A 54,010-nucleotide genomic window follows, 5' to 3' on the forward strand; every position below is an offset into this window, starting at 1 on the left:
GCCGACCGGATTTACCGCGTCAAGCAGGATCGGTACGACAAAGGCAAGCTGAGTACGCAGTGGGCCGGGGGTGCGCAGGCTGCCGGTAATTCGTTCAAAGCCGCGTTTCCTGAAGTCGAGGATTACGTGAAGGTGCTGAAACGCCGGGCGCTGATTGCCGATTACGGTGAGAAAAGCCTGAAAGTGGAGCGGGTGTTTGTCGCGAGTGAATCGTTCTTCAAGATTTTTTCCTACCCGCTTTTAGCCGGTGATCCGGCTACGGTGCTGGCCGAACCCAATACCGTGGCCCTGTCGGAATCGGTGGCCCGGCGGTTGTTTGGCAACCAGGACCCGCTCGGCAAAACCATCCGGCTCAATCAGGAAAAAGCGGTGAAAGTAACCGGGGTGTACCAGGACATGCCCGCTAACACGCATTTACACGCCGACTTGCTGATTCCGCATCGGACCTTTATCCAGGAAATGGGGCCAGACAACAACCCGGATAATGGCTGGTTATGGGACGGCGCGCTGTCGTACCTGCTCCTGCGCCCCGATGCCGACCCCAAAGCGCTCGAAGCCAAGTTTGTGCCCTACATCGAGAAAACCATCGGGGCCGAACTTAAAAAATACGATGCCGGCGCGGTCTACACACTCCAGCCGCTGCAAGACATTCACCTCTATTCGCACCTGATGGAAGAAGCCGAACCCAACGGCGACGGCAATACAGTTTATCTGCTGTTGGGCATTGCCTTTTTCATCGTGGTCATTGCGTGGGTCAACTACATCAATCTGGCGACGGCCCGGGCCATCAACCGGGCGAAGGAAGTCGGCATTCGGAAAACCGTCGGGTCGCAACGGGGCCAACTTGTCCGTCAATTTCTGATCGAATCCGTGTTGCTCAACGGGCTGTCCGTCGTGCTGGCCCTGGTGCTGGTGGCCGTCGCGATGCCGTTTTTCAACCAATTGTCGGGGCAACACCTGAGCCTGTCACTGCTCGGCAGCGGCACCTTCTGGCTGGCGTTGGGAACGCTGTTTGTGGTCGGAAGCTTCTTCTCAGGCTTGTATCCGGCTTTCGTGCTGTCGGGTTTCCAGCCGGTGACGGTCTTGAAAGGCAAGCTAATCACCTCGCGTCAAGGGACGGTTTTACGGAAATCGCTGGTCGTGTTTCAGTTTGCGGCTTCGCTATTTTTGCTGGTCGGGACGCTGGCGGTTTTTCGGCAGATTCAGTTCATGCGCGAACAAAGCCTGGGTCTGAGCATCGACCAGACGCTGGTGATCAACCCGCCGATTATCAAGAAGGATTCGACGTTTATGCGGCAAATGGTAGCTTTCAAGGACGAACTGCTGCGGCAGCCGGCCATTCGCCACATTGCTGCGTCGTCGGTGGTGCCCGGTCAGGCGTCGGACTGGAATGCGGGGGGCATTCGACTCAAAGGCACCGACGTGAGCAAGGGAAGCCAATACCGGGTGATTGCCGTCGATTACGACTTTCTGAAAACCTTCGACCTGAAACTCATTGCCGGGCGTGATTTCTCGAAAGAATACGGCCTGGAGAAGAAAGCGGTTATTTTCAATAAAATGGCCATTCGGCAACTGGGATTCACCAATCCGGCCGACGCCATCGGAAAAGAAATTGATTTCTGGGGCGACATCTTCACCATCGTGGGCGTGACCGATAATTTCCACCAGCAGTCGCTGCGGGATGCCTATGAACCCCTGATTTTGCGCCTGATTCCGGATGTGCGGGGCTACTTTTCGGTAAAACTGGCGACGAGTCAGCTTCAAAGCACCCTGGCCACGCTCCGCACCGAGTGGAACCGGTTTTTTCCCGGCAACCCGTTCGAGTACTTTTTTCTGGATGAGCATTTCAACGCGCAATACCAGGCCGACCAGCGGTTTGGGCAGGTTTTTGGCCTGTTCACGGGTTTAGCGATTCTGGTGGCCTGTCTGGGGCTGTTCGGGCTGGCGTCGTTTACCACGGCCCAGCGGACGAAGGAAATCGGCATCCGGAAGGTGCTGGGTGCGTCGGTGTTCGAAATTGTGCAGATGTTGTACAAAGAGTTTGCGTTGCTGGTGTTGATTGCCTGCGTCGTGGCGACGCCACTGGCCTGGTATGCTGTGAGTCAGTGGTTGCAGGGGTACGCGTTCAAATCGGAAGTGCAATGGTGGCTGTTCGTGCTGCCATTTGTTGTGGTGCTGCTGATCGCCCTGCTGACGGTTTCGTTTCAATCCGTCAAAGCGGCTCTGATGAATCCGGTGACCTCGCTGCGCTCGGAATGAAGAATGATGAGTTAAGAGTTAAGCTGCCTCAATTGAATTGAACGCGTCAGCTAATTCATAACTCATATTTCATAACTCATAATTAAATGAATTATGATCCGGAATTACGTCAAAACCGCCTGGCGCGGGCTGTGGAACAACAAAGGGTATTCGGCCATCAACATCGGCGGGCTGGCGATGGCGCTCGGCATCGGCATTCTGCTGCTGTGGTGGGTGAAAGACGAACTGATCTACGACCGGTTTCACTCGCAGGCCGATCGGATTTACCGCGTCAACGGCGGGTTTGGCTCGGGCACCTCGCAGGAATTTTCGGGCCAGATCGTCGCGCCGGTGGCTTCGTACGCCCGGCAGCAGATGCCCAACGTGGAAGACGCCGTGCGGATTGTCGGGAATTACGATCTATCGCCCTTTAAGGTGCAGGAAAAAACGCTGGTCGAGGAAAAAGCGGTCTACGTCGATCCACAGTTTTTTACCTTTTTCGATTTCGAATGGACGCGGGGAGATCGAGCCAAGCCATTTCCGGATTTGCAATCGGTAGTCTTGACGGAATCGGCCGCTTTGAAGTACTTCGGGCAGACCGATGCGGTGGGCAAAGTGCTGTATTCGGTGCCGAAAAAACAGAATTATGTCGTTAGCGGGATTATTCGCGACTTCCCGGACAACTCCAGCATCCGGTGCAACCTGCTGTTTCCGCTGGAACTAGTTGCCAAAAGTTACCAACCCAACGACTACTGGCAATCCATGGATTCGGACTGGGGTAACTGGGGCACCCAGACTTTTTTCCGGGTCGATCCGCGCGCTGATCTGAGCCGGATTGAGAAAACGCTGAATGACGTTCACCACGCCCGCAACAAGTACGACCAGGTGACGGTTTACCGGCTGCAACCGCTGAAAGACATTCACCTGTACCGGCCCGACGGCACGCCAGCGGCCATGCAGCAAGTGAAAATGATGGGCATTGTCGCGCTGATTCTGCTGGCGATAGGCTGTATCAACTACGTCAACCTGGCGACGGCCCGGGCCACGCAACGGGCCAAAGAAGTGAGCGTTCGAAAAGTGGTGGGCGCGGGGCGCGAGCACCTCATCGGGCAGTTTCTGGCCGAATCGCTGCTGATTTTTGTGGTAGCGCTAACGCTGGCGATCGGTCTGATCAAAAGCCTGGAATCGATCTACCACGAACTGACCGGCAAAACGCAGCCCTTCTCGCTGGCCGATCCCGAGGTGTGGCTGGTGCTGGTCGGGGCGCTGGCGTTTACGCTGGCCGTGGCCGGTCTTTACCCGGCGCTGGTGCTGTCGTCGTTCGAACCTCTGAGAGTTTTGCGCGGCAAGTTATCGACCGGCAGCCAGGGCGGGCGGTTTCGGCAGACGCTGGTGGTGACCCAATTCGCTTTTTCAACAGCCCTGATTGTCGGCACGATCATCATCGGGAGCCAGTTGAAATTCATGCGCGACCGAAACCTGGGCTACGACCGGGAGAACACCTTTGCGTTCTGGATGACCGAGGAGATGTCGAAGCACTACGAGGCCATAAAGGCCGAACTCGCGCGCGACCCCAGCATTCGCAGCGTCACGGGCTCGAACAACAGCATGATCAACATGGGCAACACGACCGGCGATACCGACTGGGACGGCAAACCCAAAAACAGCATGTTTATCGTCACCCGGATGCGGGTTGAAAAAGACTTTATCCGCACGTTTGGCCTGAAAATGGCGTCCGGCGAGATGTTTACCGGTTCGCCAGCCGATTCGATGCACTATATCCTGAACGAAACCGCCGTGAAAAAAGCCGGTATCCGAAACCCGATCGGCAAGAGTTTTACGCTCGGACAGACAAAGGGAACGATCATCGGTGTCATGAAAGACTTCCATTTTGCCTCACTCCACCGCAAAGTCGAACCACTGGTTCTTTATTACCGCACCAGCACCAACTTCAGCCGAATTTACATCAAAACGACGGGCCGCGACGCCCCGAAAGCTTTGGCCGCTGCCGAAAAACTCTGGAAGCAATACAGCCCGGATTATCCGTTCGATTACCAGTTTCTGGATCAGCAGTACAATGAAATGTACAAATCGGAGCAACGAATGGGGCAGTTGTTCAACTTCTTCGCCGGGATTGCCATTCTGGTTTCCTGTCTGGGTCTGTTCGGGCTGGCAACGTTCACCGCGCAACAGCGGACAAAGGAAATCGGTATCCGGAAGGTGCTGGGTGCGTCGGTCGCGGGGATTGTGGCGCTGTTGTCGAAAGACTTTTTGAAGCTGGTGCTGATCGGGATTCTGATTGCCACGCCGGTCGCCTGGTGGACCATGAACCAGTGGCTGTCCGACTTTGCCTATAAAATCGACATCGAATGGTGGATATTTGCCCTGGCCGGTTTGCTGGCCGTGGCTATTGCGGTTTTAACGGTTAGTTTCCAGAGCATCCGGGCGGCTCTGATGAACCCGGTGACCTCGCTGCGGTCGGAGTGAGTGAGCAGAGGGCATAGGGGTAAGGGCAGAGGGATAAGGCAATGGGCAACTGCCGTACTTGATACATGCGAAGCACCCTATGCCCCATGCCCTTACCCCTCTGCCCCAAGCTATCACGCAAAAACCTCACTCAGTGAGAGTTCGATGCCGGTGAGTGGGTCGGTGAGGGTGGTTTCGTCGGTGAAAAACTGGTATTTCCCAATGGCGGAGTAAACGGAGATGGCTTTGAAACTGGGCAACACCAGCCAGCACGATTGCACCCCGGCCTTGAAATACCGCTCGAACTTCGCCAGAATGTCGTCATTCGACTGTGAGGGCGAGACGATTTCGATCACCGTCAACGGCATTTGGGTCATGGAAGTGATGTCATGTAGGAAGTCGGCGGTCAGTTTGGGGTAGATAGCAAGATCAGGAACCGTATCCGGTTTCTCGGGCATGGCTAAATTGATTTCGGGAAGAATGCTGTAGCGGGTTCGATAGTGCAATTGTAAGGCAAAATTTAGGTTGCCTTGGGCGATGGAGTGGTTCAGCGTGGGCATTGGTTTTCCACGTTCGCGTTCGTAGTCGGACAGTTGTTCAACGGCAGCTTCCATAACCGGCAGAGTCTTTTGAGTGGATTGAAAATTAAAGATAACAAAATGCTAACGAACTACCTGAAAATTGCAATTCGGAATCTGCTGAGAAGCAAATCGTTCTCGGGGATCAACATCCTGGGGCTGTCGGTCGGGATGACGTGCTGTATGCTGCTACTGCTCTATGTCCGCAGCGAATTGTCGTACGACAAACACCAGCAACACGCCGACCACCTGTATATGCTGGGCCAGAAACTGACCGTCGGGCGCGGGTCCACCGGCTCGGGCAACGACGAGTACGGAACACTGTCGGCGCCGTATGCTTTTGCCCTGAAAGGCGAGTTCCCGGAAATCGACCAGGTCGCGCGGTTGTGGGTGAACCTGATCGACGAAAAAGCCCTGATGCAGGTTCGGCAGGGCGGCAAGGCTATCAAATCCTTTTACGAAACGAAAGGCTATCAGGTGGATTCGACGTTCTTCGATTTGTTTTCGTACCAATTTACGGAAGGCAATCCGCGCACGGCCCTGACCGACCGGAATGCCGTGGTGTTGTCGGAAGACGTGGCCCGCAAACTGTTCGGCTCCGAACCGGCCCTCAACAAACTGGTCCGGATCAGCGGCACAACCGGGAGCGGGGAGGAGTTCAAAGTGACGGGCGTCTACCGCGACGAAACCGCCCGTTCGCACATCGACGCCCGGTTTTTTGTACCGATCACGGCCGGTTGGGTGGGGCGGTTTTTGCGCGAATCCAAACTCGACTTCTGTTGCAACAACATGTTCATTACGTACCTGAAACTGCGGCCCGATGCCGACGCCCGGCAGTTGCAGCAGAAGTTCCCGGCATTTATGAACAAATACGCTCGCAACGACCTGAAAGCGGCCGGTTTCGACAAGGATATTTTTCTGATTCCGGTGCCCGATCTGCACCTGTACGAGGGCTTGAAAACCGTCATTACGCCGACCAATTCCAACATGTACCTCTATATTCTGGGCTCGATTGCGGTTTTTACGTTGCTCATTGCCTGCATCAACTTCATGAACCTCGCGACGGCGCGTTCGGCCAAACGGGCGGCCGAGGTCGGCATCCGTAAAGTGATGGGGGCCGAACGGGCGTCGCTCATCGGGCAGTTTCTGGGCGAGTCGATGGTGCTGTCGTTGCTGGCGCTGGTCATCGCCATCGCGCTGGTGGTGCTGCTCCTACCAGTTTTCAATCAGTTGTCGGGCAAACTGCTGGCAACTTCCGAGCTTTTTGAGCCATCCATCGCTCTGACGTTTCTCGGACTGGCCCTGTTAACGGGCCTGGTTGCGGGCAGTTACCCGGCTTTCTTCCTGGCTATGTTCAATCCGGCGCAGGTGCTGAAAGGAAAATTTGTCAACAGCCTGTCGGCGGTGGCCTTGCGCCGTGCACTGGTGGTGTTTCAGTTTGTGGTGTCGATTGGGCTGGTGCTGGCGACGTTTATTATTCAGGAACAAATGCGGTTTATGCGGAATAAATCGCTGGGATTTCAGCAGGATCAGCAAATTGCCATTCCGTTCCGCAGCAGTGAATCCCGGGGGATGTACAACGCCTTTCGGACCGAGGTGCTGGCGAACAACCAGGTGGTCGGTGCGGCCGGGACGCAGTATTATCCGGGCATCATCAACCCCAGCGATTTTACGCTGTACGTGCCCGAACAGGGCGTCGGTAACGGTCATATGGTCAAAACCAACTGGGTAGATTTTGACTATTTGCAAACGATGGGCTTTCGGCTCAAAACCGGGCGGTTGTTTTCCCGGCAGTTTCCCGGCGATACCAACAACCGCATGGTGGTGAACGAAGCCACATTGCGGAAGTTCCAGATTCCGGTTGAGAAAGCCGTTGGGCAAAAACTGAATTTCGACTGGCAGGGACAGACACACCAGTACGAAATTGTGGGTGTCCTGAACGATTTTCATTATGAAGATTTGCACCAGAACATTGAGCCATACGGTTTTATGCTCAACAGCCGTCCGGATTATAACTACATCATCGTCCACGTCAACACGAGCAACCTGGCCGGTGTCCTGGGCTTTCTGGAACAAACCTGGAAAAAGCTCCGGCCCGATGATCCGTTTGAGTACACCTTCCTGAACGAAGATTTCCAGAAAAATTACCAGGCTGAGGCCCGCACCTCGCGGATTGTGAGTTATTTCACGGCCATTTCCATCCTGATTTCCTGCCTGGGTCTGTTCGGTCTGGCGGCTTTTGCGGCCCAGCAGCGGACCAAGGAAATCGGCGTCCGGAAAGTGCTCGGCGCGTCGGTGACCCACATTGTGCTGTTGCTTTCGAAAGATTTCCTGAAGCTGGTGGTCATCGCCATTCTGATCGCTTCGCCAATTGCCTGGTACGCCATGAACCAGTGGTTGCAGGATTTTGCGTATAAAATTGACATTCCGTTGTGGATATTTGCCGTAGCGGGCGGCCTGGCACTACTGATTGCGTTCGTCACCGTCAGTTTCCAAAGCATCAAAGCCGCGTTAATGAACCCGGTGAACTCGCTGCGAAGTGAGTGAAGATGAATAGAATATCGAATAATAAATATTGAATAACGAATAATGAAGTGGCTCTGCAACTTTTCGATATTCGATATTACAAAAAACTGTTGAGGTCCAGTTGCAGGAGTTGGGAGAAAGAGGGGGATTCGGTTAGCCAGCCGGTGCCTTTGCGGTACTGGTGCCATTGCCGGTTTTTGTAGTTGTAGACATAGCCCTCGACGATCCCGTAGTTGTCTTCGTCGACGAGTTGCATGACTTTTTTGAGGTCTTTTTTCAGGCCTTCCTGGTTGGAGATTTCGATGATAACTGGGCTTTCGGCGGTTTCGTTGTCGTAAAGTAATAAGTCCGGAACCGGACTTGCTTTGGAATCATCGAGCATCGTTTCGGGGAAGGGCTCGAAGGGAATGGTCCCGTCAACGTAGTAGAGAACGCCCAGGTGCGTGTTCAGTTTACTAATGACGCGCTGATGATCCTTCGGGCCGTAAACGGCTAGTTCGTCCTCATGAACGAAGGAGTAATCGGTCGGGAGGTTCGGGTAGTTCATGGCACAGCGGTTTGTGGAAAAGTAAAGATAAAAAACACCTAACTAAATGTTTCGTAATTACCTGAAAATCGCCTGGCGCAACCTGGTGAAATACCCGACGACGACGGGCATTAACGTAGTCGGCCTAACGGTGGGCCTGACCACCTGTTTGCTAATCGGGCTGTTCATTCGCAACGAATGGCGGTATGACGACTACCACACGAAAGCCGACCGGATTTACCGCGTGAGCATGATCCAGACGACCGGCGATGAGGTCGAGCATTCCGGAATTACGCCGTACCCGCTGGCTCCGGCCATGCGCACCGACTTTGCCGACTGGTCGAAGATCGCCCGGATACACGCGGATCAGGACTTGTCGGTGGTGGTGTCGCCGGTGAAGATGTTTAAAGAAAAAAACGTAGTGTTTGCCGAACCCGAGTTGCTGGATATATTCGATTTTTGCATGCTCGTCGGCGATGGCCGGGCGGTTTTGAGTCAGCCCAATCAGGTGATTCTGAGCGAAAGCGCAGCCCGGAAATACTTCGGCACGGAATCGCCCATCGGCAAAACGTTTCGGTTGGGCAGTGAACTAACCGTGCAGGTCAAGGGCATTATGCAGGACGTGCCTTCGCAGTCGAACCTGCCCGCCCAGATGCTGGTGTCGTTTTCGTCCATGAAAACTTTCTTTTCGTTCGGCATCGACCAGTGGGGCCTTCGCTCAGGCGGCAGTGTGTTTGCGGTATTGCCCGAGGGTCGCTCGCCAGCCGACTACGCGACGAGGCTCAAGAAAGCTGAAAACAAATATTTTTCCGACCGCGACGGCGAGACCAGCCAATTGGTGCTGCAACCGTTGCGCGATATTCACTTTAATCCTACCTACGATGGCACCATTTTGGCCCCGGCCATGTCACCCACGTACCTGTACGTATTCGGGGCCGTCGGGCTGTTTGTGCTGCTGATTGCCTGCGTTAATTTCATCAATATGTCGACAGCCCGCGCCATGACCCGCGCCCGCGAGGTCGGTGTCCGGAAAGTAATCGGCGCTACTCGGAATCAGTTGGTGGCGCAATTCCTGAGCGAAGCCTTCTGGGTGACGGTTTTTTCGGCCGCGCTGGCCCTGACGCTGACCTACAACGTGTTGCCGCTGGTCAACGATTTTATGCAGAAACAGATCGCCTTTGTATGGGGCGAATCGATAGTTTTGCTGGCGGTTCTGGCCCTGCTGACCGGTTTGTTGGCGGGTTTGTATCCGGCGTTCTTCCTGGCGCGTTTCCAGCCCGTTCGGGTGTTGAAATCGGCCGCCGAGCCTGGCCGAAGCGGGATGGCGTGGCTGCGACAGGGGCTGGTGGTGTTTCAGTTTACGATTTCGCTGGTGCTGGCCGTGGGCGTGCTGGTGGTGTATCGGCAAATGGATTTCTTCCGGCAGAAAGACCTCGGTTTTAGTCGGGATGCCATCGTCTCAGTCAGTTTACCGGAACCCAAAAACCTGAACCCGCTGGGGCAAACCCTTCGGCAGGTTCCGGGCGTCGAGCAGGTTTCGTTTGCGCTGGGGGCACCGACCTCACCGAACAATTTCGGAACCGACGTGCGCCTTGACCCGTCCAACCCGAACAAAAAGCTCTCAATCGCCCTGAAACTGGCCGATGCTGATTACCTCAAGACCTACGGACTGAAACTGCTGGCGGGCCGGTTTTTCGAACACCGCGACACGCTGGGCATGGCCCGCAGCGTTCCGGAAGAAAACCGGCGTTACGCTTTTGTGATCAACGAAAACCTCGTGAAAGCGATGGGGCTGTCGAAACCGGAGCAAGCCATCGGGCGCAAAATCCGGGTTGGACTCAACGACATTACGGCCGAAATCATCGGCGTTGTGCGGGATTTTCACACCAGTTCGCTGCACGAACCCATTATGCCGATGGTGATGATGAACCTCCCGATGTTCTACTACACGGCGGGACTGAAACTGCGAACCACCAATCCAGCCCGGACGATGGCGGCTGTCGAACAAGCCTGGAAGAAGTTTTACCCCAACGCCTTGTTTGAAGCGACGTTTCTGGATCAGAGCCTTCAGGAATTGTACGAGGATGAGCAGCGGCAATTTACGCTTCTCCGGGTGTTTGCGGGTCTGGCGCTGCTGATCTGCTGTCTCGGGTTGTGGGGCCTGGCGACGTTCGTGATTGAGCGCCGGACGAAGGAAATCGGCGTCCGGAAAGTGCTCGGTGCCTCTATAACCGGTATTGTGGCGCTGCTGTCGAAAGACTTCCTGAAGCTGGTACTGGCGGCCCTGGTGATTGCTACGCCGATTGCCTGGTACGCGATGGAAACCTGGTTGAAAGCATTCAGCTACCGCATCGATGTGGAGTGGTGGGTGTTCGCGCTGGTGGGAGCCGCAGCGGTGCTGATTGCCTTTCTGACGGTTTCGTTTCAGTCGGTTCGGGCGGCTTTGATGAATCCGGTAAAATCATTACGTTCGGAGTGAAGAATGAAGAGTTAAGAATTATGAGTTGCGCTGCCACGTTGCCTGGGTAACGGCGGAGCCAACTCTTAACTCATAACTTTTTATTCTTAACTCAAAAAGTTGTTGAGGTCCAATTGCAGGATTTCAGAAAATGACGACTCGGTGGGTAGCCCTCCATCACCGAAGCGGTAACGGAACCAGTGATGCGTTTTGTAATCGTAGACGAAACCCTCCTGAATCCCGTACAATTCGCCGTCGATCAGTCGAATGACCTTTTGAGTATCATCTTTGACACCCCGGGTATGGCATATTTCAATAATAATTGGGGTTTGGTCCAGGGCATTGTCGTAAAAAATTAGATCCGGCGTTGGGCTGCTGTATTCGCCCAGCATCATCTCCGGCAAGGGTTCGTACGGAATAGCGCCCGAACGAAATTGGGGATACAGCCCCGTCGTCAGTTGCGCAATCACACGCTGGTGAATAACCGGCGCATTCGTGCCCATATCTTCCTGAACAAGAAACCGCTGGTTTTGAGGCTGTGGATAGTCCATTTTCAATGAGGTAAGTGTATAACAAAAATACGTATTGACGGTATGCTTCGCAATTATTTCAAAATCGCCTTCCGGAACCTCTGGCGGAACAAAGTTTTTTCCGGCATTAACGTCTTCGGCCTGGCTGTCGGGCTGGCTTCCTGCCTGCTGCTGTTCATCTACATCGCGCACGAACTAAGCTACGATGCGTTTCATCAAAAGGCCGACCGGATTGTGCGGGTGGTGATGGAATACAGCATGGAAGGCCAGGTCAACCGCGTGCAACAAACCGGAACCAAGGTTGCGCCCGAGTTTGGCCGCCGGTTTCCGGAAGTGGAGTCGGGGGTTCGGCTGGAAAACCGGCAAGCGGTGGTTAGCTATGCCGACCGGCAATTTACCGAGAAACGGGTGGTGTTTGCCGACTCGGCCCTGTTTTCGATCTTTTCGTTTTCATTGAAACAGGGTAATCCGAAAACCGCCCTGGGGGGTCCGAACCTCGTGGTGCTGTCAGAGTCGATTGCGAAGAAATATTTCGGCAGTCAGAATCCGGTCGGAAAAACCGTGCGAATCAACGCCGGTGGGGGCGACAAGGAGTACGCCGTAACGGGCGTCGTGGCCGATTGCCCGGCCAACTCCCAGATCAAATACGACCTGCTGGCGTCGTTTACCACACTGTCGGCATCGAAAGAAGAACAGTGGTTTTCGGCCAATTACGCCACCTACCTCTTGCTGCAAAATCCGAAGTCGATCACCAGCCTGCAAGCCAAGATTCCCGGTTTTATGAAAACGCAGTTTGGCCCGGACGAAATGGCGGGGGGCAATTACCTGACATACATTCTGGAACCGCTAAAAAGCGTACACCTGCATTCGGACACCGAAGGTAATTTTGAACCCAACGGCGATCTGATGTATATCTACATTTTCGGCTCAGTAGCGGTTTTGATTCTAATCATTGCCTGCGTCAACTACATCAACCTGGCAACCTCGCGGGCCGTCGAGCGGGCGCAGGAAGTGGGCGTTCGGAAGGTGATGGGCGCGTTGCGGGGGCAGTTGTTCGCGCAGTTTATCGGCGAGTCGCTGATCGTGACGTTTGCCGCGCTGGGCCTGAGTCTGCTGCTGGTGTACCTGACGATGCCAATTTTCAACGAGCTGTCTGACCGGCGGTTTTCGTTCAGCATCCTCACGCAACCGGATTATCTCCTCGGCTTGCTGGGCATCGGTCTGCTGGTCAGCCTGATCGCGGGCGGGTATCCGGCGCTGGTGCTGGCCCGGTTTGAGCCGGTTCGCGTCTTGAAAGGACACCTGAAAACCGCCGGAGCCGGGCAGTTCCGCCGAGCACTGATTGTGTTTCAGTTTGCGATCACGGCATTTCTGATTGTCTGCACCTTGCTGGTGCGCAATCAGTTGTCGTTTATTCAAAATAAAAAACTCGGCTATGATAAGGAACACGTTTTGGTGTTGCCCGCCGACCGGCAGGTGAACGAACGCATCCGGGCGCTCAAGTCGGAATTCCGGCAGAACGCCGATGTACAGCAGGTGTCGCGGGCGTATGAGTCGCCGACGTTCATTGAAGGAGGTTACAGCATGCGTCGGTCCGACAAAACCGAGAGCCCCTACAAATCCGTGGCCGCTCTGCCGGTAGACGAGGGGTTTGTCAAAACGATGAATCTGCGGATCGTTGCGGGCCGTGACCTGACACTCAACGACCTTGAACGGGCGACCGTTCCGGGGAGCGATAGCCTGCGGCATTTTCATTTTATCCTGAACGAGTCGGCCGTGAAAGAACTGGGCTGGCAGTCGCCCCGCGAAGCCATCGGCCAGAAAATGGACATGGGCAGCGGGCGGCCGGGCGTGGTGGGCGCGGTGGTGGAGGATTTCCACTTTGCGTCCATGAAGCATAAAATCATGCCGCTGGTGCTGTTCCCGGAAGACGGCGGCCACGTCCTGCTGGTCAAACTGTCGGGCAGTCAGTTACCCAACACGCTTCAGTTCTTGGAACAGAAATGGAAAATGCTGATTCCATCGCGGCCGTTCGAGTATGAATTTCTGGATGCGGAATTCAACCAGTTGTATTCAGCCGAAACCCGCACGGGCCGGATTTTCAGCGTGTTTGCCTTCTTGTCGATTCTGCTGGCTTGTCTGGGGTTGTTCGGGCTATCGGCCTATACGACGGCGCAGCGGACAAAGGAAATCGGCATCCGGAAGGTGCTGGGCGCATCGGTTCCGGCCATTGTGCTGCTGCTTTCCAAAGATTTCCTGAAACTGGTGCTGATTGCCATTGTGGTAGCGTCTCCGCTGGCGTGGTGGGCGATGAACCGCTGGTTGCAGGATTTCGCCTACCGCATCGACGTGGCCTGGTGGGTGTTTGCTGTAGCCGCCCTGCTGGCCGTCGGCATCGCTTTCCTGACGGTATCGTTCCAGAGTATCAAAGCCGCGCTGATGAATCCGGTGCGTTCACTGCGTTCGGAATAAATGGCAGAGGGCATGGGGCAGAGGGCATAGGGTGGCTCCGCAGAACTAGAACCGCACCCTTTGCCCAAACCCCTCTGCCCCATGCCCTCTGCCCAAACCCCTTTGCCCTATGCTATCAAACTATCTCAAAATCGCCCTGCGCCAACTGCGCATCAATGCCCTGTTCAGCGTCCTGAACATCCTGGGATTAACCGTCGGGCTGGCCGTCAGCACGTTCATCGCCTTGTTTGTCTGGCACGAATTCCACTACGATCGCCATCATCCCTTTGCCGACCGGACGTACCGGCTGTTGTCGGTCGCAAAATACGGCGGGGAGGAGGTGATGTTTCCGGGTTTGCACGAGGCATTCGGAACGGAAGCCAAGCGACAAATTCCCGAGGTGGAAGCGGTCGTGCGGATGTCCGACGGGTTGGGTGAGATGATGCTGCGCTCGGATGTCGACCACCAGTTTAAGGAAGAAAACATTGGCTTTGCCGACGCATCGATTTTATCGGTCATGGACCTCCGGCTACGCCACGGCGATCCGAAAACCGCCCTCAGCGAACCGGGCCGGATCGTACTGACGCCTGCGCTGGCTGAGAAGTATTTTGGAACCGACAACCCGGTAGGCCGGACGATCCACTACGACAAGCACTACCCGCTGACGGTTTCGGGCGTGCTGGAAGAACTGCCTACCAACTCGGTGCTTCAGGTGCGGGCGCTGATCTCACTCAGTTCGGTGCCGACGCTGGGGCCGAATCGGGAAAATATGTACAAAGCCGGCGGTTTTTTGACTACTTATTTGGTGCTGCGGCCGGGCACGAAGCCTGAATTAGTCGAGAAAAAGCTGCAAAAAGTAAAAGCCGGGATGCAGTTTGTGGATTTGACGGCCCGATACATTCTCGAAGCCCTGCCTTCCCTGCACCTCGACAGCCGGATGACCCCAAAAACCACCCGGCAAACGCTGTACATTTTCTTAACCATCGCTCTGGTTATTCTGGGGCTGGCCGTGATCAATTACATCAGCCTGACCACGGCCCGGGCTACCAAACGCGCCCGCGAAGTGGGCGTTCGGAAAACCGTCGGCGGTTTGCGCAGCGAACTGATCGGGCAGTTTTTCACCGAATCCTTCCTGACCACGACGCTGGCTTTTGGGCTGTCGCTGGCCGTTTTACAGACGTTGTTTCCCTGGGCCAATCAGGCCCTCGACCTGCACATGGATAACCGGGTGCTGGAGCATGGCTCGTATTGGGCGTTGATGCTGGCGCTCTGGCTGGGTTGTTCGCTGTTGGCGGGCAGTTATCCGGCCCTGCTGCTGTCGCGGTTCCGGCCGCAGGAGGTGTTGAAGGGCACGATGAGTTCGGGGCGGAGCGGGGCTACGGTTCGGCGGGTGTTTACAACGGTGCAGTTTGCCACGTCCATCGGTCTTCTGATTTGCAGCATTGTGTTGTATTCCCAGATGCGGTTTTTGCGAACCAAAAGTCTGGGCATCAACCGGGCGCAGGTGGTCGCGGTGCGGGTCGATGGCGAAATGGCCCCTCGGTTTCCGGCTTTGCGCGATGCCGTGCGTCAGTGGGCGGGTCCGGAAAATGTGGCCGTCACCAATACGGCGATCTTCACCAATGACATGTCCATGTGGTTCCTGAAGACGGAAAAGACCCAGAAGCAGTTGATGGTCCAGACGCTGACGGTTGATAAAACCTTTTTTACGATGATGGGCATCCGTTGGGTGCACGAACCGGTGGGCTGGCGTGAAAAGCCTGTCACCAACGAACTGAACGTTTATAACGCAACATTGATGAAAGAAGCGGGTATTAAGGGCAATCCGTTGGAGCAGGAACCTCCGTTCAAGGACATGAAAACCGCCGGAGTCGTGGCTGATTTTCATGTGAGTAGCCTGCGCGGAGGGGTGTCGCCGATGCGGCTGAGTGTCGTCAGCGATACGGCCAAAGCGCTGGTGGGCCGGGGTGGTATTCTGCTGGTGCGGTTGAACCCCCACACGGATGTGCCGCAAGCGCTCGACAAACTGAAAAGCCTGTATGGCCGCTATACCCCGCCGGTTCCGTTTGATTATTTCTTCCTCGACGATGCCTACAATCAGCTCTACGCCACCGAGCAGCAATTGATGCGGTTGTTCAACGGATTCACGGGTTTGACATTGCTGGTGGCCTGTCTGGGGTTGCTGGGCCTAATCACGTTCTCGGTCGAAGCCCGCACGAAGGAAATCGGCATCCGCAAAGTGCTGGGCGCGTCGGTCGCGAGTATCGTCTCGCTGTTGTCGACCGACTTCCTGAAGTTGATTGGGCTTTCGCTGCTGCTCGCGTCGCCGGTGGCCTGGTATGCGATGGATAAATGGTTGCAGGAGTTTACGTACAAAATTGACATTCAGTGGTGGATGTTTGCGCTGGCGGGCGGTTTGGCCGTCTTGCTGGCAGCCCTGACGGTTAGTTTCCAGAGTATTCGGGCGGCTTTGGCAAACCCGGTTTCCTCCCTGCGTTCGGAATAAATGGCAGAGGGGGAGAGGGCATAGGGTGGCTCCGCAGAACTAGAACCGCACCCTTTGCCCTCTGCGCCATGCCCTCTGCCCAAACCCCTTTGCCCCATGCTAAAAAACTTCTTCAAAATCGCGCTGCGGAATGGGTGGAAATACCGCTCGTTCGGCCTGATCAACGTGCTGGGTCTGTCGATCGGCATGACGTGCTGCCTGGTTATCTATGTATTCCTGCGGTATGAACTGAGTTTTGACGCGTTCCACACGAACGCCAACCGGACGTACCGGATTGTCGAACACAGCCGAAAAGCGGACGGCATTCAGTATTGGCCTACGACGGCTTACCCGCTGGCTGCGGCCATTCGCCGGGACATTCCGGGCGTGGACGTCACGCAAACTGCCGGTCCCGACAAACGGATCATTCATTCCGTCGACAAACGCGGAATGGTTCGACGATTTGAAGAAAAGCGGTTATTGTTCGCGGATAAAAACTACCTAAAAACCTTCGATTTCAGCGCGGTTTTTCCCGATGGGCTCTGGCTGGTCGGGAACGCGCAGACGGCCTTTCAACAGCCGAACGCCGTGGTACTGACGGAGAAAACCGCCAGTCGATATTTCCTGAATGCCAACAAAGGCTACGAGCAATTGCTCGGGAAAACGCTGATTATCAATAACTCCGATCCGCTGGTGGTTACGGGTGTGATTCGCAATCCGCCCCGAAATACCAATCTGATGTTCGATTTGCTGATTAATTACCGGTTTTTCAGCGCCAATAATCCGTACGCGGCTACCAACTGGTCGGGAAACTACCAGGGGACGACCTATGTTACCTTACCGATTGGTGCCGATCCGCAGGAGTTTGAGCGAAAGCTGGTGATTTTGAAGAAGAAATACATGAAGCCGGAGGACATTCGGCGAATCAGTTACTTCCTGCAACCGTTATCGGAGGTGCATACCGAGTCGCGCTACGCCGACCTCCTGACCGGGTACGTCGTCAGCCAGAGCGTGCTGGGCGGGCTGGCGAGCCTGGCGGTTTTTCTGGTGTTGCTTGGTGCCTTCAATTTCATCAACCTGAGCATCGCCCAGGCGATTCAGCGGAGCAAGGAGGTGGGCGTGCGGAAGGTTGTCGGCAGTTCGCGGGGGCAATTGGTCGCTCAGTTTATGGCCGAAAGCCTGCTGATCACGGTGGTGGCAGGTGTGGTGGCGCTGCTGGTGCTTGATGGATTGCTGGCGGTCATCAACCAGTCGCTGCCTCTGATTGAACTTGACCTGCATATGGACGCGACGGTCGGCTTGTTTGCTGCCGGTCTGGTGCTGGTGGTGGCTTTGCTGGCGGGCTTGTATCCGGCGGTGGTCATGTCCGGTTTTCAACCGTTGAAAGCACTGAAAAACACAGTTACTAATCGGCAAAGAGGCTTTACACTGCGGCACGGGCTAATCGTTTTTCAGTTTTGCATTACCTACGGATTGTTGGTCGGCACACTGGTCGTGGCGCAGCAGATGGATTTTTTCCGGCAAAAAGAACTGGGCTTCACGAAAGAGGCCGTCATCACACTGACCGGGCCCCGCAACCAGCAAGCCAGCAAAATGGCGGTTTTCCGGGCGCGGCTGTTGCAGCACCCCGCCGTGCAGGAAGTCAGCTTTTCGTCGGGCGCACCCACGACCAGCAACTACTACGGCACGGATTTTCGCCTGAAGGCGGAGCCCGTCCAGATGGGCCGGCAGGCGGAGATGAAAATCGTGGATCTGGCGTACCAGTCGTTGTTTGGCCTGCGGCTGGTCAGCGGGCGGTGGTTTACGGCGGCCAACCAACTGCCGGACGGCGCGGGCTTCAACGGCTTTGTGGTCAACGAAACGCTGGTTCGGATGCTGGGCCTGACGCCCGAAACCGCCGTGGGGAAAACCGTAGCGATCAGCGAAGGCGAAGCGCCGATTCTGGGCGTGGTCAGGGATTTTCATAATACGTCTTTGCAGAAACCGATCACGCCCTGCGTCATGCTCTGCTGGAATACCGATTTTTACGACCAGATTCACCTCCAACTTCAGACGCACGACGGCGATCAGCCCCACCTGCGGCAAACGTTGGCGGCTGTCGAAGCAACCTGGAAGCAAACGTTTCCGGATGATGTGTATCAACACACATTTCTGGATGAATCCCTGGCAAAGAACTACCTGATCGAGCAACTCGTGTTCGACGCCTTCCGGATTTTTGCAATCATTTCCATCTTCGTCTCCTGCCTGGGGCTGTTTGGTTTAATCACGTTTACGGCCAATCAGCGGACGAAAGAAATTGGTGTCAGGAAGGTGCTGGGCGCATCGGTCACTAGTCTGGTGGCGTTGTTGTCGAAAGACTTCCTGAAGTTGGTGCTGATTGCGGTCCTGCTGGCGACACCCCTTGTCTGGTACGGCATGAACCGGTGGTTGCAAGGCTTTACGTATAGAATTACCGTCGAATGGTGGCTGTTTGCTCTGGCGGGCGGTTTGTCAGTCGCTCTTGCGCTTGTGACGGTCAGTTTTCAGAGCATCCGGGCGGCTTTGGCAAACCCGGTGGAGAGCCTGAAGAACGAGTAGGCGACGTCTTACCTATAGAATTTATCGTCTTCCCATTGCAACGGGTTGTTCAAAATATAAGCCTGAATGCGTAAAAAAGCATCATTGGTCCGAACGATGTGATCGTGAAACCGGGTTTGCCAGGCAAAATCACCCCGGGCGGTAGAGACGCGATTAATCGCGTCTCTACGAATTTCGAATGTTGTCCGCCCCTTGTACCACCGGATAATCCGGGACAGGTTTTCGTGTAGCATGGGGTTTTTATGGCGCGTAATGCCGCCGGGATCGATAGAGACGCGATTAATCGCGTCTCTACTACCATCCCCATTAACCCCATCTGGACGGTCAATGTACAGCAGCCCGTGCATGTGATTGGGCATGATGACAAATTCATCCAGGATAACCCACGGGAACTGTTCAGGAATGCGCTGCCAGATTTCAGCCGCAATTGTACCGGCTGCATTGAACTGCATGTCTCCATTCCGAACTTCGCCGAAAAAGTGCTGTCGGTCGTGGGTGCAGATGGTCACAAAGTAAGCGCCGTTCGTTCCATAATCCCAGGATTGGAGCCGGGCTGATGGAATTCGATATTTATGTTTGTACAAGTCATTCATAGTCTGAAAACGTACGGAGGTAATTTATCGTACAATTGCGGTTAATGGGAATGGTAGAGATGCGATTAATCGCGTCTCTATACGCCGTGAATAATAAATTTGGATAATGGTGGTATTTGTTAGGATTATCTTGTAAATAGGCCCCGCTTCTCTTCAATAACCCTTAATCCTTCTCAATCGTATGTGTCAGAACCATGGCGTTGCGTACATCAAACCGGGTATGGTTGAAGTACAGTCTATCGAGTACCCCAAGCTGGCGCTCGGCGACCGTAAATGTGAGCATGGGGTGATCCTGCAAATCGTTTCGACGAACATCTGCGGCAGCGACCAACACATGGTCCGGGGCCGAACCACCGCGCCGGCGGGCTTGGTGCTGGGCCACGAAATTACCGGCCTGGTCATCGAAGCCGGGCGGGATGTGGAGTTCATCACAGTCGGAGACCTTGTTTCGGTACCGTTTAACATTGCCTGCGGACGCTGCCGGAATTGCAAAGCCGGACAAACCGGGATTTGCCTGAATGTCAACCCGTCGCGGCCCGGGGCGGCTTACGGCTACGTCGACATGGGCGGTTGGGTTGGCGGTCAGGCCGAATACGTGATGGTGCCCTACGCAGATTTCAACCTCTTGAAATTTCCGGACAAAGACCAGGCTTTTGCCAAAATTCGGGATCTGACGCTGCTTTCCGATATTTTCCCGACCGGTTATCACGGAGCCGTCATGGCGGGGGTAGGGCCGGGTTCAATCGTATACGTGGCCGGAGCAGGGCCGGTAGGGCTGGCGTGCGCGGCTTCCTGCCATTTGCTGGGGGCGGCTGTCGTCATCGTGGGCGACATGATTCCGGAGCGGCTGGCTCAGGCAAAAAGTTTCGGCTGCGAAACCGTTGATTTACGAAACGACACACCGTTGGCCGATCAGATTGCCGCTATTGTGGGCGTACCGGAGGTGGATTGTGCCGTCGATTGCGTCGGTTTTGAAGCCCGTGGACACGGGTCAGAAGCGGGCACCGAGCACCCCGCTACGGTGCTAAATGCCGTTATGAATGTCACCCGGGCGGGTGGAGCGATCGGTATTCCGGGCCTGTACGTAACCGGCGACCCCGGTGCGAAAGACGATGCCGCCAAAGAGGGCAGTCTGAGTATCCGGATCGGGCTGGGCTGGGCCAAATCACACTCATTCTACACGGGTCAGTGCCCGGTCATGAAATACCATCGGCAGTTGATGAACGCCATCTTATACGACAAAATTCAGATTGCCAAAGCCGTGAACGTGGAAGTAATTTCGCTGGATCAGGCGCCAAAGGGCTACCAGGACTTCGACAAAGGAGCCGCTAAAAAATTCGTCATCGATCCGCACGGGATGATGAATTAGGAGTTAAGAATTAAGAGTTGCTCCGCAGGAATAGAATGCGTCAGCCAACTCTTAATTCTTAATTCTTAACTAAACACCCCGTCCCGTCCGGTATCGATGGTGCCGCCTTCATAACCACATACGCCCATGCGGGGCGAATTGACAACCGGTAGCCCGGCATAGTCGGCAAAATCCTCGCATTCTTCAGCGTGTGTTTCCGAGCAGGCATCGCACAGGAAACCGTTGCCTTCATACACGTGAATGGTACAGATCTGCGTGGCCGGTTGTTGATGGCAGGCGTCGCACCGAATGTCAAGGGGTTCGTTGCGGGAAAGTAATTCAATTCCTTTGTTGACGGGAATGGAAAACGTTTTTCCTACTTTGACCCGCAAAACCGTGGTCGATCCGAAATCGTATTCATAGTTCAGGACAAGGCCTGTCGAAAAAAACGCACCTACTTTGCGCGTCATCGCAATCTCTTCATAAGAACCCTGGGGTCGGAAGGCGCTGAGGTGGCCGCAGCATTCCAGCCATATTTTTCGCAGATAGCCATCCACGTTGCTGAGCGTTGTCCGGGCATCAATCAACAACTCCAAAAACATCTCAGCGGCTTCCACCCGTACATGAAAGGCCTTGGCTGTGGGGGCGGTGGGCTGCTGGGTCAGATGGGTGTCCAGGTGTTTGCCGATGCCGCGTTTGTCGTAAAACTGGCCACAATACACACAGCGGCCGACGGATTTGAGCTTGTTCATGGTGCTGGTGTGCGGGTTTCAAAATCGACCTTCCGGTAGATATCATCCATCAGCAAGGTGCAGGAACCAATCCGAACCGTTTGATCCTGCGGGAGATAATCGTGCAACAGCCATTCATTGGCTTCCGTGCGTCGGTACACCTCCACTTTTTTCTTTTTGGAGGCCACCAATACGTATTCGTTCACACTGGCGATCTGTTTGTAACAATCGAATTTCTCGGTGCGGTCGACTAGCTCGGTGGAGTCCGACAGGATTTCAATGATTATTTCCGGGTTTTCGAGCACGTCCAGTCCGTAGCGTTCCGTCAAAACCGGCGCTTGACAAACAATGACCAGATCGGGAAAAACGTATTTGGAACATTCGACCAGATGAACCAGTTGGTCGCTATTTAGCACCAGACAATTGCCCTCTCGAAGGCAATTCCATAGAGATGCGATCAGGTTACTGGCAATGAGGTTGTGGGGCAACTGGGCCCCGGCCATCGCAACGACCTCACCACCGTGGTATTCCAGCTTTTCGGTCGACTCCTTCAGGAGCGCAAAATATTCTTCCTCGGAGACTTGGGTAACAATCGGTGCCGTCATCGGAGATCCTGGTTTGGATCAAATATAAGCATTTTTTGGCAGAGGGCGTTGGGCAGTGGGCATGGGGTGCTGACGCGTTCTATTGGTTCGGAGTTGCCCACTGCCCAACGCCCACTGCCCACCCCCCCTCTGCCCTTGTCCGCAAATGTACGCCCGGCGTCCGTTTGCGGACATTTTATTTGTTTTTGTTTGTGTATAAAATTGATTATGAGCGGATTGTAAGTTTGGTATGTAGTTTGGGCGAGCCAGAATCGATACCTGTCTCTTCACCTGATCCCGGTCGTTTATGCTCCGTAACTACTTCAAAATCGCTTTTCGAAACCTGGCGAAAAATAAAGTCTACTCGGCCATCAACATCTTCGGCCTGGCGGTCGGGATGGCCGTTGCCATGCTGATCGGGTTGTGGATGTACGACGAACTGTCGTACAATAAATTTCACAAAAATTATGACCGGCTGGCCCAGGTGTATATCCACCAGACGTTCAACGGCAGCACCGGAACCGGCCGGGCGGTTTCGATTCCGTCGATGACGGAAATCAAGACGAAGTATGCCGCCAATTTTAAGTACGTTGCGATGGCTTCCTGGAATTTTGGACATTTGCTGGTCAACGGCGACAAACGGTTTAACAAACAAGGCATGTATGCCGAACCCGGTTTGCCGCAGATGCTCTCGCTGACCATGCTCAAAGGGAGCACGGTAACGACCCTGAAAGAACCGGGGTCAATTCTGCTGTCGGAATCGGTGGCCAAAGCACTGTTCGGGGAGGCTGATCCGCTGAACAAAGTCGTTAAAGTTGATACGAAATACGACGTTCGGGTGACCGGCGTTTTTGCCGACCTGCCCTTCAACTCCGACTTCCGGGAAGTGACCTATTTCCTGACCTGGAATGACTATCTGGCTGCCCAATCCTGGGTAAAAGAATCGCAGCAACAGTGGAGCAATCACTCATTCCAGTGTTACGCGCAGGTGACCGAGCAGGCCGACATGGACAAGGTTTCGCGGCAAATCCGGGATGTGGAAAAAAAGCACACCTCCGCGCAGGAAAACCCCGAGTATTTTCTACACCCGATGAGTCACTGGCATTTGTACTCCGATTTCAAAGACGGCAAAAACGTCGGGGGCGGCATCCGGTTTGTCTGGCTGTTTGGCATTATCGGCGTGTTTGTCCTGCTGTTGGCCTGCATCAATTTCATGAACCTGAGCACGGCCCGTTCCGAAAAACGGGCCAAAGAAGTGGGCGTTCGAAAGGCTGTTGGATCGCTTCGGCGGCAGTTGATCACCCAATTCCTGAGCGAATCGCTGCTGGTGGTGGGCTTTGCGTTGATCCTGTCGCTGTTGATGGTCGTGTTGTCGCTGTCGGCATTCAACGAACTGGCGGGTAAACAGGTCAGCCTTCCGGTTGGGGAGCCGCTGTTCTGGGCCATGCTACTCGGGTTTTCACTGATAACTGGTTTGCTATCCGGCAGTTATCCGGCTTTTTATCTGTCGTCGTTCAATCCGCTGAAAGTCCTGAAAGGGACATTTCGGGTGGGCCGGTGGGCGGCTCTGCCCCGGAAAGTGCTGGTGGTCGTTCAGTTTACGGTTTCGATTACGCTGATCATCGGCACCATCATCGTGTTCCAGCAAATTCAGCATGCCAAAAACCGCCCCGTGGGCTACAACCGCGAGGGGTTGCTCCAGATTTCAATGGCTTCCAGCCTTTTCGGAAAATACGAGCCCCTGCGGGATGATCTGCTGAAAACCGGTGCGGTCTACGAAATGAGCGAATCGTCGAGCCCAACGACCGGCGTCTGGTCCAACCAGATCGGTTTTGAGTGGGAAGGGAAAGACCCGCAGGCGATTCCGTTGTTCGGAACGATTGCCTGTACGCATGATTTTGGCAAAACCATCGGCTGGAAGGTCATTGAAGGCCGGGATTTTTCGCGCGACTATTCGACCGATACGTCGGCTTTTATCCTCAACGAAGCGGCCGTGAAACTGACCGGTTTGCAAAACATTGTCGGCAAAACCATTCGCTTTAACAGCAAACCGTATCAGGTGGTGGGCGTCGTGAAAGACATGGTGATGGAGTCGCCGTACGAACCGATCAAGCCGACCATTTTCCTGATGGATTACGGATGGGCCAACCTGGTCAATGTCAAGCTGATGCCGAATGTGCCGGTGGAGGATGCCCTGAAGAAAGTGGAAGCGGTTTTCAAGAAATACAACCCGGAAAGCCCGTTTGATTTTCAGTTTGCCGACTCCGAATACGAGGCCAAATTCCGGGCCGAGGAGCGGGTGGGCAAGCTGGCCCGCACATTCGCCACGCTCGCCATTTTCATCAGTTGCCTGGGGTTGTTCGGGTTGGCGTCGTTCGTGGCCGAACAGCGAATCAAGGAAATCAGCGTTCGGAAGGTGCTGGGTGCCTCGGTGTTCAGTCTGTGGGGGCTGTTGTCCAGAGACTTCGTCCGGCTGGTGCTGATCTCGTTTTTGCTGGCGGCCCCGATTGCCTGGTATTTTTTGAGTGATTGGCTGAAGCAATACGAATACCGGACCGACATTGCCTGGTGGGTGTTTGGCCTCTCCGGGCTGGGCGCAACGGTCATCACCCTGCTGACCGTCAGCTTCCAGGCCATCAAAGCCGCCCTGACCAACCCGGTGAAGTCATTACGCAGTGAATAATCTGAACCGGGATTATGCGGATTAAAGGATAAACTAGGATGGCTGGCGCAGTCCTCTTTTTATATCCTAGTTAATCCCTTAATCCGCGTAATCCCAGTTCAGGACGCTTTTCCAAACCTATCCTATGCGTTATGCTTAAAAATTACTTCAAAATTGCGTACCGGAACCTGCTGCGGCAGAAGACCTTTGCCCTCATCAACATCATCGGCTTGACCGTCGGGCTGACCTGTTGTTTCCTGATCCTGCTGTTTGTGCGGCACGAACTGAGCTACGACCAGTTTCAGGCCAAATTCGACCGGATCTACCGGATTACGTACCTGCCTAAGTTCGCCGGACTGGAACAACCGCTGGCCCTGACTCCGCCCCCCGTGCAGCCGGTGTTGGCGTCGAATTTTTCGGAAATCGAAACCTCGGCCCGGATTTTCAACAGCAGCGCTACGATTGAACTGCGGGAAAGAGGAAAGTCGCAGCCGGTGAAGTACGACGAGGGGCGGTTTTTCTTCGCCGATCCGTCGCTGCTCGACATTTTCTCGTTTGAGTTTCTGCAGGGCGATCCCCGGACGGCGCTAAAAGACAAATTTACGGTTGTCATCACCGACGAAATCGCTGCGAAATACTTCGGGAAAGCCAGCCCGATGGGTAAAACACTGATTTACGAAGGCCAGCATCCGCTGCGGGTGACGGGCGTGGTGAAAGAACTCCCGGATAATTCGCACGTTCATATTGACTTGATGGCGAATTACGAGACGATGTACGCGACGGAAAGCCAGCGGGTTCGCGACAACCTGCCGAGCAACTGGATTATTTCGCACGGTTACACCTACGTGCTCCTGCGGCCCGGCCAATCGCCGACGACGGTCAACGCCCGGTTTCCGAAATTCCTGGAGACGTATGCGCCCAAGCAAATGGCCAAAGACATTGTCTACGCGCTGGAACCGATGCGGGATTTTCACCTGCGGTCGCAGGCTCAGGGCGCTCCGGAAGCGACGGGCCGGATGCTCTACATTTACGTGTTTCTCGGCATTGCGGCCATTACGCTGCTGATTGCCTGCATCAACTTCGTGAACCTGTCGACGGCCCGCTCACTGAAACGGGCGAAAGAAGTGGGAATTCGCAAAGTCTTGGGCAGTGAGAAAAAACAGCTAATCGCGCAGTTTCTGGGTGAATCGCTGTTGCTGAGTGTCATCGCGCTGGGCATTTCGTTCGTTGCCATTGCGGGCCTGATTCCGGCGCTGAACAGCCTGACTGGCAAAGAACTGACCGTCAGCTACTTTTTGTCCGACGGGGCGCTGATTCTACTGTTCGTCGGAATCGCGCTGCTGACTGGGTTGTTGTCCGGCACGTATCCGGCCTTTTTCGTATCCGGTTTTCAGCCCATTGCCACGCTGAAAGGCAGTTTTGTCAGTGGGAAAGCGAAAGGTGGGCGGCTTCGGCAGGTGTTGCTGGGCGCGCAATTCGTGGCTTCCATTGCCCTGATCATTGGTGCGCTGGTGGCGTTTCGGCAGCTCAATTACATGCAAAATCAGCCGCTCGGTTTTGAAAAGGATTTCATCATTACGGCCAATACTCGCAACGAGAAGATCACCAACGTATTTGCCGACCGCTCCGATAGTACGTATTTGCGCTTGCGGACGTTCCGGGAAATCTTGTCGAAAAACCCCAATGTCCGGCAGGTGACGCTTTCGACCCAGCAGATGGGTTCGGGTTCGGTTCGGCGGAATGTGGTGGCCGAAGGGCATTCGCCCGACGAGAACATTTTCATGGCGACGATGGGCATCGACCACAACTTTGCGAATACCTACGGACTCAAATTTGCCGCCGGGCGAGACTTCTCCGAGTCGTTCCCGACCGACCGGACGGCCGGTTTTCTCATCAACGAAACCGGCGTGAAGCAACTGGGCTGGAAGTCGGCGGCTGAGGCCGTTGGTAAGTCGATCAACCTGGAAGGAAAACAGGGCAAGATTGTCGGTGTGCTGAAAGATTTCCACAACCAATCGCTGCAACGGCCCATCGAAGGCATGTTGATGAGCATTGAAGAACCGCTGCTGCGGCTGTTTTCGATCAAGATTCAGGCGCAAAACCGGACCGAAACCATTCAATTCATCCGGCAAGAGTGGGACCGGTTTTTCCCGGAAAAAAGCTTCGATTATACCTTTCTGGACGAAAGCCTGGCGCGTCTGTACGAAAGCGAACAGCGGTTGAGCAAGCTCATCGGCTACTTCGCGGGGCTGGCGGTGTTGATCTCCTGCCTGGGGTTGTACGGACTGGTGTCGCTCGTAACGCAGCAGAAAACGAAAGAGATCGGCATCCGGAAAGTGCTGGGTGCCACCGTCACCAGCATCGTCGGGCTGATCTCGCGGGATTTTGTGCTACTGGTCGTGGTGTCGCTCGTCATTGCCTCGCCGATTGCCTGGTGGGGCATGAACAAATGGCTGTCGGAGTTCGCCTACAAAATCGACCTCGAATGGTGGATGTTTGCCCTGGCCGGCTTGCTGGCGGTTTTGGTCACGTTGTTGACCGTCAGTTTTCAAAGTATCAAAGCGGCTTTGACCAATCCGGTAAAGTCGTTGCGCTCAGAATGAACTGGCAGAGGGCATGGGGCCAAGGGCATAGGGTGGTTATGTATCCCCACTGCCCCGCGCCCACTGCCCTATGCCTAATGCCAATACTTATGCTACGTAATTACTTCAAAATGACCCTGCGCCACCTGTGGCGAAACCGTTTGTTTACGGCCTTGAACGTTGTTGGCCTGGCAATTGGCATCAGCAGTTGCTGGGTCATTTACCGGATTGTGAGCTATGAATTTAGCTTTGACCAACAACAACCACACCGCGAACGGATTTATCGGGTGGTCAGCCGGTTCAGGCACGATGGGAGTGAATCGGGGAATGCCGGGGTGCCCAAGCCGATGGCCGATGCGGTGAAGCAGGAGGTGCCGGGCGTCGAGCTGACTGTGCCGGTTTGGGATCATTGGAAACAAAGCGTGAAAATACCGGGTGCTAAAGGCGGCTCATCGCATCTGGAAGAACCGAAAAACCTGATCACAACGACGAGCCAGTACTTTGATCTGGTGCCCTACCGGTGGCTGGCCGGGAAGGCCGCTACGGCCCTCGACGCACCTAATAAAGTGGTGCTGACCCAAAGCCGGGCGGCTGTGTATTTTCCGGGTATAGACGCTGCGAATGTGCTGGGCCGAACCATTATTTACGACGATACCGTTGCTGTGCAGGTCGCCGGCGTGGTGGCAGACCTGGATTTTCCGAGCAGTTTCGATGCGAAAGAAATTTTTCCACTAGCGGCCAGCGAGAATATAAACACCCATTGGGGCGGAGTCAGCTCCAACAACCGGTTGTATCTCCGACTCGTTGCGCAGGCGGCTCCGCAGGCTATTATAAAACAAATCAATGCCATTTCGACGCGACATGGGGCGGAGAACATGAAAAAGTACCATTTTCAGCGCTGGCACGTGCTGCTACCGCTGGCAGAGGTTCATTTCTCAACGGAGTATGGCGAAAATTTGCGGAAAGCCAACCGAAACGTCCTGTACGGTTTGATGGGCATCGCGGCTTTTTTGCTGGTGCTGGCCTGCATCAATTACATCAACCTCACCACGGCGCAGGTGCCGCAGCGGGCCAAAGAAATCGGGATTCGAAAAACCCTCGGTAGTTCGCGCTGGCATCTGATCCGGCAGTTTTTAGGCGAAACGCTGCTGATAACAGTGTTCGCGATTGGCTTATCCTACTTGCTGTCGCGCTGGGCGATGGTGGCGTTTGAGGAATTGATTCCTGAAGGGCTGGATCAGCATCCGGCGTACGGAGCCATGACGGTATTCCTGGTGACGCTTCTGCTGACGGTAACGGTAATCTCCGGGCTGTATCCCGGCTGGCTGGTGTCCCGCGTGCAGGCCGTGAGCATTATGCGGGGCCACGCGACGGTTTCGGTGGGGAAAAACCGGCTGACGTTGCGCAAAAGTCTGATTGTGTTTCAGTTTGTAGTGGCCCAACTCTTCATTGTCGGGACCATGCTGGTAGGCCGACAGTTACATTACCTGCTTCATAAGGATCTGGGATTTGATCGGGAAGCCGTTTTAGTGGCCCATGTGCCCTGGAAATTAGGAGAGAATCCGGCGTATAAAAACCGGCAGTTTACTCTGCAACAGGAACTGACGAAGCAACCCGGGATTGCGCGCGTCGGGCTGGGCAGTCCGCCGATGGGCAATTCATTCAACAGCAATAGTTTCCAGTATACCAACTCGAAAGGCGAAATTACTGAACGAAATGCGTACAGGAAGTTTATCGATACCACGCTGATTGCTTTGTATAAAATCCCCTTGCTGGCGGGCCGCAATCTACTAGCTTCCGATACTGTCCGGGAGTACATGATCAATGAAACCGCCGTCCGTGAGTTTGGTTTTCCGTCGCCCCAGGCAGCCATTGGTAAATACCTCCGCAGCCTCGACGGAAGCCCAATTCCGATTGTGGGAGTGGTGAAGGATTTTCACATTGGCCATTTTAATCAAAAGATCGAGCCGGTTCTGCTGATGACGGAAAAACGCAGTTTGACCACCTTCAACATCAAGCTGCACTCGTCGAACCCCGAGCAGTGGCAGGCTGCGATTAAACGGATTGAACAGATCTGGAAATCATTTTATCCCACCGAACCGTTTGAGTACAAATTTTACGACAGCACACTCGAAGAAATTTATACCACTGAGCGCAACATGGCCCGCATCATCAATCTGGCAACAGCAGTGGCTATTTTGATCAGTTGCTTAGGCTTATTCGGGCTGTCCACCCTGATTGCTTACCAGCGGATCAAGGAAGTGGGCGTTCGGAAGGTGCTGGGAGCTACGGTGCTCAGCCTTGTTGGCTTGCTGACCAGGGACTTCCTAAAACTGGTGGCAGTTGCCATCCTGATTGCCTCGCCGATTGCGTACTATTTTACCGATAAATGGCTGGAAAATTTTGCGTACAAAATCGGCATCGAGTGGTGGGTATTTGCCGCCGGTGCCGGAATGGCCCTGGCCATTGCGTTTATTACGGTGAGTTTCCAGAGCATCAAAGCCGCTTTGACCAACCCGGTGAAGTCGCTGCGCTCGGAATGAATTAGCAGAGGGCATGGGGCCAAGGGCATAGGGTAAACAGTACGCCCCTCTGCCCAAACCCCTCTGCCCCATGCCCAAACCCCTTTGCCCTATGCTACGAAACTATTTCAAAATCGCCTGGCGAAACTTCCGCAATCAGCGGTTTTTCTCGCTCATCAACCTGCTGGGGCTGTCCGTCGGGATGGCCGCCTGCATGGTGATCGGACTCTACGTGATGTTCGAGCAGAGTTATGACAACTTTCACCCCGATGCCGACCGGACGTACCGCATTGAACTCGATGCGTACCAGGACGAAGGCAAGCTGGCCTGGCGGTCGGCGACCTCGTATCCAGCCATTGTGCCGACCATGAAGAAAGACTACGCCGAAGTGGAGGATTACACCCGGCTGTACGATGCCAACAACGGCGTCGTGAGTTTTGGCGACCGGCATTTTCGGGAAACCAATTTTTTCTACGCCGACTCAAATGCGTTGTCGTTTTTTAAGTTCGACATGCTGAAAGGTGACCCGAAAACCGCCCTGGTCGGGACCAAAAAGGTGGTGATGTCGGAATCGACGGCCCGGAAGTATTTCGGTGACGCCGATCCGGTGAATAAAACCGTGAAGCTCGATACGACTTCCTACCTCGTAACGGGGGTGTTTGAAGATTTTCCGAAAAACTCACACCTCGAAATCGACTTGCTGTTCTCATACCTGACTGATCCGGAAGCCCAGACGAGCTGGGGATGGTACGATTTCTTCTCGTACGTCAAACTCCGGCCGGGTGCCGATTTGAAAGCGCTGGAAGCCAAACTTCCGGCGATGCTGATGAAATACAACGGCGACTGGTACCGGCGGTCGGGCAAGAAGAACGTCCTGCTGCTGCAACCGTTGCGGGATATTCACCTCGAATCGCACCTGAATCAGGAAGCCGAAGTCAACGGCGATGGCCGAACGGTGCGGTTTTTGGTCTGGGTCGCCCTGGCGATTCTGGTCATTGCCTGGATCAATTACATCAACCTCGCGACCTCCCGGGCGCTCGACCGGGCGAAGGAAGTCGGCATCCGGAAAGTGGTGGGCGCGATGCGGGCGGGGCTCATCCGGCAGTTTATCTTCGAATCGCTGATATTGAACCTATTGGCCTTTGGGATAGCGGTTGGGCTGGTTGTCGCGTTGTTGCCCCTGTTCAATAACCTGACCGGAAAACCGCTCGCTGTAGAGCAACTTTTCGATACCCGTTTATGGGTAAGCGGGTTGTTGATCTTTTTGATCGGTACGCTGCTGTCGAGCCTGTACCCGGCTTTCGTCCTGTCCGATTACCAGCCGGTGTCGGTGTTGAAAGGCCGGTTTTCGCAAACGGCGAGGGGCGCTGGGTTGCGTCAGGGCCTGATTGTGGTGCAGTTTGCGGCTTCGGTGATGCTGATTATCGGAACGATGACGGTTTACAAGCAACTCCGCTACATGCAGGAGCAGGATTTGGGGTTCTCGAAAGAGCAAACGCTGGTGTTACAGGCGCCCCGCGTGACGGATGCCACTTTCCCGACGCGCTCCGAAACCTTCCGGCAGCAGGTCGTGCGGGAAAAGCTGGCCACGAGCGTGACAGGTTCGGCCTACGTGCCGGGCATCGAAATTCTGTGGACCAACAGTTTCCGGCGTAAAGACCAGAACCGGGAAGATTTCAACACGATGTTCATTACGTCCATCGACAACGATTTTCTGGATAGTTACAAAATTGGCCTCGTTGCGGGGCGGAATTTCAGCCGGAGTTTCGGGACCGATTCGATGGCGGTGATTCTGAACGAAACCGCCGTGAACACCTTCGGATTCAAATCGCCGGAAGAGGCTCTGAACAAGGAGATTGTGTCGGGCGACAACCCGCTTCGGATTGTGGGGGTCGTGAAAGATTTTCACCAGCAGGGCTTGAAACTAGCAAAAGATCCGATGGTTTTTCTGTCGGTTTATAGCCGGGCGTATCTGTTGCGAAGCCTGAGTTATTACTCCCTCAAAGTGCCCACCAACGATTTGCCCCGGACGATTGCCGCCGTGGAAAAGCAGTTTGCGCTGGCTTTCCCGGGCAATCCGTTCGAATACTTCTTTCTGGATGAGTTTTTCAACCAGCAGTACAAATCGGACCAGCAGTTCGGCACGGTTTTCGGGCTGTTTGCGGGTCTGGCCATTTTCATTGCGTCGCTGGGCTTACTCGGTCTGATTTCGTTTACGGTCGGGCGTCGGACGCGCGAAATTGGCATTCGGAAAGTGCTGGGAGCCGATACGTCGACCATCGTGGTGTTGCTGACCAAAGATTTCATGAAGCTTGTCCTGATCGCGATTGTGCTGGCGGCCCCGGTTTCCTGGTATTTGATGGACGGCTGGCTGGCCGGTTTTGCCTACCGCACGTCGATGGGGGCCGGGGTGTTCATCCTGGCGGGCGTTGTAGCGGTTTTGATTGCCTTGGTCACCATCAGCTTTCAATCGATCAAAGCCGCCTTGATGAATCCGGTAACCTCCCTGCGGTCGGAATAAAGAGTTAAGAATTATGAGTTAAGAATTATGAGTTATGAATTATGAGGTAAGAGTTAAGACGGGGCCACCCATGCGGTTGGCTTTGCCTCAGTAGGATAGAATGCGTCAGCCTAATTCATAATTCATAACTAACTAAGCATCTGGTTATGATTCGTAATTATTTCAAAGTTGCCTTTCGCACGCTGTGGCGAAACAAGACGTTTTCGGCCATCAATATTTTGGGGCTGGCGTTGGGTCTGGCGTGCAGCCTGCTGATCTTTCTGTGGGTGCGTGATGAAGTGAGTGTGAACAAGGGGCATGCCAACGGCCCCCAGTTGTACGCGCTGCGGGAACGGCAGATCTACGACGGAAAGCGGGTGGCGGGTGGCTCGACGCCGGGGCTGATTGCACTCGAAATGCCGAAGCGGTTTCCCGAAATCGTCCGGGCTGCGGGGTTTAGCTGGCAGGAGACGCTGACGTTCAGCGTGAACGATAAAATCAACAAAGAGTCGGGCTGCTGGGCGGGTGCCGACTGGTTCCGGATGTTTAGCATTCCGCTCCTGGCCGGGTCGGCTGAAACTGCCCTGAAAGCACCAAACGGGATTGCCATTTCCCGGAAAGTAGCGGAACTGTATTTCGGAACTCCGCAGACGGCACTGGGCAAGGCCATCCGGGTCGATGCCCGCGAGGACTACATGGTGACGGCCGTTTTTGAAAATTTGCCCGCAAATGAGCCTAACCAGTACGATTTTCTGCTTTCCTGGGACGATTTTCTAAAGCGCAATAGCTGGGCAAAAGACTGGGGGAACAACGGACCGTTTGCGTACCTGCAATTGCGCCCGGATGCCAACGTAGCGGTTTTTCAGGACAAGATCCGGCATTTCCTGCGGGCCTACAGCGACAACATTGATCCGAAAAACCTGCAACGCTTTGACATTGAATTGTTTTTGCAGCCGTTTGAAGAAACCTATCTGTATTCCGATACCGACAACGGCGAAGTGTCGGGCGGTCGTATTGAGTACGTGCGGTTGTTCAGTGTGGTGGCGGTTTTTCTGTTGTTGATTGCCTGCATCAACTTCATGAATCTGGCCACGGCCCGGTCGGTGAAACGGGCGAAGGAAGTCGGCATCCGGAAAGTCGTCGGGGCCGAACGGGCGCGGCTGATCGGCCAGTTTATCGGAGAGGCCCTGCTGCTGAGCACCCTGGCGGTGATCGTGGCGGTACTGCTGGTCTGGGCGCTGCTGCCGCTTTTTAATGAAATAACCGGCAAACGGATTGACGACCCGCTGGCCGAACCGTCTTTCGGACTTATGCTGGTCGGAGTGACGCTCGTCACCGGGGTGGTCGCGGGCAGTTATCCGGCCCTGTTTCTGTCGTCGCTGCAACCCGTCCGGGTTCTGAAAGGGGGCGGTCCGTCGTTACGGCTGAAATTTAAACCCGGAGCGACGCTGTTTCGGCAGGGGTTGGTCGTGGTGCAGTTTGTCTTGTCGATGGTGCTGATTATCGGTACGGTTGTCGTCTACCAGCAGGTGAATTTTATCCAGACCCAAAGCCTCGGGTTTGATCGGGAAAACCTGCTTTACGTGCCGTTGGAAGGAGAATTAATTCCAAAATATGCCACGTTAAAACAGGAGTTGCTGCGAAAACCGGGAATTCAGGCCATCAGCCGGATGGGTGATCGGCCCAGTAGCATTGGCAGTAGCACCGGCGGAGTAGGCTGGACCGGCAAAGATCCGAACGTGAATGTCGAGTTTATGCACACCCCCGTTGGATACGACTTCGGCAGTGTGCTGAAAGCAAAGATGCTGGCCGGACGGGACTTCTCGCCTGCGTTTGCCACCGATTCGGTGGGTTACATCATCAACGAACAGGCCGCCCGACGAATCGGGTACAAAAATCCGATCGATCAACCGTTGTCCTTCTGGGGAAAGCCCGGTAAAATCATCGGTGTGATCGAAGATTTTCATTTTCAGTCGCTTCGGGAGCCCATTCAACCCCTGATCCTGCGGTTGGGGGAAACCAATACCTGGGGCAATCTGCTGGTGCGCACCCAACCCGGTCAGACGAAAGAGGCTCTGGCGAGTCTGGAACAGGTTTACAAAGCGCTGAATCCTAAATTTCCCTTTACGTATCAATTTGCCGATGACGAATACCAGCGGCTTTACCAGAGCGAACAGCTTGTCAGTCAACTGGCTAACTATTTTGCCTTTCTGGCGATTTTTATTGCCTGTCTTGGGTTATTTGGCCTGGCGGCTTTCACGGCCGAACAGCGAACGAAGGAAATCGGTGTCCGGAAAGTACTGGGCGCTTCGGTAACCAGTATTGTCGGATTACTGTCGAAAGACTTCCTGCGGCTGGTCCTGATTGCCATTGTGGTCGCAACGCCGGTGGCGTGGTGGGCCATGAGTAAGTGGTTGCAGAATTACGAGTATCACATCGACATGCAGTGGTGGATGTTTGTTCTGGCCGGAAGCTTGGCCGTCCTGATTGCCTTCCTGACGGTCAGCTTTCAGAGTATCAAAGCCGCTTTGATGAATCCGGTGAAATCATTACGTTCGGAATGAAAAGGCAGAGGGGCGTTGGGCAGAGGGTAGCTCCGCAAAAATAGAACGCGTCAGCACCCTCTGCCCCATGCCCTTACCCCTCTGCCCTCAGCAAACAATAAACTCCAATCTCCTATAACTATGGCTCATATTGCAATACCGATTCCAACGATGCCCGGGAAACAGGACATCGAAATCGAAGTCACCATCAACGGCAAGCGGCAGGAGTTGCACTACCGCGTCGAGCTGTTTTACTGGGAAGACTGCAACATCCCGACCATCGACCGCGTGGACTGTATCCGGCAGATGCTGGCGGGCTATGATCAGGACTGGACGCTCTACTACATCGGTTCGCCCACCGATCAGTTTGTACCGATCACCTTCGTGAAGCGGGAAGATCTGGTGAAACAACGCCGGCTGCTGGTGGAAGAGCCCTGAAACTGGGTTGTGCCAGAAACCGGCGTTCCGGTATCGAATTCGTCCGCAGCCAGCCGAACGAATCCGGTACCGGAACGGTTTTTTGTGGCCAGGTTGTCAGCTTTTCAGTAAACCACGAACCAAACTGCCTTATGCTGAGGAGATCGGCTTCCTGCCGATAGGAACTATTCCTGAAACAATGATGAGACCTACCACCTGGCTACTTGCTGCTGGCCTGGGCTTTTCGACGCTGTTCGTGGCCGGATACCGCACCGACGACCAGCCGGAAGATCCGTTCGAAACACCCCGAACGGTTAGTCAAACACCTTCTACCATTCCGCTATCGCCGAACGAAAGCCTGAAGACCTTCCGGTTGCCCAAAGGCTACCACCTCGAACGGGTCGCCAGCGAACCGATGATTTCGGAACCGGTGGCCCTGGCCTGGGACGGCAACGCCCGGCTGTACGTGGCTCAGATGGAAACCTACATGCAGACGGTTTTGGCAACCGGCCAGGGTCAGCCCCGCAGCCGGATCATGTTGCTGGAAGACACCAACGGCGACGGGAAGATGGATAAAAGCTCGGTCTTCGTAGACCAGTTGCTGCTGCCCCGTGCGATTCTGGTGGTCGGTCGTGAACTGCTGGTCAATGAAACTGATTCGTACGACATCTACGCCTACCGCGACACGAACGGCGACGGTAAAGCGGATACAAAAAGACCGGTTTTTCAAACGCCCAAAAAAGCCTTTGGCAACGTCGAGCATCAGCGGAGCGGCCTCGACTGGAACCTCGACAACTGGATTTATGAAACCATCGACCCCATTCGATACCGCTACAAAAACGGTGTTCTGAAGGCCGACACGCTCCCGACCGCGGCCGGACAGTGGGGCCTGACGCACGACGACTACGGTCGGCTTTTCTTCAGTCGGGCGGCTTCCGGGATTGCTGCGGCCGGTTTTCAGATCAATCCGGCGTACGGGCAGCTTGACTTTCCGGATGCGTTCGACGCGGATTTCAACCAGGTCTGGTCGGCGATCAAAACTCCCGATGTCAACGGCGGACCCAAAACGCTGCGTTCGGACAGCACCATGGCGCTGTTTACATCCATTTGCGGCCAGTCAGTTTTCCGGGGAGATCGGTTGCCGAAAAGCATGGCGGGCGACTACATTGTGGCCGAACCCGTGGCCCGTGTCATTCGGCGGGCCAACATCCGAAACAACGACGGCAAGGTCAGGCTGTCGAATGTTTACCGCCACGATGAGTTCATTTCCTCGACCGATATGAATTTCCGGCCCATCAACACCTACACCGGCCCGGATGGCTGCCTGTATATTGTCGATATGTACCGGGGCATCATTCAGGAGTCGACCTGGGCGCAGCCGGGCAGCTATCTGTACAACCAGATTATGACCAAAGGGCTGGATAAAAACATCCGTCGCGGTCGCATTTACCGGCTGGTGTACGACGGCATGAAACCCGGGCCAAAACCCCGAATGCTGGATGAACCGAGCCGAAAGTTGGTCACTTATCTGGCCCATTCCAACGGTTGGTGGCGGGATAACGCACAAAAAGAACTCATCGTCCGAAATGATAAAACCGTGGTGCCATTGCTGAAGCAACTGGCGCTTGGTCAGCCAGGAGTCGTATCGGAAACCCCATCGACGCTGGCCCGGCTGCATGCCTTCTGGACACTGGAAGGACTTGACGCCATCGACAAACCGCTGCTACTCTCGGCCTTGCAAGACGCGGACCCGGAGGTCAGAAAGACGGCTGTCTGGATCGGTGAGTCGTTCGTAAAAAAGAACGACGAAGCGTTTATGGCACAGCTCGAACCTCTGAAAAACGATGGGAATTTGGATGTGCTGGCGCAACTGCTGCTGTCGCTACACGGCAGTCAATCCGGCAAAGCGACGGCTATCGTGCGGGATATTCTAAACCGTCACTCGAATCACGAGGTGCTGGCCGGGATAGAAAGTACGCTTCGGAAGAACGAGGAAGCCCGGAAGTTAGGCAGTAGCCGGTTATTGGCCCTGAACCCGACCGATCGCAAACGGGTGATGGAGGGGGCACAGATTTTCAATTCGCTTTGTGCAACCTGCCACGGTCCGCAGGGGCAGGGAACCCCGACGAAACTGGCTCCGCACCTGGCCGGGAAATTTAAGTTGCTCGAAAACCGGGAGGAGGTGATCAAGATTATGCTCCACGGCCTGACGGGGCCGGTCGATGGCGTGACGTACCACGAAATGATGCCGCCGATGGGAGCAAATAATGACGAATGGATTGCGTCGGTGCTGGATTATGTTCGTTACGATCTGTGTATGCAAAGTTTCCCGCAAATGTCGGCGGGGTACATCAACAATTTTGTGCTAATCCAGCCGGAACAGGTGAAGGCGATCCGGGAAAAAACCGCCGGACGTGTACAGCCCTGGACCTGGGACGAGTTGATCCGGGAGCGGGATCTGTCGCGTAGTCAGCAGAAGAAGTAATTTGAAAAAGTTAAAGTTGTTACACAGGGTTTATCAGAGAACATCAGAGGTTATCAAAGATTTCTCTGTGTAACCCTGATGTTCTCTGATAAACCCTGTGTAACAACTTTAACTCTTACCTCCTTAATTCTTATCCCACCACAACGGCGTTGAGGCTTTGTCGGGGCCGTTCAACAGCGTAACGGCAGCTTTCACGGCGTCGGTGTTCGATTGTTGTTCGAGCAGCAGGAACGGAATCCGGCGAGGGTAGGCCGTCGTCGGTACGTCAGTATTTACCGAATTGACCACCGGGTAGAGTTTCGGGAACTTTGTCCGGCGGAATTCAGCCCAGGCTTCGATACCATCGGGGTAGAGCGCCAGCCATTTCTGGGTGGCAATTTGCTCCCGTTGAATGGCTTCGGTTGCGCCCCATTTTACGGTGATGGTCGAAAGCGCCGGTGATTTCTGCTGATCCTGCGGAGGAATCGGTGTTTTGGTACTGTTGATGTAGGTATCAACAGCCGCACCGGTGATACCCCAACCTTCCATCGATGCCCGAATGCCTTTTTCGTAAGCCTGTTGAGCCGTCGTACTGCCGACATTCCAGCCGTTCAGAGCCGCTTCGGCCAGCAGAAAATAGGCTTCCGCTGTGTGCATGATGTCTTGTTTAACTGCCAGTTGACGATCCCAGGCCGATCCGGCACCGGTGTTCTTGATCCAGCGCTCGCCGATGTTCGAGTTGTTGTCGTTCGTGTTCAACGGGTCGGTCAACTCCGTGGGGCCCAGGCCATTTCGCAACCCTTCGTACGTTTTGGTATTGAAGGCCGGTTGGAAGAAAATACCGATGCGTGGATCTTCGAAGCCTTTCAGCACTGATTCCATGGCGGCACTCATCCGAAACTCACCCCAGCCCGAAATCGTCGCCAGCCCGTTGTTGTCACCCCCGGTCAGGTTTTTGACCATCAGGGCGTTATCGCCAACGTCGGTCAGCAAGCCACCGGCAATGGCCGCTTCGGCTTCGGTTTTGGCCCGCGCCGGATCGACCTTCGAAATCCGCAGCGCCAGTCGCAACCGCAGGGTGTTGGCAAACTTGATCCATTTATTGACATCTCCAGCGTAGATGATGTCGTAATTGCCATACGGTTTTTCCGTCGTTTTACCCTTCAATAGCGTGGTCGCTTCGGCTAGCCGCTTGAAGAAGTCGTCGTATATTTTGTCCTGTGCGTCATACTTGACACTGTTGGCCGGAACACCCGCGTCGAAGTAAGGAACCGGGCCGTAGTAGTCGGTCAGGCGGTGGAAGGCAAACACCCACCAGATACTCGCCAGGGCATACTGCGACGAACTCTTGTCGGTTTGGTCGAAGAGGGTTTTCAACTGCGGCACCACCTGGGTGTATATCGGGTTCCAGTGGGAGTTGATCCAGGTGGGGTGCATAAAGTACCGGTCCGACTGGAAGTTGGGTGTCGTCGTGGCATAATACTGCGCGAACAGATCGGCAAACAGGTTTTGCGCGGTCTGGTAGGTCCCGGCGGCATACGAAGCCTGCTGCTGCGCCCGGGCAAACAGGTACGGCAGCTCGGTTGCGGTGAGCGTCGTAATGGCAGTTTTGCTGGTATTGATTTCGTCAAAATCGCCTGTACAGCCGCTCCAGATTCCGGCCGAACCGGCAACCAGCCCGACCATTGACATGCGAATGAATTTATTAACGGGCATTTTCATGATACTTGCTAAGTGGGTTTGATTCCAAAAACGAAGGTGTCTTAAAGTAGCTTATTTTCAGAATCCTAATTTTAGATTAAGACCAACGGTCCGGGTCGAAGGTAATGCACCGTATTCCGAACCCTGGTAGTTGGCGGCACTGATGTTGACATCCGGGTCAAATGGTAGTTTGCGCGTTTTCAGGCCGGGAATATCCATGATGGCATCACCCCGATATAGGAAAAACAGGTTACGGGCTGTCAGCGACAACCGGGCGTTTTTGATGAAGAAGTTCGACGGAACCGGCAGGTTGTAGCCAAATGTCAACTCGCGCAGCCGCACGTTGGTGGTCGAGTAGGCAAAGAATTCACCCCAGGTATACCGACCCTGCGAGACGGTTTGCCAGAATTGCTCGGCCGTTACGGCCTTCGTGTTGGTTTCGCCCGTAGCCGTTACGCCCGGCAGAACCCAGCCTCCTTCGCGGTGTTCGAGCGTGTATTCAGCCGTGCCGTCGTAGGCCAGGTTGCCATCGGTTCCCGACACCATGATACCGCCCACCCGGCCATCCACCAGGAAGCTCAGCACAAAGTTTTTGTAGGAGAATGTGTTGTTGAAACCGAGCGTCAGTTTCGGATTGAAGTTGCCGATGGTCTGGAACGCGCTCACAACCGGCAGGCCGTTGGCGTTGACCAGCAGGCGGCCCTGCGCATCTTTTGCCCAGCCGTAGGCCTGAAGATCACCATACGAACCGCCCTCCGTCACCACGGCGGTAGTGGTCCGGGTGTTACCACCCAGGGTAGCGGTTTTGATGTTCGGATGCAGTTCAACGATTTTGTTGATATTGCGGGCCAGGTTGAACGATGCATCCCAGGTCAGCGGGCCACCTTTCAGGGGCGATGCACTCAGCGTCAGTTCAAAGCCTTTGTTGTTGATTTTTCCGGCGTTGACAAACTGGCTGGCAAAACCCGAGGCTGGTGCCAGCGCCAGCGATAGCAACTGGTTGACTGTGTTACTGTTATAATACGTAAAATCAATGCCCAGGCGACCGTTCAGGAAACGGAGGTCGGCACCGAATTCCGTCGACGATGAGATCTCCGGTTTCAGATTTTCAGCCGGACGCTGGGTGCTGCGCGAAATATAACCGCCCGTTCCACCTTGTGAGAACGTATACGTCTGTTGCAGGCTGTAGGGAGCAGCATCGTTTCCCACTTGGGCCCAGGAACCACGAATTTTGGCAAAACTAATCCAGGTTGGTAGTTTGATGGCTTCCGACAGGATGAGGTTGGCTCCGAAAGAAGAATAGATGTACGAATAGGGTGGGGGCAGGGTCGACGACCAGTCGTTGCGAACCGACGCATCCACCGTCAGGTAATCGCGGAACGAAACCGAAGCCGTTCCGAACACATATTGCAGTTCCTTTTGGCTGAAGCCGGTAATTTGTGTCAGCGCCGACGCGAACGACAGGTCAAACCGGTTGGCGACCGACAAACCGGTGGTGCTGGCACCAACTTGGGAGTATCGGTTGTAGGTCGAACCGGCTCCGGCGTTGTAGGTCACGGCGAAATCCTTCCCAATTTTGTTATTCCCGGAAATAATCACGTCCATGTTGCGCTCCAATTGGTCTCCGGTGTAATCGGAGTACGAACCACCGGCTCCGGCAAACAGCAGGGTATTGTTGTAATAACCGAAGTTATAACGGTCGGTATACCAGTCATAACTCAGCCGTCCCTGAATATTCAGCCAGTCGGTGAACTCGTATTTGACCGACCCCAGCGCCGTTACCCGATTTCGGCTTTCCTGTGCAAAGGTGCGGTTCAGCGTCCAGTAGGGGTTCATGTAAATCCCGGAACTGGTCCAGTAGGTCGGTTTGCCGTTGGCGTCTTCGAACGTGCTGTATTTTCCGTTCAGATCGACGCTACGCGGCACTTTGTAGAGGTTCATCGTCACCGAACTTTCCTCACCGGAGCGTGGTTTGTTGTCAATTTTCTGGTTGATGTAGGTAATTTTGGCATCGGTCGACAACCGTTTCGAAATCTGGGAAGTAAGGCGCAGGTTCAGCGTATGGCGCATCAGCTCGTTGTTCGGCAGAATCCCCTGGTTGTAATTGTTCGTGTAGGAGGTATAGGTTTGAATTTTATCCGTACCGGCGGCAATCCCGACGGAATTGTTGGTCGAGATGGCATCCCGGAAAAAGTCCTTGACATTGTCCGGATAGGTGGTGGCGGCAGCGCCCCAGCTACCGGCCGCGTTTTCGCTGGATTTACCGCCAGCGCCCTGGCCGTACGTATTCTGTAGTTTCGGCAGCATAAAAGGCCGCTCCACCGACACGCCCGAGTTGATATCGACCGAAACCCGACCGGCTTTCCCTTTTTTAGTCGTGATCATCACCACCCCGTTGGCCGCGCGGCTTCCGTACAGCGCCGAAGCGGCCGGGCCTTTCAGCACGTTCACCGACTCAATGTCGTCCGGGTTGATGTTGTTGGCCCCGTCGCTCCCGTTGATGCCCCCGAAGTCGCTGGTGACCTGCCCCCGGACGGTGTTATCGACCGGAACCCCGTCGACGACAAATAACGCATTGTTATTCCCCGTGATGGAGCGGTTTCCGCGCAGCACGACCCGCGTGGCCGAGCCCGGACCGGATGACCCTTGGGTAACGACCATCCCGGCTACTTTACCAGACAGTGTATTGACGAAGTTGGCGTCCCGCACGTCGGTCAGTTTTTTGCCGTCGATCTGCTGGGTGGCATAAGTCAGGGTCTTCGCGCTGCGCTCAATCCCCAGGGCCGTTACAACGACTTCGTTTAACTGCTTCGAATCTTCCTGAAGCGTCACGTCGATCACCGAACGGTCACCGACGGCTATTTCCTGCGTCAGAGCACCAATAAAGGAAAAGATCAATACCGTCGAATTGTTGTCGACCGTGATCGAGTACTTCCCTTCACTGTTGGTGGTGGTTCCTTTGGTGGTTCCTTTGATCACAACATTGACACCCGGCAGGGCGGCACCGTTGCCGTCTCTGACCGTGCCCGTGATGTCTTTGGCAAGCGGAGCTTTTTCACTAACGGGCACGGGTTTTCCGTAGGACAGAGCGGGCGGAAGAGCGAAGGTCAGGCATGATGCCATCAGGACAACCGCACCAAAGCGTATCCTGTAAGAACTGACCGATTTTGGGTTAAAAAAGAGTACTGGTTTTTGCATGAAAGTAATAGAATTAAAAATTTACAGGGTGTTATGGGTTATAGGTGCGGAAAAGTCAATCGTTTGGTGGAAAAGTAATATCGTCTAATATAATTTCTTATTATGGCTTCAAATTAGTAGTAAATTGGGGCATTAAGCAAATAAGTAGTTTAAAATTTCATTCTTACGGCTGTTTGTTATTTAACACCTTTGCGTACTGTTTTAAGAACTTTTGCCAGCAGGGTATAAGTCCCTCTCTTGCCTAATTTAAATGATAAACAGGAGAATAAGTAGATTTTTTGGGATAATGTCGTGTTTTTACATTTCCTTTACAAAGTTTTACGCGGCTTTAACCTCGGTATGAAGGGTAGGTAATAGGTTTGGTTAGTTATTTCACTTAACCAAGAGGCACTATGTTCAAGACCGGGATTTTTGCTGTTGTAAGTTGTTGTTGGCTACTTTCGGGATTCACACCCAATCGGATCTTCGAAAACCGCTTGGCGGGAGCAACTGGCGAGGAGAGAAAGAAAACCTTTTCTGCTAATCCTTTGCTGTTGAACGGGCTGCCGGTGGATTACGCCTGGTTTTCAATTCAAAGCCGGGGCAAGCTGTCGGTGGTCGAAGGCGACCCCAGCGAACCCGGGTGTAACCGGATACCGATCCGGGTTTATCTGAGACGGGAAGGACGAATTGTCAGTTCTTGTCAACCGGTCGCGGGAGCCAATGAGGTTGATTTGGCAGACATCATGCCTCTGGCTCATCATGGCGATGAGTTTGTGATTGAACCGACCCGAAAAGAAGATGCGATGGCGAAGCGCGTCATCCGATTGAAGCTTTTCTGGTTTTTTTCAAATACGCGCCCGGGGCCCGGCTGTTGATCGCAGGCAAGCCCGCGAAAGGCTGGCCAGGAGAAGTCGTCGAACGTTAATTCAAAAAACGCATGAGGAAAACAACCCGAATTGTTGTGATGCTGCTGGTGCTGGTCACCGGCCTGTTGTTTTTGCAGTTTGTCGTTCGCTCAGGACCGACGGAGGGCACGCATTTTGCTGAAAAAGCGAATCTGGCACTCCGTCGGACCGCGCACCAACTGCTGGTTACTGCAGGCGATTCAACCTCGGGAATACCGCCCGTGCAGCAGGCCGATGCCAACACCTTTCTCGTTCGTTTCAATCGTTCCTTTCCCTATGATGCGCTACCGGGCACTTTGCAGCAATCGCTTCGGGTACACGGCATTACGGCAGACTATGATGTGGCCGTGCGGGATTGTGCCAACGGGGTGCTGCAACTGGGGTATACGGCTCAGGATTTGACCGAAAAAAAGGGGGTGGCCTGTACTGGCCGGGAGCACGCAAAAGGGTGCTATACGCTGCAAGTCCGGTTTGCCCGGCCCGAATCCGGCCCGCGACCGGGTGTCTGGTGGGTGATGGCGGGCGCAAGTGTGCTGCTGGCCGGTCTGGTGTTTGCGCTCCGCCGGAAGGAAGCCCCCGCCGAATGCCCGGCAGAGGACGCAGTTTCGGAAAAAAACGGAACGGTCCGGTTTGGCAGTTCGAGTCTGGATAGTGCTAATCAAGTGCTGCTTTCCGGCTCGAATCGGCACAAGCTGACCTACCGGGAAGCCAAACTACTCCGCCTGTTCGCCGAACACCCCGATCAGTTGCTCGAACGGGACTTCATTCTGAAAGCAGTTTGGGAAGACGAAGGCATCATTGTGGGCCGGAGCGTTGACGTGTTCGTGTCCCGGCTCCGCAAATTGCTCCAGGATGATGTTTCGGTCCGGATTGCCGCCGTCCACGGCGTAGGGTATCGCCTGGAAACCCGTACCCACGGACTTTAGTCCGTGTGAGCTTCTTGATCCATCAGTTGATACCAATTCAACAATTAACTAACTCGCACGGACTAAAGTCCGTGGGTACTGCTATGCTCCGAAATTACCTCAAAGTGGCCGTTCGCCATTTGTGGCAAAACCGGCTTTATGCCGCCATCAACGTCGGTGGGCTGGCTGTTGGAATTGGTTGCGTGCTGCTGGCTATTTTGTACGTAAAAGACGAACTGAATTTCGACCGGTTTCATGAAAAGAATCCGCACCTGTACCGGATCACGACCACGGTTATATACACCAAAGGTGGTCAACCCGAAACTTCCGGCGGAACCGGTCAGGTGCAAGGGCCGACGTTTAAAGCCCGAATTCCCGAAATTCAGGACTACACCCGCGTTATGGGGGGCGATATCTACGCGATGTTTGTCGCCAATCAGAAATCGTTTATTCTGCAACCCTTGTTTGTCGATTCAACGTTTTTCAACGTATTCTCTTTCCGGTTGCTGAGCGGAAATCCCAAAACCGCCCTGCAAGGGGCCGGAACAGTGGTCGTCACGGAAAAAACCGCCCGCAAGCTTTACAACACCCTGGATGTGATCGGAAAACCGCTGCTGGAAGATGGTCCGTCCGGAAAGCGGCTGGGCGCGTCGATCATCACCGGGGTTGTGCAGGACCCGCCCAAAAATTCCTCGCTGCAATTCGATCTGCTCTTTCCGTTTCGGTTCATGCAGGCATCGTTCGACGACACCAACTGGCTGAACGCCTACCTGAGCACGTTCGTCGTGCTGCACCCACAGGCCGACCCAACCGCCGTCGTGCGGAAGTTTGAGCGGGTCTACGCCGTTCACGCCCGCGACCAGGTGGCCGAAAACCGGAAAAACTACGGATTCGATCCGGCCATTCGCTACGGTCTTCAGCCCCTGACGGACATTCACCTCAATCCCTTGTACAACCGGCAAGGCAACCGGGAGGGCGGGGTCATCAACGGCAATAACCCGGTTTTTTCATACTTGTTTCTGGGCATTTCGGGCTTTATTCTGCTCATGGCGTCCATTAATTTTATCAACATCAGCCTGGCCAGTTCGCTGAAACGGACCCGGGAAATCGGTATTCGCAAGATCACCGGCAGCAGTCAGGCACTCCTGATCGGGCAGTTTCTGGGCGAATCGGCGATGGTCTGCCTGGCGGCTTTCGCACTGGCGATCGGGGTGGCGGTGCTGGCATTGCCGGTTTTCAATCAATTGGCGGGCAAATCGCTGGCTTTCCACGAAATGCTGGATGGCCAATTGCTGCTGTCCTTTTCCGGCCTGCTGACCATCACGGTTTTGCTGGCGGGTTTTTATCCGGCGGTGATCCTGTCCAACTTCAAACCGGCGGTGGTGCTCTACAACAAACCCCAACTGGCCGGACGAAGCGGGTTTGGTCAGGCGCTGGTCATGATTCAATTTGCGCTTTCGGTTTTTCTGCTCATTGCCACGACGGTTTTCTACTGCCAGATGGATTACGTGCGCACGAAGGATCTGGGGTATGATCCGTATCAGGTCATCGGCACGTTTTTTCCGTACACGGATAACCTCAAAACCGCTCAGGCTTTTCTCCGGAACGAACTGGCGAACGAACCGTCGATTCGTCATCTCTCCTTCACCAGTGACCTTGGCGGAACGTACGGAACCCGTGTGGGCGAACGGAAGGTTGAAAGCCGCTACCAGTACATCGACCCCAACTACCTGCCGGTGATGGGCATTCGCCTGAAAGCCGGGCGTAATCTGTCGCCGGATTTTGCATCGGATCCATCGGACGCTGTTCTGGTCAATGAGACGTTTGTCAAGGCATCCGGTCTGGAAAAACCGGTGGGAAAGCTGATTCGGTTAGACGAGAATTACAGCAAGAAACCCGTGACCATCGTTGGTGTCGTGAAGGATTTTCATCTCGGTTCCCTGCGGGAGCCTGTTCTGCCCGGCGTGTTGTTCATGCGTGAGGATCAGGCCAGCGGCATTCTGGTGAAAATTGATAAAAACCGGCAGAAAGAAGCGATTGCGGCCTTGCAGAACGCCTACCGGAAAGCGTTTCCGACGGTCGAAATGGACTACGCGTTTCTGGATGAACAGAATGCCAAAGGCTACGAGCAGGAGCGGAAATGGCAGCAGATTGTGGGCTACGCGACGGGACTGGCCCTGTTGATCTGTGGCCTGGGCGTGTTTGGTCTGGCTAAGCTGGCGGCCCGGCAACGCACGAAAGAAATCGGCGTTCGGCGGGTGCTGGGCGCAACGGTGCTGGACATTACGGCCCTGCTATCCCGGAGTTTCCTGAAACCGGTTTTGCTGGCCGTGGGGCTGGCATCGCCCGGAGCGGCTTGGGTCATGAACCGCTGGTTGCAGAACTTCGTCTACCGCATCGAGCTACAGGCGTGGATGTTCGCGTTGGCGGGCTTGCTGGCCGTGTTCATCGCCCTCCTGACGGTTGCTTTCCAGGGGGCTCGGGCAGCTCTGGTTAACCCGGTAGAGAGCTTGAAAGTGGAGTGAAGTTGTTACACAGGGTTAATCAGAGGACATCAGAGTTTATCGGAGTATTTCTCTGATTGCCTCTGATTAACCCTGTGTAACAACCTAATCTTTCTTGTCCGCCCGTGAACAAATAACCGTCCGCAATCGGACAAATGAAGCTTGTGGTTTGTCGATACTATTCTGACATACAGCAGCTTGTATTTGTTGGTATACAGTTTGAGCAATCCCAATTCAGTACCCTGACGAACAGTGAACGACGAACGCTATGCTACGGAATTACCTCAAAATCGCTTTTCGGAACCTCCTCAAACACAAAACTTTCGGCTTCATCAACATCGTGGGCGTTGCCATTGGCCTGGCGTGTTTTCTGCTGATTGCCCTCTACGTGCGTGACGAACTGAGCTTCGACCGGTTTCATACCAAAGCCGACCGGACGTATCGCGTGTTGCGGACGTTTATGAATTCCAACGACGGTACCGTGGAACTCAAACTGGGCACCGTTGCCCCGCCTTTTGGTCCGCTAATCAAGCAGGATTTTCCGGAAGCCGAACAGGTGGTTCGGGTGCTGCACAGCAGTGGATTACTCCGCTACGGCGAACATGCGTATGACGAGCGAAAACTGTTTTTTGCCGAAGGAAATCTGTTTAAGGTGCTGGATTTCAAAGTGATTAACGGCAATCCGGAGCAGGCGCTGGCCAATCCGTTCTCGATCATGCTGTCGCAACCGATGGCCGAAAAATACTTTGGGAAGGAAATGCCGATGGGCAAGAGCATCCGGCTCGATAACCAGATCGATTTCATGGTGACGGGTGTTTTTGAACCGCTTCCGGCCCAGTCGCACATTCATCCGGATTTTCTGGTCTCGTTCACCACCCTGAACGATAACCGGATTTACGGCGCGGAAGGCCTGCGAACCAACTGGGGCAACAACTCCTTCCTGACGTATGTGCTACTGGCGAAAGGGGCCAATCCGGATAAACTCGTAAAGGCCTTCCCGGCTTTTCAAAACCGCCGGATCGAACCCAAGGCATCGACGTATTCGGTCCTGAATTTGCAAAAACTGACGGATATTCACCTGAAATCCGACACAGACGACGCGCTGGAAGCCGACGGTGACATCCAGTACGTGTACCTGTTTTCGGCCATTGGTCTGTTCATTCTCCTGATTGCCTGCATCAACTACATGAACCTGGCCACGGCGCGGTCGGCGGGTCGGGCCAAGGAGGTCGGCATGCGGAAGGTAGTCGGTGCTTTCCGGCAGCAACTGATCGGGCAGTTTCTGAGCGAGTCTCTTTTGTTGGTCGTTTTTGCGTTGGTTCTGGCCGTAACACTGGTGATCGTGAGCCTGCCCTTCCTGAATGATTTTACCCAAAAACAGTTGACCCTGAATCAATTGCTTGACCCGGTTTTTCTGAGCATTATTGCCGGTATTACCCTGATGACGGGATTGGTTGCGGGTAGTTACCCGGCATTCTTCCTTACCTCATTTCAGCCGGTGAGTGTGCTGAAAGGCAAAATTGCGGCTGCCATGCGAACGGGCCGGTTGCGGCAGGCGCTGGTGGTGACGCAGTTTTCTATTGCGGCTGTGTTGATTATCAGTACGGTAGTGGTTTATAATCAAATGGATTACATCCGGAATTATAAGCTCGGCTACCAGAAAGACCAGGTGGTGCTGCTGCGGACGGTGGAGGATTCGACCATCGATTACGAAGCCTTGAAGCAGGAGTTGAAGCGCAACAGTGCGGTGCTGGCCGTAGGGCAATCGTCGCGGATTCCGTCGGGGCGGCTGCTAGATTCCTGGGATTCGTATGTATCGAAAGGCGATAGCATGGCACCGACGAAAGTGGTGCTAAAGGCGCTGACGATCGATCATGACTTTATTTCGACCTACGACATCAAACTGGCGGCTGGCCGGAATTTCTCGCGCGACTACGCTACGGACGACACAGCGGCTTTCATCATCAACGAAACCGCGGCCCGGATGCTCGGTTGGCAAAAACCGGAGCAGGCTGTTGGCAAAGCGTTCGGATACGGACAACGGCGGGGGCAGATTGTGGGCGTCACGAAAGATTTTCACTTCGAATCCCTGCGGCAGTCGATTCCGCCGATTGCCATGTTCATTAATCCGAATTTCAACAACTGGCTGTCGGTGCATCTGGCCGGAGGAGCCGGTTTGCAAAACGGTCTGGCCCACCTCGAATCCGTCTGGAAACGACGGTTCCCCGACCGGCCTTTCTCCTACGAATTTTTAGATCAGCGTTTTGGGCGGCTGTACACGACGGAACAAACCCAACAAATGCTATTCGGCATCTTCGCCGGTATTGCCATCCTGATTTCGTGTCTCGGGTTGTTCGGTTTGTCGATGTTCATGGCCGAGCAGCGGACGAAGGAAATCGGTATCCGCAAAGTGCTGGGCGCGTCGACACCGGGCCTGGTGGCGCTGCTTTCGACCGAATTGCTGAAACTGGTGCTCATCGCCCTCGTGCTGGCGTCGCCGGTCGCCTGGTGGGCTATGAACCAGTGGCTCGAAGGGTTCGTCTACCGCACCAGTATCAGCCCCTGGGTGTTTATTGTCACGGCGGTTATTGCGTTGCTGATTGCCTTCGCAACGGTCAGTTTCCAGAGCATCAAAGCCGCGTTGATGAATCCGGTGAAGAGTTTGAAGACGGAGTAAAAGGTTCTTGAACTGGGATTACAAGGATAATCTTGAACTTGGATTACGCGGATTAAAGGATTAACTGAGATCTAAAAGATTGCGGTAGCCTCATAGTTAATCTTTTAATCCGCGTAATCCAAGTTCAAAATGAAGTAACACCACTCACCAAAGAAGACAACCAGTCCTGTAAAAGTTGCTTCCGGGAATTGCTTGTCCTTCTATTTTGCGCAGATTGATTCGTAAACGCCTTTCGGGTATGCGCAAATTCAAAATCGGTTCGGAGAAAAAACCGACCCGCCCCAAAAAATCGCCCCTGCGGGAGTGGCTGGATTCGATGTTGTTTGCGGTCGTGGCCGCGACGCTGATCCGGTTTCTGACCTTTGAAGCCTACGCTATTCCAACGCCCTCGATGGAAAAAAGCCTGATGGTGGGCGATTTTCTGTTTGTGAGCAAATTGCATTACGGCATCCGGACGCCCAAAACCCCGCTGCAAATTCCGCTGACTCATCAGACTATCTGGGGGACTCAGATTCCGTCGTACCTCGACTGGATTCAGTTGCCCCAATACCGGCTACCCGGTTTTACGTCGGTGAAAAACGGCGATGTGGTAGTGTTCAACTTCCCACCCCCGAAACCCGGCGAACCCGATCATCCGGTCGACCTGCGCACCAACCTGATCAAACGCTGCATCGGCATTCCGGGCGACAAGCTCGAAGTTCGGCAGGAAATGGTCTACATCAACGGCAAGGCGTTTCCGGCTCCGGTTCGGGCGCAGAGTTCGTACTTCATCCGGACGACGGAAGTGCTGAACGACCGGTTTTTCCGGAAATACGACATCGTAAATGACTTCGCGTCGGCCGAAGGGCCGTTCATCAACTGGCAGCCGGTCGAAGAATATTCCGAAGCTGCTAAGTCGTCGGTCCTGGTGGGCTACCAGGTGACGGCCAGCCCCGAAACCATCGCCCGGCTGAAAGAACTGGATTGGGTGAAAAGCATTGAACCGTTGACCGAACCTGCCGGACAACGGACGCAGGGGATTTACGGCGGAGCGGCTTTCCCGTGGAACCGGGACAATTTCGGTCCGGTCACCATCCCGAAAGAAGGCATGACGGTGCCGATCAATCCGCAAACCATCGCCGTCTACGGTCCGATCATCAGCCGGTACGACGGCAATGAAAACGTGGAGGTGACGCCCACGAGCGTCAGGATCGATGGGAAAACCATCAGTTCGTACACCTTCAAACAGGATTATTACTTTATGATGGGCGACAACCGCCACAATTCCGACGATTCGCGGTACTGGGGCTTCGTGCCGAAAGACCACATTGTCGGCAAGGCGGTTTTTGTCTGGATGTCCATCGATCCAACTCCGGCGACGGCCTGGGCCAAAATCCGCTGGAACCGGCTGTTTCGGTTGATTGAGTAGGCGTCTGCCTGATCATGATCAACTTTTTGGACGAGCGAAATCAGCAACCGGGTTTCGACAATCGCTTACTTTTGACCATCGAATTTCTATCACAAAACCGTATCCATTGTACACCATGAAAACTGAAAAAGTGTTAGCAAGTGTTGTGTTGGCTGCTGCGGCCGGCGTTGCCCTGGGTCTGTTATTTGCGCCCGACAAAGGAGCCAGAACAAGACGCAAAATTCGCGAAAAGGGCGAAGATTACCTGGAAGACCTGAAGGATGACTATGCGCATTCCGTGAAAAAGCTGAAACAGAAGGTCGATGCCGTGTACGACGACGTAACGACGAAACTGAAATCTTACGCGGACGAGATCAAGCAGGCGTAAAAACCGGATGGCGGGCGCTGGTTTGTCCCGGAAGATGACCCGGTTCGGTTGACTTATCGGTAAATTTCGGTATCGTTGCCGGATAATGTTATTGCTTTATCCGGTAACTAACGGAAAACGACATGGAAACCGTCCTTGACCTGCGACTTGCGGTATTGATTGATGCTGATAATGTGCCCTACGCCCACGTCCGGGGCATGTTGGAGGAAATTGCCAAGTACGGCACCCCGACGTTTAAACGAATTTACGCCGACTGGACCAAACCGACCGTTGCGGGCTGGAAAACCGTGCTGCTCGAAAACGCCATCACGCCCATTCAGCAATACAGTTACACCACGGGCAAGAATGCGACGGATTCGGCCATGATCATCGACGCGATGGATATTCTGTATACCGGGCGCGTCGACGGTTTTTGCATCGTGTCGAGCGACAGCGATTTTACGCGTCTGGCCACCCGGCTCCGCGAAGCAGGCATGAAGGTGTTCGGGATTGGCGAGAAGAAGACGCCGACGCCCTTCATTTCGGCCTGCAACAAGTTTATTTACCTCGAAATCCTGAAAAAGAACGAGGAGGTGCCGGTGCTGGCCCCGGCCGCAACGAAAAACCGTTCCCGGCGAAAAATCCAGACGAAACCCGCCGAAGCACCCGCCAAACCGGTTCCGGCGAAAGAACCCGAAGCCATCGGCCGCATTAACCAGGACGTGATCAAGATGCTGGCCGACAGCATCAACGACCTGGCCGACGAAACCGGCTGGGCATTTCTGGGCGAACTCGGCAATCTAATCCCCAAGAAACAAGCCGACTTCGACCCGCGCAACTACGGTTTCAAGAAACTTGTCCCGCTGCTGAAAAGCATCGAGCAATTCGAAGTCGACGAGCGCGAAACTGGCAAAGGCAACATGAAGCTGGTGTACGTCCGGGTGAAGTAACGGGTGCCCGAAAGAGCCTTTGCTGTAGGGTTTCAGCAACGTTACTTCCAGCTAATGCTGACTTTCCGGATGCAGTGGTTGAATTTGTCCAGAATAAACAGTTCGCCTTTCTTGTTGACGGCCATACCGGTGATGGGATGCTTAGCCCCCGGGCTTTTATCGGCGAAATCGGTGGAAACAATGTGCCGCCCCAGGTCGAACAGGTAATCATCCGCCGTGACGAGTTTCAGGCCGTTTCCTGTATCGACCACCACAAATAATTGCTTGTTGACGGCATTATACTCGACGCGGTAAGGTTGATAGACGCCGGTCTGGCTGCGTGGACCTTCGGGGGCGTAGGCCGTGCTGAGTGGCAGAAACGTCGATACCGTCCCATCCGGTGTGATTTTTCGGACACTATGATTGCCCCAATCGGGTACGAACAGGTTTCCGGCCTCGTCGAGTTCCAGGTCTTCGGCGGTGCAAAACCGGGCGGCTAAACCTTTGCCATCGACGTAATCGCAGAATTTTTGTTCGACCTGCCCGCCCGCCAGCGTCGAAACCGTGTTGGTCGCCAGATTGACTTTCCGAATCCGCTGGTTCAACTGATCGCCGATGTACAGATTGCCTGCTTTATCCATCTCAATGCCCTGCGGCTGGTAAAATTTGGCTTTGTCCAGCGGACCATCGCGGAAGCCCCACGAATAACCGCCGTCCGGATCGGGGCCACCACTCAGGCGCGTGACCTGCCCGTTGCTGCTGATGCGGAAAATACCGTTCGGCGTTCCCAGGGCATCCCCGCTTTCGATGGCGTAGAGTGTCAGGCCGTCGCGCGGATCGACGCAGAGGTCGGTGATTGAGCCGAGTCCTTTGGCGAAGGTTGTGACGTTACCCGCCGGGTCGACTTTCCGGATCACACTGCCGCCGATGTAGCTGGCGCGCTGGTCGATCACGTAGAGGTTATCGTGCCTGTCGAACGTCATCTGACAAGGGTAGCTGAACTGGGCGGCCTTGCCGTTGCCGTCGACAAAACCGGCTTTTGTATCCGATCCGAAGGGTGTCGTGATCGTGACGACCGGTTTTTTACCGGCGGTCGATCCCGAACCGCCGGGCGTCACCGGCTCGGATTTGGGCGTTTTACAAGCCAGGGCCATGCCGAAGACAAACAGCAGGCTGGCGCGGAGCGTGAAGAGGTTCATCGTATTGGTTGTTTGCGTCGATGCCCCAAAATTCCCCTAAAGCCCGCCGACAGCCAGCCTCCAACCCGATCAAACGGAAAAACCCGTCGATGAAGCGGCTGGTGATCCAGGTAAACGTGCTGGTAAGTTAGCGTTACAACTTATAAATCGTTATTCGCTATTTATTATTTCATTTCATCTTCAGCACCACCAACTCGCCCACCTTCAGCCCCTGCGCCCGGCCTTGTTCGATGGCGTCCATGAAGTGAATGCCGCCATAAAACCGGGAGAGACCGGCTTCGCGGAACGAGCGGAAAAAATTGATCATGAAGAGGCAACTATTACTTAGCTATCAGTTATTCTTCTCATTATTTGTACTCTTAACTTTCTTGTTTGACAATCTTACTTTTGATATTTGTTTGCTGAGTGCAAAACTGCTCGACGGTTTCAATGGGCCTGCGTCCCATGTTGCGGTAGCCTAAGTGGGGGCGTTGCG

General features: G+C 54.6%; 32 protein-coding genes (1 of these 32 cut by a window edge). 22 read left to right on the forward strand and 10 right to left on the reverse strand.

The window, feature by feature from the left end; genetic code table 11:
• Window positions 1–2,259: the 3' portion of an ABC transporter permease gene (locus tag ACO2Q8_RS24160; RefSeq protein WP_423347449.1), read on the forward strand. The gene continues 159 nt to the left of window position 1, outside the view; only the last 2,259 of its 2,418 coding nucleotides appear in the window; its start codon lies beyond the left edge, outside the window; it ends in the stop codon at window positions 2,257–2,259.
• A 93-nt stretch (window positions 2,260–2,352) separates the two neighbouring features.
• A complete protein-coding gene (locus ACO2Q8_RS24165; protein ID WP_423347450.1) occupies window positions 2,353–4,725 on the forward strand; it encodes an ABC transporter permease in 2,373 nt (790 codons plus the stop codon).
• A gap of 113 nt (window positions 4,726–4,838) precedes the next feature.
• On the opposite strand, the gene ACO2Q8_RS24170 is transcribed toward ACO2Q8_RS24165, so the two are convergent.
• Entirely contained in the window at window positions 4,839–5,318 is a 480-nt protein-coding gene (locus ACO2Q8_RS24170) for a Uma2 family endonuclease (protein WP_423347451.1), read from the reverse strand.
• A gap of 45 nt (window positions 5,319–5,363) precedes the next feature.
• Here ACO2Q8_RS24170 and ACO2Q8_RS24175 point away from each other — a divergent pair, with 45 nt between their 5' ends.
• A complete protein-coding gene (locus tag ACO2Q8_RS24175; RefSeq protein WP_423347452.1) occupies window positions 5,364–7,829 on the forward strand; it encodes an ABC transporter permease in 2,466 nt (821 codons plus the stop codon).
• A 76-nt stretch (window positions 7,830–7,905) separates the two neighbouring features.
• Here ACO2Q8_RS24175 and ACO2Q8_RS24180 read toward each other — a convergent pair whose 3' ends face one another.
• Entirely contained in the window at window positions 7,906–8,355 is a 450-nt protein-coding gene (locus ACO2Q8_RS24180) for a hypothetical protein (RefSeq protein ID WP_423347453.1), read from the reverse strand.
• Between the two features lie 46 nt (window positions 8,356–8,401).
• Between ACO2Q8_RS24180 and ACO2Q8_RS24185 the strand changes: the two genes are divergently transcribed.
• A complete protein-coding gene (locus ACO2Q8_RS24185) occupies window positions 8,402–10,813 on the forward strand; it encodes an ABC transporter permease (protein WP_423347454.1) in 2,412 nt (803 codons plus the stop codon).
• A gap of 86 nt (window positions 10,814–10,899) precedes the next feature.
• Here the strand turns inward: ACO2Q8_RS24185 and ACO2Q8_RS24190 are convergent, their stop codons facing one another.
• Entirely contained in the window at window positions 10,900–11,343 is a 444-nt protein-coding gene (locus tag ACO2Q8_RS24190; RefSeq protein ID WP_423347455.1) for a hypothetical protein, read from the reverse strand.
• A 42-nt stretch (window positions 11,344–11,385) separates the two neighbouring features.
• Between ACO2Q8_RS24190 and ACO2Q8_RS24195 the strand changes: the two genes are divergently transcribed.
• From ACO2Q8_RS24195 to ACO2Q8_RS24205, 3 genes are all read left to right on the forward strand, one after another.
• A complete protein-coding gene (locus tag ACO2Q8_RS24195; RefSeq protein WP_423347456.1) occupies window positions 11,386–13,794 on the forward strand; it encodes an ABC transporter permease in 2,409 nt (802 codons plus the stop codon).
• Between the two features lie 109 nt (window positions 13,795–13,903).
• Window positions 13,904–16,279, forward strand: coding sequence for an ABC transporter permease (locus tag ACO2Q8_RS24200; protein WP_423347457.1), 2,376 nt, complete (start codon window positions 13,904–13,906; stop codon window positions 16,277–16,279).
• Window positions 16,280–16,375: 96 nt separating this feature from the next.
• Window positions 16,376–18,835 carry an ABC transporter permease gene (locus tag ACO2Q8_RS24205; protein ID WP_423347458.1) on the forward strand — a complete coding sequence of 820 codons (2,460 nt, stop codon included), beginning with the start codon at window positions 16,376–16,378 and terminating at the stop codon, window positions 18,833–18,835.
• 8 nt (window positions 18,836–18,843) lie between these two features.
• Here ACO2Q8_RS24205 and ACO2Q8_RS24210 read toward each other — a convergent pair whose 3' ends face one another.
• Window positions 18,844–19,428, reverse strand: coding sequence for a transposase (locus ACO2Q8_RS24210; RefSeq protein WP_423347459.1), 585 nt, complete (start codon window positions 19,426–19,428; stop codon window positions 18,844–18,846).
• Between the two features lie 181 nt (window positions 19,429–19,609).
• On the opposite strand from ACO2Q8_RS24210, the gene fdhA reads away from it, so the two are divergent.
• The gene (gene fdhA, locus ACO2Q8_RS24215; protein ID WP_423347460.1) at window positions 19,610–20,797 is read left to right on the forward strand and encodes a formaldehyde dehydrogenase, glutathione-independent; all 1,188 of its coding nucleotides are present in this window, start codon (window positions 19,610–19,612) and stop codon (window positions 20,795–20,797) included.
• Window positions 20,798–20,862: 65 nt separating this feature from the next.
• Here fdhA and ACO2Q8_RS24220 read toward each other — a convergent pair whose 3' ends face one another.
• Window positions 20,863–21,528, reverse strand: coding sequence for a hypothetical protein (locus ACO2Q8_RS24220; RefSeq protein ID WP_423347461.1), 666 nt, complete (start codon window positions 21,526–21,528; stop codon window positions 20,863–20,865).
• On the reverse strand, window positions 21,525–22,112 hold the full coding sequence (locus ACO2Q8_RS24225) for a Uma2 family endonuclease (RefSeq protein WP_423347462.1): 588 nt from the start codon (window positions 22,110–22,112) through the stop codon (window positions 21,525–21,527). The genes ACO2Q8_RS24220 and ACO2Q8_RS24225 overlap by 4 nt, the downstream gene beginning before the upstream one ends.
• A 286-nt stretch (window positions 22,113–22,398) precedes the next feature.
• Here ACO2Q8_RS24225 and ACO2Q8_RS24230 point away from each other — a divergent pair, with 286 nt between their 5' ends.
• The 7 genes from ACO2Q8_RS24230 (at window position 22,399) to ACO2Q8_RS24260 (ending at window position 37,802) form a co-directional block, all read left to right on the forward strand.
• Entirely contained in the window at window positions 22,399–24,774 is a 2,376-nt protein-coding gene (locus ACO2Q8_RS24230; protein WP_423347463.1) for an ABC transporter permease, read from the forward strand.
• A 131-nt stretch (window positions 24,775–24,905) separates the two neighbouring features.
• A complete protein-coding gene (locus ACO2Q8_RS24235; protein WP_423347464.1) occupies window positions 24,906–27,356 on the forward strand; it encodes an ABC transporter permease in 2,451 nt (816 codons plus the stop codon).
• Between the two features lie 89 nt (window positions 27,357–27,445).
• A complete protein-coding gene (locus ACO2Q8_RS24240; protein WP_423347465.1) occupies window positions 27,446–29,878 on the forward strand; it encodes an ABC transporter permease in 2,433 nt (810 codons plus the stop codon).
• A gap of 91 nt (window positions 29,879–29,969) precedes the next feature.
• On the forward strand, window positions 29,970–32,378 hold the full coding sequence (locus tag ACO2Q8_RS24245; protein WP_423347466.1) for an ABC transporter permease: 2,409 nt from the start codon (window positions 29,970–29,972) through the stop codon (window positions 32,376–32,378).
• 146 nt (window positions 32,379–32,524) lie between these two features.
• A complete protein-coding gene (locus tag ACO2Q8_RS24250; RefSeq protein ID WP_423347467.1) occupies window positions 32,525–34,921 on the forward strand; it encodes an ABC transporter permease in 2,397 nt (798 codons plus the stop codon).
• Between the two features lie 120 nt (window positions 34,922–35,041).
• A complete protein-coding gene (locus tag ACO2Q8_RS24255) occupies window positions 35,042–35,338 on the forward strand; it encodes a hypothetical protein (protein ID WP_423347468.1) in 297 nt (98 codons plus the stop codon).
• Window positions 35,339–35,516: 178 nt separating this feature from the next.
• Entirely contained in the window at window positions 35,517–37,802 is a 2,286-nt protein-coding gene (locus tag ACO2Q8_RS24260) for a DUF7133 domain-containing protein (RefSeq protein WP_423347469.1), read from the forward strand.
• A gap of 123 nt (window positions 37,803–37,925) precedes the next feature.
• Here the strand turns inward: ACO2Q8_RS24260 and ACO2Q8_RS24265 are convergent, their stop codons facing one another.
• Both ACO2Q8_RS24265 and ACO2Q8_RS24270 read right to left on the reverse strand, forming a co-directional pair.
• A complete protein-coding gene (locus ACO2Q8_RS24265; RefSeq protein ID WP_423347470.1) occupies window positions 37,926–39,503 on the reverse strand; it encodes a SusD/RagB family nutrient-binding outer membrane lipoprotein in 1,578 nt (525 codons plus the stop codon).
• 57 nt (window positions 39,504–39,560) lie between these two features.
• Window positions 39,561–42,605, reverse strand: coding sequence for a SusC/RagA family TonB-linked outer membrane protein (locus ACO2Q8_RS24270; protein ID WP_423347471.1), 3,045 nt, complete (start codon window positions 42,603–42,605; stop codon window positions 39,561–39,563).
• A gap of 467 nt (window positions 42,606–43,072) precedes the next feature.
• On the opposite strand from ACO2Q8_RS24270, the gene ACO2Q8_RS24275 reads away from it, so the two are divergent.
• From ACO2Q8_RS24275 to ACO2Q8_RS24305, 7 genes are all read left to right on the forward strand, one after another.
• Window positions 43,073–43,537, forward strand: coding sequence for a hypothetical protein (locus tag ACO2Q8_RS24275; RefSeq protein ID WP_423347472.1), 465 nt, complete (start codon window positions 43,073–43,075; stop codon window positions 43,535–43,537).
• Window positions 43,538–43,599: 62 nt separating this feature from the next.
• Window positions 43,600–44,493 carry a winged helix-turn-helix domain-containing protein gene (locus tag ACO2Q8_RS24280; protein ID WP_423347473.1) on the forward strand — a complete coding sequence of 298 codons (894 nt, stop codon included), beginning with the start codon at window positions 43,600–43,602 and terminating at the stop codon, window positions 44,491–44,493.
• Window positions 44,494–44,576: 83 nt separating this feature from the next.
• Window positions 44,577–46,997, forward strand: a complete 2,421-nt coding sequence (locus ACO2Q8_RS24285) for an ABC transporter permease (protein WP_423347474.1) — start codon at window positions 44,577–44,579, stop codon at window positions 46,995–46,997.
• Window positions 46,998–47,244: 247 nt separating this feature from the next.
• A complete protein-coding gene (locus ACO2Q8_RS24290) occupies window positions 47,245–49,653 on the forward strand; it encodes an ABC transporter permease (RefSeq protein ID WP_423347475.1) in 2,409 nt (802 codons plus the stop codon).
• 238 nt (window positions 49,654–49,891) lie between these two features.
• A complete protein-coding gene (gene lepB, locus ACO2Q8_RS24295) occupies window positions 49,892–51,061 on the forward strand; it encodes a signal peptidase I (protein WP_423347476.1) in 1,170 nt (389 codons plus the stop codon).
• Window positions 51,062–51,176: 115 nt separating this feature from the next.
• Entirely contained in the window at window positions 51,177–51,428 is a 252-nt protein-coding gene (locus tag ACO2Q8_RS24300) for a YtxH domain-containing protein (protein WP_423347477.1), read from the forward strand.
• A gap of 122 nt (window positions 51,429–51,550) precedes the next feature.
• Window positions 51,551–52,357, forward strand: coding sequence for an NYN domain-containing protein (locus ACO2Q8_RS24305; RefSeq protein ID WP_423347478.1), 807 nt, complete (start codon window positions 51,551–51,553; stop codon window positions 52,355–52,357).
• Window positions 52,358–52,398: 41 nt separating this feature from the next.
• On the opposite strand, the gene ACO2Q8_RS24310 is transcribed toward ACO2Q8_RS24305, so the two are convergent.
• Both ACO2Q8_RS24310 and ACO2Q8_RS24315 read right to left on the reverse strand, forming a co-directional pair.
• Entirely contained in the window at window positions 52,399–53,535 is a 1,137-nt protein-coding gene (locus tag ACO2Q8_RS24310) for a hypothetical protein (RefSeq protein ID WP_423347479.1), read from the reverse strand.
• A gap of 169 nt (window positions 53,536–53,704) precedes the next feature.
• Window positions 53,705–53,842 (reverse strand): hypothetical protein, encoded by a 138-nt coding sequence (locus tag ACO2Q8_RS24315; protein WP_423347480.1) that lies wholly within the window; start codon window positions 53,840–53,842, stop codon window positions 53,705–53,707.
• Window positions 53,843–54,010 lie beyond the last annotated feature (168 nt).

The organism is Larkinella sp. VNQ87 (assembly GCF_049445795.1).
In the GTDB taxonomy this organism is placed as follows: domain Bacteria; phylum Bacteroidota; class Bacteroidia; order Cytophagales; family Spirosomataceae; genus Larkinella.

Excerpts from the sequence above, each read along its gene's own strand:
- ACO2Q8_RS24165 (WP_423347450.1), top strand. The coding sequence starts at position 2,353 with ATGATCCGGAATTACGTCAAAACCGCCTGGCGCGGGCTGTGGAACAAC.
- ACO2Q8_RS24170 (WP_423347451.1), bottom strand. The coding sequence starts at position 5,318 with ATGGAAGCTGCCGTTGAACAACTGTCCGACTACGAACGCGAACGTGGA.
- ACO2Q8_RS24175 (WP_423347452.1), top strand. The coding sequence starts at position 5,364 with ATGCTAACGAACTACCTGAAAATTGCAATTCGGAATCTGCTGAGAAGC.
- ACO2Q8_RS24180 (WP_423347453.1), bottom strand. The coding sequence starts at position 8,355 with ATGAACTACCCGAACCTCCCGACCGATTACTCCTTCGTTCATGAGGAC.
- ACO2Q8_RS24185 (WP_423347454.1), top strand. The coding sequence starts at position 8,402 with ATGTTTCGTAATTACCTGAAAATCGCCTGGCGCAACCTGGTGAAATAC.
- ACO2Q8_RS24190 (WP_423347455.1), bottom strand. The coding sequence starts at position 11,343 with ATGGACTATCCACAGCCTCAAAACCAGCGGTTTCTTGTTCAGGAAGAT.
- ACO2Q8_RS24195 (WP_423347456.1), top strand. The coding sequence starts at position 11,386 with ATGCTTCGCAATTATTTCAAAATCGCCTTCCGGAACCTCTGGCGGAAC.
- ACO2Q8_RS24200 (WP_423347457.1), top strand. The coding sequence starts at position 13,904 with ATGCTATCAAACTATCTCAAAATCGCCCTGCGCCAACTGCGCATCAAT.
- ACO2Q8_RS24205 (WP_423347458.1), top strand. The coding sequence starts at position 16,376 with ATGCTAAAAAACTTCTTCAAAATCGCGCTGCGGAATGGGTGGAAATAC.
- ACO2Q8_RS24210 (WP_423347459.1), bottom strand. The coding sequence starts at position 19,428 with ATGAATGACTTGTACAAACATAAATATCGAATTCCATCAGCCCGGCTC.
- fdhA (WP_423347460.1), top strand. The coding sequence starts at position 19,610 with ATGTGTCAGAACCATGGCGTTGCGTACATCAAACCGGGTATGGTTGAA.
- ACO2Q8_RS24220 (WP_423347461.1), bottom strand. The coding sequence starts at position 21,528 with ATGAACAAGCTCAAATCCGTCGGCCGCTGTGTGTATTGTGGCCAGTTT.
- ACO2Q8_RS24225 (WP_423347462.1), bottom strand. The coding sequence starts at position 22,112 with ATGACGGCACCGATTGTTACCCAAGTCTCCGAGGAAGAATATTTTGCG.
- ACO2Q8_RS24230 (WP_423347463.1), top strand. The coding sequence starts at position 22,399 with ATGCTCCGTAACTACTTCAAAATCGCTTTTCGAAACCTGGCGAAAAAT.
- ACO2Q8_RS24235 (WP_423347464.1), top strand. The coding sequence starts at position 24,906 with ATGCTTAAAAATTACTTCAAAATTGCGTACCGGAACCTGCTGCGGCAG.
- ACO2Q8_RS24240 (WP_423347465.1), top strand. The coding sequence starts at position 27,446 with ATGCTACGTAATTACTTCAAAATGACCCTGCGCCACCTGTGGCGAAAC.
- ACO2Q8_RS24245 (WP_423347466.1), top strand. The coding sequence starts at position 29,970 with ATGCTACGAAACTATTTCAAAATCGCCTGGCGAAACTTCCGCAATCAG.
- ACO2Q8_RS24250 (WP_423347467.1), top strand. The coding sequence starts at position 32,525 with ATGATTCGTAATTATTTCAAAGTTGCCTTTCGCACGCTGTGGCGAAAC.
- ACO2Q8_RS24255 (WP_423347468.1), top strand. The coding sequence starts at position 35,042 with ATGGCTCATATTGCAATACCGATTCCAACGATGCCCGGGAAACAGGAC.
- ACO2Q8_RS24260 (WP_423347469.1), top strand. The coding sequence starts at position 35,517 with ATGATGAGACCTACCACCTGGCTACTTGCTGCTGGCCTGGGCTTTTCG.
- ACO2Q8_RS24265 (WP_423347470.1), bottom strand. The coding sequence starts at position 39,503 with ATGAAAATGCCCGTTAATAAATTCATTCGCATGTCAATGGTCGGGCTG.
- ACO2Q8_RS24270 (WP_423347471.1), bottom strand. The coding sequence starts at position 42,605 with ATGGCATCATGCCTGACCTTCGCTCTTCCGCCCGCTCTGTCCTACGGA.
- ACO2Q8_RS24275 (WP_423347472.1), top strand. The coding sequence starts at position 43,073 with ATGTTCAAGACCGGGATTTTTGCTGTTGTAAGTTGTTGTTGGCTACTT.
- ACO2Q8_RS24280 (WP_423347473.1), top strand. The coding sequence starts at position 43,600 with ATGAGGAAAACAACCCGAATTGTTGTGATGCTGCTGGTGCTGGTCACC.
- ACO2Q8_RS24285 (WP_423347474.1), top strand. The coding sequence starts at position 44,577 with ATGCTCCGAAATTACCTCAAAGTGGCCGTTCGCCATTTGTGGCAAAAC.
- ACO2Q8_RS24290 (WP_423347475.1), top strand. The coding sequence starts at position 47,245 with ATGCTACGGAATTACCTCAAAATCGCTTTTCGGAACCTCCTCAAACAC.
- lepB (WP_423347476.1), top strand. The coding sequence starts at position 49,892 with ATGCGCAAATTCAAAATCGGTTCGGAGAAAAAACCGACCCGCCCCAAA.
- ACO2Q8_RS24300 (WP_423347477.1), top strand. The coding sequence starts at position 51,177 with ATGAAAACTGAAAAAGTGTTAGCAAGTGTTGTGTTGGCTGCTGCGGCC.
- ACO2Q8_RS24305 (WP_423347478.1), top strand. The coding sequence starts at position 51,551 with ATGGAAACCGTCCTTGACCTGCGACTTGCGGTATTGATTGATGCTGAT.
- ACO2Q8_RS24310 (WP_423347479.1), bottom strand. The coding sequence starts at position 53,535 with ATGAACCTCTTCACGCTCCGCGCCAGCCTGCTGTTTGTCTTCGGCATG.
- ACO2Q8_RS24315 (WP_423347480.1), bottom strand. The coding sequence starts at position 53,842 with ATGATCAATTTTTTCCGCTCGTTCCGCGAAGCCGGTCTCTCCCGGTTT.